At 69.5% G+C, this 50,082-nt stretch carries 59 protein-coding genes and 2 tRNA genes; 46 read left to right on the top strand and 15 right to left on the bottom strand.

Annotated features, from left to right (window positions below; translation table 11 throughout):
* Positions 1-91 precede the first annotated feature (91 nt).
* The 6 genes from ACWEJ6_RS44765 to ACWEJ6_RS44740 all read right to left on the bottom strand — a co-directional run bounded on the left by ACWEJ6_RS44765 (position 92) and on the right by ACWEJ6_RS44740 (position 5,257).
* Positions 92-2,605, bottom strand: coding sequence for a Tex family protein (locus tag ACWEJ6_RS44765; protein WP_452431530.1), 2,514 nt, complete (start codon positions 2,603-2,605; stop codon positions 92-94).
* 27 nt (positions 2,606-2,632) lie between these two features.
* Positions 2,633-3,796, bottom strand: a complete 1,164-nt coding sequence (locus ACWEJ6_RS44760) for an amidohydrolase (protein ID WP_452431529.1) — start codon at positions 3,794-3,796, stop codon at positions 2,633-2,635.
* An 83-nt stretch (positions 3,797-3,879) separates the two neighbouring features.
* Positions 3,880-4,104 (bottom strand): hypothetical protein, encoded by a 225-nt coding sequence (locus ACWEJ6_RS44755; protein WP_352328727.1) that lies wholly within the window; start codon positions 4,102-4,104, stop codon positions 3,880-3,882.
* Positions 4,105-4,114: 10 nt separating this feature from the next.
* Positions 4,115-4,549 (bottom strand): RpiB/LacA/LacB family sugar-phosphate isomerase, encoded by a 435-nt coding sequence (locus ACWEJ6_RS44750; protein WP_357978224.1) that lies wholly within the window; start codon positions 4,547-4,549, stop codon positions 4,115-4,117.
* Positions 4,550-4,571: 22 nt separating this feature from the next.
* A tRNA-Met gene (locus tag ACWEJ6_RS44745) sits at positions 4,572-4,647 on the bottom strand.
* Positions 4,648-4,795: 148 nt separating this feature from the next.
* Positions 4,796-5,257: a MarR family winged helix-turn-helix transcriptional regulator gene (locus tag ACWEJ6_RS44740; protein ID WP_352351891.1), complete on the bottom strand. Its 462-nt coding sequence runs from the start codon at positions 5,255-5,257 to the stop codon at positions 4,796-4,798.
* 73 nt (positions 5,258-5,330) lie between these two features.
* Between ACWEJ6_RS44740 and ACWEJ6_RS44735 the strand changes: the two genes are divergently transcribed.
* Positions 5,331-6,737: an MFS transporter gene (locus ACWEJ6_RS44735; protein ID WP_452431528.1), complete on the top strand. Its 1,407-nt coding sequence runs from the start codon at positions 5,331-5,333 to the stop codon at positions 6,735-6,737.
* Here ACWEJ6_RS44735 and ACWEJ6_RS44730 read toward each other — a convergent pair.
* Positions 6,715-7,071 (bottom strand): DUF742 domain-containing protein, encoded by a 357-nt coding sequence (locus ACWEJ6_RS44730; RefSeq protein WP_352328721.1) that lies wholly within the window; start codon positions 7,069-7,071, stop codon positions 6,715-6,717. The genes ACWEJ6_RS44735 and ACWEJ6_RS44730 overlap by 23 nt on opposite strands.
* The gene (locus ACWEJ6_RS44725) at positions 7,064-8,908 is read right to left on the bottom strand and encodes a sensor histidine kinase (protein ID WP_452431527.1); all 1,845 of its coding nucleotides are present in this window, start codon (positions 8,906-8,908) and stop codon (positions 7,064-7,066) included. Before ACWEJ6_RS44725 ends, ACWEJ6_RS44730 begins: the two co-directional genes overlap by 8 nt.
* A 208-nt stretch (positions 8,909-9,116) precedes the next feature.
* Between ACWEJ6_RS44725 and ACWEJ6_RS44720 the strand changes: the two genes are divergently transcribed.
* Positions 9,117-10,676, top strand: a complete 1,560-nt coding sequence (locus tag ACWEJ6_RS44720; RefSeq protein ID WP_452431526.1) for an ABC transporter substrate-binding protein — start codon at positions 9,117-9,119, stop codon at positions 10,674-10,676.
* On the opposite strand, the gene ACWEJ6_RS44715 is transcribed toward ACWEJ6_RS44720, so the two are convergent.
* The gene (locus tag ACWEJ6_RS44715) at positions 10,652-10,837 is read right to left on the bottom strand and encodes a hypothetical protein (RefSeq protein ID WP_452431525.1); all 186 of its coding nucleotides are present in this window, start codon (positions 10,835-10,837) and stop codon (positions 10,652-10,654) included. The two genes, ACWEJ6_RS44720 and ACWEJ6_RS44715, sit on opposite strands and share 25 nt — an antisense overlap.
* 20 nt (positions 10,838-10,857) lie before the next feature.
* Between ACWEJ6_RS44715 and ACWEJ6_RS44710 the strand changes: the two genes are divergently transcribed.
* A complete protein-coding gene (locus ACWEJ6_RS44710; protein WP_452431531.1) occupies positions 10,858-11,481 on the top strand; it encodes a hypothetical protein in 624 nt (207 codons plus the stop codon).
* Here the strand turns inward: ACWEJ6_RS44710 and ACWEJ6_RS44705 are convergent.
* Positions 11,450-12,550 carry an MFS transporter gene (locus tag ACWEJ6_RS44705; protein WP_452431524.1) on the bottom strand — a complete coding sequence of 367 codons (1,101 nt, stop codon included), beginning with the start codon at positions 12,548-12,550 and terminating at the stop codon, positions 11,450-11,452. The genes ACWEJ6_RS44710 and ACWEJ6_RS44705 overlap by 32 nt on opposite strands.
* A gap of 77 nt (positions 12,551-12,627) precedes the next feature.
* On the opposite strand from ACWEJ6_RS44705, the gene ACWEJ6_RS44700 reads away from it, so the two are divergent.
* From ACWEJ6_RS44700 to ACWEJ6_RS44685, 4 genes are all read left to right on the top strand, one after another.
* Positions 12,628-15,114, top strand: coding sequence for an ATP-binding protein (locus ACWEJ6_RS44700; protein ID WP_452431523.1), 2,487 nt, complete (start codon positions 12,628-12,630; stop codon positions 15,112-15,114).
* A gap of 8 nt (positions 15,115-15,122) precedes the next feature.
* The gene (locus tag ACWEJ6_RS44695; protein ID WP_452431522.1) at positions 15,123-16,094 is read left to right on the top strand and encodes an inositol-3-phosphate synthase; all 972 of its coding nucleotides are present in this window, start codon (positions 15,123-15,125) and stop codon (positions 16,092-16,094) included.
* Between the two features lie 37 nt (positions 16,095-16,131).
* Positions 16,132-16,932, top strand: coding sequence for an exodeoxyribonuclease III (locus ACWEJ6_RS44690; protein WP_452431521.1), 801 nt, complete (start codon positions 16,132-16,134; stop codon positions 16,930-16,932).
* Between the two features lie 88 nt (positions 16,933-17,020).
* Entirely contained in the window at positions 17,021-17,257 is a 237-nt protein-coding gene (locus tag ACWEJ6_RS44685) for a hypothetical protein (protein WP_357978197.1), read from the top strand.
* 24 nt (positions 17,258-17,281) lie between these two features.
* Here the strand turns inward: ACWEJ6_RS44685 and ACWEJ6_RS44680 are convergent, their stop codons facing one another.
* Both ACWEJ6_RS44680 and ACWEJ6_RS44675 read right to left on the bottom strand, forming a co-directional pair.
* Positions 17,282-18,217, bottom strand: coding sequence for a cobalamin biosynthesis protein (locus tag ACWEJ6_RS44680; RefSeq protein ID WP_387670619.1), 936 nt, complete (start codon positions 18,215-18,217; stop codon positions 17,282-17,284).
* Positions 18,201-19,001, bottom strand: coding sequence for a phosphotransferase (locus ACWEJ6_RS44675; RefSeq protein WP_452431520.1), 801 nt, complete (start codon positions 18,999-19,001; stop codon positions 18,201-18,203). Before ACWEJ6_RS44675 ends, ACWEJ6_RS44680 begins: the two co-directional genes overlap by 17 nt.
* 265 nt (positions 19,002-19,266) lie before the next feature.
* Between ACWEJ6_RS44675 and ACWEJ6_RS44670 the strand changes: the two genes are divergently transcribed.
* Both ACWEJ6_RS44670 and ACWEJ6_RS44665 read left to right on the top strand, forming a co-directional pair.
* Positions 19,267-20,001: a ZIP family metal transporter gene (locus ACWEJ6_RS44670; RefSeq protein WP_358287884.1), complete on the top strand. Its 735-nt coding sequence runs from the start codon at positions 19,267-19,269 to the stop codon at positions 19,999-20,001.
* Between the two features lie 54 nt (positions 20,002-20,055).
* A tRNA-Arg gene (locus tag ACWEJ6_RS44665) sits at positions 20,056-20,129 on the top strand.
* Between the two features lie 76 nt (positions 20,130-20,205).
* Here ACWEJ6_RS44665 and ACWEJ6_RS44660 read toward each other — a convergent pair.
* Together ACWEJ6_RS44660 and ACWEJ6_RS44655 are read right to left on the bottom strand one after the other, a co-directional pair.
* A complete protein-coding gene (locus tag ACWEJ6_RS44660) occupies positions 20,206-21,501 on the bottom strand; it encodes a tyrosine-type recombinase/integrase (RefSeq protein ID WP_452431519.1) in 1,296 nt (431 codons plus the stop codon).
* 146 nt (positions 21,502-21,647) lie between these two features.
* Complete coding sequence (locus tag ACWEJ6_RS44655; protein ID WP_452431518.1) at positions 21,648-22,835, bottom strand: helix-turn-helix domain-containing protein; 1,188 nt, start codon at positions 22,833-22,835, stop codon at positions 21,648-21,650.
* A 266-nt stretch (positions 22,836-23,101) separates the two neighbouring features.
* On the opposite strand from ACWEJ6_RS44655, the gene ACWEJ6_RS44650 reads away from it, so the two are divergent.
* The 18 genes from ACWEJ6_RS44650 (at position 23,102) to ACWEJ6_RS44565 (ending at position 35,349) form a co-directional block, all read left to right on the top strand.
* Positions 23,102-23,326 carry a helix-turn-helix transcriptional regulator gene (locus ACWEJ6_RS44650; RefSeq protein ID WP_452431517.1) on the top strand — a complete coding sequence of 75 codons (225 nt, stop codon included), beginning with the start codon at positions 23,102-23,104 and terminating at the stop codon, positions 23,324-23,326.
* A gap of 10 nt (positions 23,327-23,336) precedes the next feature.
* The gene (locus tag ACWEJ6_RS44645; protein ID WP_452431516.1) at positions 23,337-24,134 is read left to right on the top strand and encodes a phage antirepressor N-terminal domain-containing protein; all 798 of its coding nucleotides are present in this window, start codon (positions 23,337-23,339) and stop codon (positions 24,132-24,134) included.
* A 126-nt stretch (positions 24,135-24,260) separates the two neighbouring features.
* A complete protein-coding gene (locus tag ACWEJ6_RS44640) occupies positions 24,261-25,166 on the top strand; it encodes a hypothetical protein (protein ID WP_452431515.1) in 906 nt (301 codons plus the stop codon).
* Positions 25,147-25,875, top strand: a complete 729-nt coding sequence (locus ACWEJ6_RS44635) for an ATP-binding protein (protein ID WP_452431514.1) — start codon at positions 25,147-25,149, stop codon at positions 25,873-25,875. Before ACWEJ6_RS44640 ends, ACWEJ6_RS44635 begins: the two co-directional genes overlap by 20 nt.
* A gap of 17 nt (positions 25,876-25,892) precedes the next feature.
* Positions 25,893-26,210, top strand: a complete 318-nt coding sequence (locus ACWEJ6_RS44630; protein ID WP_452431513.1) for a CHC2 zinc finger domain-containing protein — start codon at positions 25,893-25,895, stop codon at positions 26,208-26,210.
* Positions 26,207-26,419, top strand: a complete 213-nt coding sequence (locus ACWEJ6_RS44625) for a hypothetical protein (RefSeq protein ID WP_452431512.1) — start codon at positions 26,207-26,209, stop codon at positions 26,417-26,419. Before ACWEJ6_RS44630 ends, ACWEJ6_RS44625 begins: the two co-directional genes overlap by 4 nt.
* 72 nt (positions 26,420-26,491) lie before the next feature.
* Positions 26,492-26,911 (top strand): hypothetical protein, encoded by a 420-nt coding sequence (locus ACWEJ6_RS44620; protein WP_452431511.1) that lies wholly within the window; start codon positions 26,492-26,494, stop codon positions 26,909-26,911.
* Positions 26,908-27,327: a hypothetical protein gene (locus ACWEJ6_RS44615; RefSeq protein ID WP_452431510.1), complete on the top strand. Its 420-nt coding sequence runs from the start codon at positions 26,908-26,910 to the stop codon at positions 27,325-27,327. The genes ACWEJ6_RS44620 and ACWEJ6_RS44615 overlap by 4 nt, the downstream gene beginning before the upstream one ends.
* Positions 27,324-27,752: a hypothetical protein gene (locus ACWEJ6_RS44610; RefSeq protein ID WP_452431509.1), complete on the top strand. Its 429-nt coding sequence runs from the start codon at positions 27,324-27,326 to the stop codon at positions 27,750-27,752. Before ACWEJ6_RS44615 ends, ACWEJ6_RS44610 begins: the two co-directional genes overlap by 4 nt.
* A 73-nt stretch (positions 27,753-27,825) precedes the next feature.
* Entirely contained in the window at positions 27,826-28,509 is a 684-nt protein-coding gene (locus tag ACWEJ6_RS44605; protein ID WP_452431508.1) for a hypothetical protein, read from the top strand.
* A complete protein-coding gene (locus ACWEJ6_RS44600) occupies positions 28,506-28,676 on the top strand; it encodes a hypothetical protein (protein ID WP_452431507.1) in 171 nt (56 codons plus the stop codon). The genes ACWEJ6_RS44605 and ACWEJ6_RS44600 overlap by 4 nt, the downstream gene beginning before the upstream one ends.
* Positions 28,673-28,885, top strand: coding sequence for a helix-turn-helix transcriptional regulator (locus ACWEJ6_RS44595; RefSeq protein WP_452431506.1), 213 nt, complete (start codon positions 28,673-28,675; stop codon positions 28,883-28,885). Before ACWEJ6_RS44600 ends, ACWEJ6_RS44595 begins: the two co-directional genes overlap by 4 nt.
* 180 nt (positions 28,886-29,065) lie before the next feature.
* A complete protein-coding gene (locus ACWEJ6_RS44590; protein WP_452431505.1) occupies positions 29,066-29,482 on the top strand; it encodes a hypothetical protein in 417 nt (138 codons plus the stop codon).
* A 9-nt stretch (positions 29,483-29,491) separates the two neighbouring features.
* Positions 29,492-30,787, top strand: a complete 1,296-nt coding sequence (locus ACWEJ6_RS44585) for a PBSX family phage terminase large subunit (protein WP_452431504.1) — start codon at positions 29,492-29,494, stop codon at positions 30,785-30,787.
* A gap of 170 nt (positions 30,788-30,957) precedes the next feature.
* Positions 30,958-31,233, top strand: coding sequence for a hypothetical protein (locus tag ACWEJ6_RS44580; protein ID WP_452431503.1), 276 nt, complete (start codon positions 30,958-30,960; stop codon positions 31,231-31,233).
* 229 nt (positions 31,234-31,462) lie between these two features.
* Entirely contained in the window at positions 31,463-33,037 is a 1,575-nt protein-coding gene (locus ACWEJ6_RS44575; RefSeq protein ID WP_452431502.1) for a hypothetical protein, read from the top strand.
* Positions 33,038-33,052: 15 nt separating this feature from the next.
* Positions 33,053-35,143 (top strand): phage minor capsid protein, encoded by a 2,091-nt coding sequence (locus ACWEJ6_RS44570; protein WP_452431501.1) that lies wholly within the window; start codon positions 33,053-33,055, stop codon positions 35,141-35,143.
* Entirely contained in the window at positions 35,143-35,349 is a 207-nt protein-coding gene (locus ACWEJ6_RS44565) for a hypothetical protein (protein WP_452431500.1), read from the top strand. Before ACWEJ6_RS44570 ends, ACWEJ6_RS44565 begins: the two co-directional genes overlap by 1 nt.
* On the opposite strand, the gene ACWEJ6_RS44560 is transcribed toward ACWEJ6_RS44565, so the two are convergent.
* Complete coding sequence (locus ACWEJ6_RS44560; protein WP_452431499.1) at positions 35,346-35,714, bottom strand: hypothetical protein; 369 nt, start codon at positions 35,712-35,714, stop codon at positions 35,346-35,348. The genes ACWEJ6_RS44565 and ACWEJ6_RS44560 overlap by 4 nt on opposite strands.
* Before the next feature lie 422 nt (positions 35,715-36,136).
* Here ACWEJ6_RS44560 and ACWEJ6_RS44555 point away from each other — a divergent pair, with 422 nt between their 5' ends.
* From ACWEJ6_RS44555 to ACWEJ6_RS44465, 19 genes are all read left to right on the top strand, one after another.
* On the top strand, positions 36,137-36,505 hold the full coding sequence (locus ACWEJ6_RS44555) for a hypothetical protein (RefSeq protein ID WP_452431498.1): 369 nt from the start codon (positions 36,137-36,139) through the stop codon (positions 36,503-36,505).
* 16 nt (positions 36,506-36,521) lie between these two features.
* On the top strand, positions 36,522-37,358 hold the full coding sequence (locus ACWEJ6_RS44550; protein ID WP_452431497.1) for a P22 phage major capsid protein family protein: 837 nt from the start codon (positions 36,522-36,524) through the stop codon (positions 37,356-37,358).
* Positions 37,359-37,371: 13 nt separating this feature from the next.
* Positions 37,372-37,737, top strand: a complete 366-nt coding sequence (locus ACWEJ6_RS44545) for a hypothetical protein (protein ID WP_452431496.1) — start codon at positions 37,372-37,374, stop codon at positions 37,735-37,737.
* Complete coding sequence (locus ACWEJ6_RS44540) at positions 37,737-38,033, top strand: hypothetical protein (protein WP_452431495.1); 297 nt, start codon at positions 37,737-37,739, stop codon at positions 38,031-38,033. The genes ACWEJ6_RS44545 and ACWEJ6_RS44540 overlap by 1 nt, the downstream gene beginning before the upstream one ends.
* A 1-nt stretch (position 38,034) precedes the next feature.
* Positions 38,035-38,382 (top strand): hypothetical protein, encoded by a 348-nt coding sequence (locus ACWEJ6_RS44535; RefSeq protein ID WP_452431494.1) that lies wholly within the window; start codon positions 38,035-38,037, stop codon positions 38,380-38,382.
* Between the two features lie 77 nt (positions 38,383-38,459).
* Positions 38,460-38,846, top strand: a complete 387-nt coding sequence (locus tag ACWEJ6_RS44530; protein WP_452431493.1) for a hypothetical protein — start codon at positions 38,460-38,462, stop codon at positions 38,844-38,846.
* Positions 38,846-39,160: a hypothetical protein gene (locus ACWEJ6_RS44525; RefSeq protein ID WP_452431492.1), complete on the top strand. Its 315-nt coding sequence runs from the start codon at positions 38,846-38,848 to the stop codon at positions 39,158-39,160. Before ACWEJ6_RS44530 ends, ACWEJ6_RS44525 begins: the two co-directional genes overlap by 1 nt.
* 10 nt (positions 39,161-39,170) lie before the next feature.
* A complete protein-coding gene (locus ACWEJ6_RS44520) occupies positions 39,171-39,521 on the top strand; it encodes a hypothetical protein (protein ID WP_452431491.1) in 351 nt (116 codons plus the stop codon).
* Positions 39,518-39,955 carry a minor capsid protein gene (locus tag ACWEJ6_RS44515; RefSeq protein ID WP_452431490.1) on the top strand — a complete coding sequence of 146 codons (438 nt, stop codon included), beginning with the start codon at positions 39,518-39,520 and terminating at the stop codon, positions 39,953-39,955. Before ACWEJ6_RS44520 ends, ACWEJ6_RS44515 begins: the two co-directional genes overlap by 4 nt.
* Before the next feature lie 14 nt (positions 39,956-39,969).
* Entirely contained in the window at positions 39,970-40,440 is a 471-nt protein-coding gene (locus ACWEJ6_RS44510; protein ID WP_452431489.1) for a phage tail tube protein, read from the top strand.
* 18 nt (positions 40,441-40,458) lie between these two features.
* On the top strand, positions 40,459-41,004 hold the full coding sequence (locus ACWEJ6_RS44505; protein ID WP_452431488.1) for a DUF7426 family protein: 546 nt from the start codon (positions 40,459-40,461) through the stop codon (positions 41,002-41,004).
* A gap of 166 nt (positions 41,005-41,170) precedes the next feature.
* Entirely contained in the window at positions 41,171-44,470 is a 3,300-nt protein-coding gene (locus ACWEJ6_RS44500) for a phage tail tape measure protein (RefSeq protein WP_452431487.1), read from the top strand.
* Between the two features lie 37 nt (positions 44,471-44,507).
* Complete coding sequence (locus tag ACWEJ6_RS44495; protein WP_452431486.1) at positions 44,508-44,759, top strand: hypothetical protein; 252 nt, start codon at positions 44,508-44,510, stop codon at positions 44,757-44,759.
* Positions 44,756-45,166: a hypothetical protein gene (locus tag ACWEJ6_RS44490; RefSeq protein WP_452431485.1), complete on the top strand. Its 411-nt coding sequence runs from the start codon at positions 44,756-44,758 to the stop codon at positions 45,164-45,166. The genes ACWEJ6_RS44495 and ACWEJ6_RS44490 overlap by 4 nt, the downstream gene beginning before the upstream one ends.
* Positions 45,166-45,609, top strand: coding sequence for a hypothetical protein (locus ACWEJ6_RS44485; RefSeq protein ID WP_452431484.1), 444 nt, complete (start codon positions 45,166-45,168; stop codon positions 45,607-45,609). The genes ACWEJ6_RS44490 and ACWEJ6_RS44485 overlap by 1 nt, the downstream gene beginning before the upstream one ends.
* 9 nt (positions 45,610-45,618) lie before the next feature.
* A complete protein-coding gene (locus ACWEJ6_RS44480) occupies positions 45,619-46,143 on the top strand; it encodes a hypothetical protein (protein ID WP_452431483.1) in 525 nt (174 codons plus the stop codon).
* Between the two features lie 97 nt (positions 46,144-46,240).
* Positions 46,241-47,950, top strand: coding sequence for a hypothetical protein (locus ACWEJ6_RS44475; RefSeq protein WP_452431482.1), 1,710 nt, complete (start codon positions 46,241-46,243; stop codon positions 47,948-47,950).
* Between the two features lie 19 nt (positions 47,951-47,969).
* On the top strand, positions 47,970-49,814 hold the full coding sequence (locus tag ACWEJ6_RS44470) for a hypothetical protein (protein WP_452431481.1): 1,845 nt from the start codon (positions 47,970-47,972) through the stop codon (positions 49,812-49,814).
* A partial coding sequence (locus tag ACWEJ6_RS44465) for a hypothetical protein (RefSeq protein WP_452431480.1) occupies positions 49,811-50,082 on the top strand: 272 nt, incomplete at its 3' end. The genes ACWEJ6_RS44470 and ACWEJ6_RS44465, both read left to right, overlap by 4 nt.

The following is a 50,082-nucleotide window of genomic DNA, read 5'->3' as shown; positions in this document are numbered from 1 at the left end:
GCCGGGCAGCCCTGACGGCGGGACCGGTGTGGGGCCGGGCAGCCCTGACGGCGGGCCGGGTGTGGGGCCGGCCCGCCGTCAGGGGGTGAGGTCAGCGGTTGTCGTTGCCGAGGCCTGCCTTGCGGAGGGCTTCGGCCATCGCGCCCATGGGAGCCGGACGGTCCTGGCGGCGCTGCCCGCCACGCTGACCGTCGCCGCGGCCCTGGCCACGACCGCCGTCGCCACGACCACCCTGGCCGCGACCGCCGCCGTCACGACCGCCGCCGCCGCGAGCACCGTCACCCCGGCCACCGTCACCCCGGCCACCGTCGCGGCCGTCGCCGCGAGAGCCGCCGTCGCGGCCACCCTCGCCACGGGGGGCGGAGCCGTCACGAGTGCTGCCGTCGCGGCGGGGCTCGTTGCGGGAGCCGTCCGAACGGGCGCCCGACTTGCGGGGCGGGCGGCCCTCCGAGGACGGCTGGGTGACGTCGTCCTCCAGGCGGAGGGTCAGGGAGATGCGCTTGCGCGGGATGTCCACCTCAAGGACCTTGACGCGCACGATGTCGCCCGGCTTGACCACGTCGCGCGGGTCTTTGACGAAGGTGCGGGACATGGCCGACACGTGGACCAGGCCGTCCTGGTGGACGCCGATGTCGACGAACGCGCCGAAGGCGGCCACATTGGTGACCACGCCCTCCAGGATCATCCCCGCCACCAGGTCGGAGATCTTCTCCACGCCCTCCTTGAAGGCCGCCGTCTTGAACGCCGGACGCGGGTCGCGCCCCGGCTTCTCCAGCTCGCGCAGGATGTCGGTGACGGTCGGCAGGCCGAAGGTGTCGTCGGTGAAGTCCTGCGGCCGGATGGTGTGCAGGGCCGAGGTGTTGCCGATCAGCGACTTGAGGTCGGTCTGGACCGAGCTCAGGATGCGCCGGACCACCGGGTAGGCCTCCGGGTGCACGCTGGAGGCGTCGAGCGGGTCGTCGCCGCCCGGGATGCGCAGGAAGCCGGCGCACTGCTCGAACGCCTTGGGCCCGAGCCGCGAGACGTCCTTCAGCGCCGTGCGAGTGCGGAACGGACCGTTCTCGTCGCGGTGGCGCACGATGCCCTCGGCCAGCGTCGCGCCGATGCCCGACACCCGCGTGAGCAGCGGCGCGGACGCCGTGTTGACGTCGACCCCGACCGCGTTGACGCAGTCTTCGACGACGGCGTCGAGCGAGCGGGAGAGCTTGGACTCGGCCAGGTCGTGCTGGTACTGGCCGACGCCGATCGACTTGGGGTCGATCTTGACCAGCTCGGCGAGCGGGTCCTGCAGCCGGCGCGCGATGGAGACCGCGCCGCGCAGCGACACGTCGAGGTCGGGCAGCTCCTGGGAGGCGTAGGCCGAGGCCGAGTAGACCGAGGCGCCCGCCTCCGACACCACGATCTTGGTGATCGACGGCATGAGCTTGACCAGGTCGCCGGCCAGCTTGTCGGTCTCGCGCGAGGCGGTGCCGTTGCCGATGGCGATGAGCTCGACGCCGTGCTTCTGGGCCAGCGCGCCGAGCACGGCCAGCGACTGGTCCCACTGGCGCTTGGGCTCGTGGGGGTAGATGGTGGCGGTCTCGACGACCTTGCCCGTGGCGTCGACCACGGCCACCTTCACGCCGGTGCGCAGGCCGGGGTCGAGGCCCATGGTCGCGCGGGTGCCGGCCGGGGCGGCCAGCAGCAGGTCGCGCAGGTTGGCGGCGAACACGCGGACCGCTTCGTCCTCGGCGGCCTGCCAGAGGCGCATGCGCAGGTCGATGCCGAGATGCACGAGGATGCGGGTGCGCCAGGCCCAGCGCACGGTCTCGGCCAGCCACGTGTCGGCCGGACGCCCCTTGTCGGAGATGCCGAACCGGGCGCCGATGCGCAGCTCGTAGTCGGCGGTCTCGTCGGGCTCCAGCGCGACGTTGAGCACTTCCTCCTTCTCGCCCCTGAACATCGCCAGGATGCGGTGGGAGGGCAGCTTGGTGAACGGCTCGGTGAAGTCGAAGTAGTCGGAGAACTTGGCCCCCGCCTCCTGCTTGCCCTCGCGCACCTTCGACACGAGCCGGCCGCGGCTCCACAGCCGCTCGCGCAGGTCGCCGATGAGGTCGGCGTCTTCGGCGAACCGCTCGATCAGGATCGCCCTGGCCCCTTCGAGGGCCGCGCCGGCGTCGGCCACGCCCTCGGTGACGAACTCCGCGGCGACCGTGGCCGGGTGGAGCGTCGGGTCGCCGAGCAGCTTCTCGGCCAGCGGCTCCAGGCCGAGCTCGCGGGCGATCTGCGCCTTGGTGCGCCGCTTGGGCTTGTAGGGCAGGTAGATGTCTTCGAGCCTGGCCTTGGTCTCGGCCGCCATGATCTGCGCGCGCAGTTCGTCGTCGAGCTTGCCCTGAGACTCGATCGACTCCAGGATCGCCGACCTGCGCTCGTCGAGCTCGCGGAGGTAGCGCAGCCGTTCTTCGAGCGTGCGGAGCTGCGCGTCGTCGAGGGCGCCGGTGACCTCCTTGCGGTAGCGCGCGATGAACGGCACGGTGGCGCCGCCGTCGAGCAGATCGACCGCCGCCTGCACCTGCCCGTCGCGCACGCCGAGCTCTGCCGCGATCCGCTGGTGAATAGAGAGCACTTGCCTGCCTTTCGATGGTCCCGCCGGTCAATTGTGCAGGACTACGCCGTCTTTCATGACCAGAGTGCGCCGAGGGTGAACGACCACGGCCTCTCCGGGGCCGCTCGCGGGCACCACGACGAGGTCGGCCCGGTCGCCCGGAGCCAGGCCGTAGCCGGGCAGCCCGAGGGCCAGCGCGCCGCCCACGGTCGCGGCCTCCAGGGCGAGCTCGATGTCCTCGTCGCGGCGGAACGCGCTGCGGTAGGCGAGGTGCATCGCGCGCTCCAGCATGTCGCCAGAGCCATAGGGGCCCCACAGGTCGCGGACGCCGTCGTGGCCGCAGGCGACGGTGACGCCTGCGGCGCGCAGCTTCTTCACCGGCGGCACCGGGTAGCTGTAGACGGCGGCGGTGGCGATGGCCACGCCCGCGTCGACGAAGCCCTGGATCAGGCGATCCTGGGCGGCGTCGCCGAGCTCGCCCAGCGCGTACGCGTGACTGACCGTGACCCGGCCGCCGAGCCCCAGCGCCTTGGTGCGCTCGGTGATCAGCTCCAGCTCCCAGCCGCCCAGCGAGCCGCCGTCGTGGAGGTGGATGTCGATGCGCGCGCCGAACCGGTCGGCCAGGCCGAAGATCAGGTCGAGGTGGCGCACGGGATCGCGGTCGACGCCGGCCGGGTCGAGGCCGCCGATCGCCTCGACGCCGCCGCGGAGCGCCTCGGCCAGCAGGTCGGCGGTGCCCGGGTTGGTGAGCACGCCGTGTTGCGGGAAGGCGACCTGCTGCACGTGGACGGGGGAGCGGGCGGCGGCCTCGCGCACGGCCTCCACGCCCCGCAGGCCCACGGACGGGTCGATGTCGGTGTGGGTGCGCACGTGAGTGGTGCCGGCCTCGCTCATCCGGGCCAGCAGCGCGGCGGCCCGCTCGGCGCTCGGCACCCCCAGCTCGGCGCGGCGGCCCAGGTCGTTGGCGATGCGGCCGGCCAGCGAGTCGTCGGCCGAGTGGGGGATCCAGGGGCCGCCGTAGAGCGTCTTGTCGAGATGGCAGTGGGCGTCGACGAGACCGGGCAGGACGAGCTGGCCGGACACGTCGAGGACGAGGGCGCCGGGCGCGTCGAGGGACGGGCCCACCCGGTGGATGCGGCCGTCGCGGACGAGCAGGTCGGCGGGGGACGCGAGCCCCCAGGGCCGCCCGCCGCGGATCAGCACGTCGGTCATGCCCAGCACCCTAGAGGGCGGCACCGACGATTTCCGTGCCCCCGGACGTGAGGATCGTGAGCCGCCCGCGACGGCGGGACGGGCTAATCGGGGCGGGTGGCGAACAGTTCGAGGTGGTGGCAGGAGCGGCAGCGGTAGGCGTCGATCTCCCACTTGGGACGGCCCATCAGCCGGGCGCCGCCGAAGATCCCGCGTGACAGCGCCCCCTCGACCCAGCGGGCGTACCCCCGGGAGTGCTCACCCTGGTCCGCGACGAACCCGGGTTCGAGCCCCTCCGCGCCGCAATGCGTGCACCGTAAGTTGTCCATGCCGCAGAGCCTAGATCTCCGCGAGGTGCGCCACGTTGGCCACGTCGGCCGGATCGGTGCTGGGCCGTCCGCCGAACCAGGCGTCGAGGATCTCGCCGAGCACGACGTCGGAGGTCAGGCGGAGGCTGAGGGCCAGCACGTTGGCGTCGTTCCACCTGCGCGCCCCGTCGGCGGTGTAGGCGTCGGCGCAGAGCGCGGCCCGCACGCCGGGCACCTTGTTGGCCGCGATGGAGGCGCCCGTGCCGGTCCAGCAGCAGACCACCGCCTGGTCGGCCCGGCCCTCCGCGACGTCTCTGGCGGCCAGTTCGCAGGCCCACGCCCAGTCGTCGCGCTCGCCGTCGTCGAGTGCGCCGTGGGTCAGCACCTCGTGACCCCGCCCGCGCAGCTCGGCCACGATGCGCCCGGCCACCCCGTCGTTGCTGTCCGCCGCCACCGAAATCCGCATGGGCCCATCTCTACCAGCAATGTGGTGACGGGTGCGGGGATCGAACCCGCCTGGAGCGGCTTATGAAACCGCCGGGCACACCAGCGCCCCCACCCGTCTGGAACGGGCCGGGGGCCGCCGATTCAGCGGCGGGAGCCCCCGGACGGGTGCGGCATGCGCATTCGCCGGATGACGAGCCGGCTGACCAGCTGGATGACCATGGGCACGAGCATGCCGCCCGCGCCCCCGGCCCCGCAACGCGTTTTCTCAGGTGTACCGGGCGCGCATGCGCTCGCAGAAGTCGTCCGACAGCTTGGTCATCAGCCTGGACAGCTCGGCCCGCTCGGTCTCCGGCCAGTCGGACAGCACCTCCTCGAACCACTCGGTGGTGACCCGGCGGCACCTGCTCGCCACCTCGGCCCCCTCCTCGGTGAGCGCGATGCGCCAGGCCCGCCGGTCGTCGGGGTCGCGTACGCGCTCGACCAGCCCGCGCTGCTCAAGGGCCGCGACGTGCCTGGTCACGTGCGGGCTCTCGACCTGCAGCCCCTCGGCGATCATGCCGATCCTGCGGGGCTCGCCCGCGTCGAGCAGGTAGACGATGATCTGCACGTCGGGCCGGTCGAGCCGGATGCCGGCCGCCTCGGTGAGCCATTCGTGGGTCTTGGCGCGGTTGAGCGTGACGACCAGCCGCCGGAAGGCCGACACCGTCCTGTTGAGATCTTCGCCCATCTGTTTGCTTACCTAACTTACGTATGTATCATCGGTGCTCGGTTACTTACCTAAGTTATCTAAAGGAGCCGACATGGCGACAGCCGTCGTACCCGCGGCGCGTGAGACGTCGATGCGCAATCCCTGGCCCACGGTGGTCTCCCTGGCGTTCGCGGCCTCCATCGCCGCCCTCCAGAACACCGCGGTGGTCCCGTTGCTTCCCGTGCTGCAGCGGGAGCTGCACGCCTCGCTCTCGGCCGTGAGCTGGACGCTCACCATCAGCCTGCTGGTCGCCGCGGTCTCCACGCCGCTGCTGTCGCGCTTCGGCGACATGTACGGCCGGCGCCCGATGATCCTCGGCGCGCTGGGCCTGCTGGTGGTGGGTTCGGTCATGGCGGCGATGGCCACGTCGCTGACCTGGTTGATCGTCGCCCGGATCCTGCAAGGGGCGGTGTCCGCGCTGGTCCCGTTGTCGATCGGGGTGGTCCGCGACCTGCTGCCCAGGCAGCAGCTGGCCACCGGCATCGGCGTGCTGAGCGCGACGATGGGGTTCGGCAGCGGCGGCGGCATGATCCTGGCCGGGCTGGCCGCCGGTGACTATCACCTGGTGTTCTGGATCACCGGCGGGATCTCGGCGGTGGCCGTCGTGATCCTGGCCTTCCTCGTGCGGGACGTGGCGCCGGCCGGCAAGGGCCGTCCCGACCTCGCCGGGGCCGCGCTGCTGACCGCCTGGCTGGTCGCGCTGCTGCTGGCGATCAGCGAGGGCGGCTCGTGGGGCTGGACGTCGCCCGGCGTGCTCGGCCTGTTCGCCGCGGCCGCCGTGCTGGCCGCGGTGTGGGTGCTGGTCGAGCGCAGGGTGGCCGAGCCGCTGGTCGAGATGTCGATGCTGGTGCACAGGGGCACGATCGGGGCGACGGTCTCCTCGATGCTGCTCGGGTTCTCGTTCTTCACGATGCTGACCGGCATGTCGCAGTTCGCCCAGGTTCCGAAGGCGACCGGCTTCGGCTTCGGCGCCTCCACCCTCCAGGTCGGGCTGTTCCTGCTGCCGAGCACCCTGTTCATGCTGGTCATCTCCCTGTTCGCGGGGCGGATCATGCGCCGGTTCGCCGCCTCGTTCATGGTGGCGACGGGCGCGGGCGTGACCGGGCTCGCGGGGGCGTGGCTGGCGTTCGAGCACGGCAGCCCGGCCACCCTGTACGTGGCCTCGTCCCTCATGGGCGTCGGCCTCGGCATCGGCTACGCCGCGCTGGGCACGATGGCCGTCGAGCACGTCGAGCCGTCCAGGACCGCGCTGGCCGCGGGCGTCAACGCGCTGGTGCGCATCGTCGGGGGCAGCGTGGCGGGCGCGGCCATCGCCGCGATCCTGGCCGCGCGCCCCGGCGTCCTGGGCTTCCAGTGGGTGTTCGGCACCGCCGCGGCGGCCGGGCTGGTCGCGGCGGTGTTCGCCACCGTCTACGGAATGCTGAACAGCCGGGCCGTCACAGCGCCTTCAGCCCACTGATCACTTCCAGCAGCACCTTGGCGTCCGGCGCGGGGGGCGGCAGCTCGACCTGGACGAGCTGCCGCGCGTGCAGGTCGCCGACCAGCACCCGGACCACGCCGATGGGCAGGTTCAGCTCGGCGGCCACGTCCACCAGCCGGGTCGGCTTGGTGCACTTCTGCATGATGATCAGGTGCTCGGGCCCGAGCCCCACCGGGGGCGTCAGCCCGCCGGCGGTGACGATGACCGCGATGAGGTCGATGGCCTCGCTCGCGGGCACCGTACGGCCCCTGGTCAGCAGGTAGGCCGGGACGATCGGACCGGCGTCCTCGTCCAGCCATCGCTCGTCACTCACTTGGCACCACCCGCATCACAGGACGGGCGGGCTCCTTCACGTCGGCCTCCGGTTCCGGATCGGCGACGTGCTCAGCCGGGATCAACACGATCGCGGTGGTCCCTCCATATGGTGAACCGCGTAGCGTCACGCGGATGTCGTGCCTGGCGGCCAGGCGCGAGACGACGAAAAGCCCCAGCTTGTCGCTGTCGGCCAGGTCGAACTCGGGTGGGCTGGCCAGCCGCTCGTTGAGTTCGGCCAGCTCCTGGGCGCTCAGCCCGAGCCCGCGGTCCTCGACCTCGAAGGCGAAGCCGCGGGCGGTCTCCTCGCCGCGCACGATGACCTGCGTGTGCGGCGGCGAGTAGACGGTCGCGTTCTCGATGAGCTCGGCGACCAGGTGGATCACGTCGCCGACCACCGGCCCGGCCAGGCGCTGGCCGGACATCGGCTCGACGGTGACCCGGCGGTAGTCCTCCACCTCGGCCGTCGCGCCGCGGGCCACGTCGAGCAGCGGCACCGGCTTGCTCCAGCCGCGGCCCGGGGTGGCGCCCGACAGGATGATCAGGCCCTCGGCGTGGCGGCGCATGCGGGTCGTCAGGTGGTCGAGGCGGAACAGGTCGTCCAGGGCCTCGGGGTCGGTGGCGCGGTGCTGCATGTCCTCCAGCTGGATGCGCTGGCGGTGCAGCAGGGCCTGCGACCGCCTGGCGAGGTTGCGGAAGACGTGCCCGACGCCCTCGCTGAGCTGCGCCTGGCCGATCGCGGCCTCGACGGCGGTCTGCTGGACGGTGGAGAAGGCCTGGCCGACGTCGCCGATCTCGACCGTGCTGGTGGCCACCGACAACTCCGGCATCTCCACCCTCTCGCCCTTGCGCAGCTTGGCCACCACGTGCGGCAGCCGCTCCTGGGCCACCTCCAGCGCGGCCAGCCGGAGCGCGCCCAGCTCCTTCGACAGCCGGTTGCCCATCCGGATCGAGAACACGATCGACACGATGACCAGCAGGAAACACGTCCCGGCCAGGATGAACGCCCGCGACAGCACCTGGTCGGCCACGGGGTCGGCGCGCGCGTTGAGCAGCGTGCTGGCCCGCATGAGCGACTCCCCGTACGTCTTGGAGATCGACTCGGTGGTGCTCAGCCAGCCGCGCGGCGGCACGGCGCCGGCGATGATCCGGTCCTCCATCAGCCGCATGCGCTGGTAGACGGGGGAGGTGACGAGGGAGACCTGGGTGTCGCGCAGGCTCGGGTCCAGCTCGCCGAGCCCTTGGTCGATGAGGAAGCGCCGGTTGCCGACGATCTGGGTGAACTGCCGGCGTTCTGACGGCGTGACCGGGCCGAGCGCGATGGCCTGCTCCCTGGTCAGCAGCTCCTTGGCGTAGCCCAGCTCGATGATCACGCGGGACTGCTCGTAGATCGGGATGTCGTCGATGAGCGCGACGCGCCGGTGCAGGCCGTAGAGGGAGTCGATCACGGTGTTGTACGCCTCGCCGGCGAGCAGACGGTCGGACAGGCCGTCGTCGATCTCACCCCGGATCGCGTCGAGCCTGCCGAGCTGCGTGTACACCGCGTCCACCTGCGTACGGATCTCTTCCGATCGGTCCTTGGAGTTGCTGGAGAGCTTTCTGAACTCGTCCCTGGCGGCGTCGGTGCGGGTGCGCTGGTCGGCCACGTCCTTCGGGGAGGCGGCCCGGCGCAGCAGCTTGGCCGAGGAGAGACGCTCGTGCTGGAGCTCGCTGATCAACTTGTACGCCGGATGGCGGAGGTTCGTCCAGAGTGTCTTGTACTGACGCAGCTCCAGGCTCTCGCCGGCGGTGACGGCGGTGATCACGCCCCACAACACGACCATGGAGGTCAGAGGCACGAGTAGTAGTCCGATGATCTTCATGCGGATCGTCCGGCTACGACCCATGGCACCTCACTCCGGTCGGTCCCCTGCTGGCAACCCCGGACGGGACAAGCCCAGAGGATAGCAATTCGATCACCCAATTGCCCAATTTTTCGGGACTTTTGGACATGTGTCCGTGATCTTGCAGTAGGTTTCCCCCAAATCGGTTACAGAGGGAGATGCGTTGCGCCGTCGTCTCACAGCGGCCGCCGCGCTGGCGCTTCTGTCGGCCTGTTCCGGGCCCACGGAGGTCCCCCGGCCCCCCGCCGCCGAGTCGGTCTTCGTGTACGCGCAGAACCTGGACGTCATCTCCGACTGGGACCCCGCGAGCTCCTACTCCAACGAGCTCATCGCCTTCCAGAACGTCTACGAGACCCTGACCCTCTGGAACCCCTTCACCAAGAAGTCGGCCCCCCGCCTGGCCACCTCCTGGCGCTCGACGCCCGACGGCCGCACCTGGACGTTCACGCTGCGCCAGGGCGCGACCTTCCACACCGGCCGGCCGGTGGACGCCGCGGCGGTCAAGGCGTCGATCGAGCGCACGATGAAGACCGGCGCGGGCGCGTCCTACATCTGGGACGCCGTCTCCTCCGTCAAGGCCGAGGACGCGAGCACGGTCACGTTCGCCCTGAAGTACGCCGTGCCGCTCGACCTGGTGGCCTCCTCCGGGTACGCGGCCTACATCTACGACACGCAGGCGGCGCCCGACCTGCGCTCATGGCTCGGCGCGGGCAGGGACGCCGGGTCGGGGCCGTACACGGTGGCGGCCTGGCGTCCAGGCCAGGAGGAGGAGCTGACGCTCAAGGCGTACCCCAAGTACTGGGGCGGATGGGACAAGCCGCACTACAGCACGGTCAAGTACCGCGTCGTGCCCGACCCCGACCGCGCGTGGCGGATGCTGGCCCGCGGCGAGGTGAGCTTCGTGGACCGGCTCAGCCCCCGGCTGTTCGCCAGGGCCGCGGTCACGCCCGGGGTGCGCACCAGCGAGCGGGACTCGTACCAGACGGCCATGCTGCTGTTCAACACCGCGAGCGGCCCGATGAAGGACGTGCGGGTGCGCCGCGCGGTGCAGCAGGCCGTCGACTACCGCGGCCTGGTCAGGGCGCTCAGGGGCGCGGTCGCGCCGGCCAGCGGCATCGTCCCTGAGGGGCTGACCGGCCACGTCGCCGGCCGCGCGCCCCGGCAGGACCTGGCGGGCGCGGCGGCCCTGCTGGGCCGCGCCGGGTACGGACCCGCGGGCCGGCCGCTGCGGCTGCGGCTCACCTACGCGCAGGGCGACCACGACCAGCGGCTGCTGGCCACCAGCCTGGCGGCCGAGCTGAAGCCGCTGAACGTCACGCTCGACGCCCGCGCCATGCCCTGGAACGCCCAGTGGCAGCAGGGCAGGAAACGCGGCCAGGACATCTTCGTCATGTACTGGTGGCCCGACTACGCCGACGGCTACTCGTGGTTCGGCAACGTCTTCCGCGGCGGCGAGCCGCCGGTGTTCAACCTGGCCTACCTGCGCGACAGGACCCTGGACGAGCTGCTCGAAGGGCTGCCCGAGCTGAGCGTGACCGACAAGGAGGCCGCGCAGGCGGCGTACGAGCAGGCCACCGGACGCGTGCTCGACGTGCGGGCCGCCGCGGCGCTGCCCTGGGTGGTGCGGTACCAGCGGGCCTACCTGGGCGGCGTCCAGGGGTACGACGACAACCCGGCCTACCCCGACGTGGTCTTCGCCTACGAGCTGCGCCCGTCCGGCTGAGCCGACTCCGCCTCCGCCGCCGCCTCGACGCGCGCACGCAGCCGCGTCCTGATCTCCTCGGGCGTGTACGCCCGCCGCCTGCGTTCGGCGCGCGCGATCACCACCCCCGTGGCCGCGACCCCCGCGATTCCCGCCAGACCGAGCATCTTCCACCAGCGCATGTGCCTAGGCTAGCGATGTGCTGACTCTCGACGAGGCCGTCAAGGTGACCAGGACCGGCGATCTGTGGATCTTCCGCGGCAGGTCCGTGCCCGACCGGGCCATCCAGACGATGACCAACAGCCCGGTCAACCACGTGGGCATGGCGATCGTGATCGAGGACCTGCCGCCCATGATGTGGCACGCCGAGCTGGGCAAGTCGCTGCTCGACCTGTGGGCGGGCACCCACCAGCGCGGCGTCCAGCTGCACGACCTGCGCGACGCGGTCACCGTCTGGGCCGACCGTTACGGCCAGCGTCCCTGGCTGCGCCAGCTCGAACCGCAGGCCACCCCCGAGATGGAGGACGCCGCCCTGCGCGTGGTCGCCCGGCTCGACGGCACCCCGTTCCCGTCCACCGCCCGGCTGGCCGCCCGCTGGGCCAGGGGCCGGGTGCCGCGGCGGGCCAGGAAGGAGGCCACGCTGGAGAGCGCGTACTGCGCGGAGGTCGTGGCCGTCACCTACGAGGAGATGGGCCTGCTGCCCGGCGGCCGGCGTCCCAACTGGTACGACCCGGGCAGGTTCTGGAGCGGCGACGACCTGGAGCTGCTGACCGGCCGCCGCCTCGGCCGCGAGATCACCGTGGGAGTGCCGCGTACGCGGGCCTGACCCTGGCCAGCGGGATCGTCGCCACGACGAGCGCGGCCACCAGCACGAACCCCAGCCGGTAGCCGGTGTGCCCGAGCACCAGCCCGAACCCGGTCGCGCCCACGCCCATCCCGGCGTCGTAGGCCAGGTTCCACAGGGCGCTGACGCGGGCCGGCTCGCCGCGCTGGAGCATCACCGTCAGCGTCGCGTTCTGCAGTACCCCGAACCCCGCCCCGAACAGCGCCATCCCGGCCACGACCGCGACGGGAGCGGCCGTCCACGCCTGCAGCGCGGTGCCCGCGGCGGCGGCGAGCAGGCCCGGCACGAGCAGCCTGGCCGGTCCGTGGCGGTCGCCGAACCGGCCCGCCCACCAGCGGGCCGCCGGCGTGGCGAGCGACTGGGCGAGCAGGGCCGCCGAGGCCAGTCCCGGCGAGCCCGCCAGCGGCAGGAACGTCACCAGCACGCCGACGGAGAGCGTGACCGAGGCGAAGACCAGCATCGGCGCGGCCAGCCCGCCCGTCCGCCCGCCAGCGCCGGTCGTGACGGGCCGGCCGGCGGGCAGGCCGGTCACCGCCAGGAGCCCGGCCAGGGGCAGCAGCCCGGCGACCACGAGGACGGGCGCGAAGCCGAGCACGTCGGCCGCCCACAGGCCCAGCGGCAGGCCGGCGACCGAGGGCACGCCGACGGCCAGGCCGTACAGGCCGAGCCCTTCGCCGCGGCGCTCGGCGGGCACCAGGTCGGCGGTGAGCGCGGTGCCGGCGACCACGAGCACGCCGAGGCCGGCGCCGCGCAGCAGGGACACGGCCAGCACCACGGGCAGCTCCGCCGACAGCGGCAGCAGCAGGGCGGGCAGGCCGAGCAGGACCAGGCCGAGCGCCATCGCCGCCCGGTAGCCGTGCCGGGACAGCAGCCAGGGGACGGCCAGCTCGGCGAGCACCGTGGACAGCATCATCGCGCCGGTGGCCAGGCCCGCGCCGGACGCGCCGGAGCCGCCGGTCGCCGCGTACAGGGGGACGGTGGAGAACAGCAGGAAGAAACCGAGCATCCCGGTCACCGAGGCGGCCATCATCAGGCTTAACGAACGCGTCATCACGCCTTCGACGATGACAAATCCCGTTACGGGCGGGATCGGGCATGATGCGTAGCCGCCTCTTCATAATGAGGGGTGTGTTCGTGGGACGTGAGGCCGAACTGGGCCGGCTGGCCGCCGCGTGGGCCCGTACCCCGAGTGCGGTGCTGGTCGTGGGCGAGGCGGGGATCGGCAAGTCCAGGCTGGTCGCGCGGTTCGCCGGTGACGTGGACGCGCTGGTGGCCGAGGGCGGGGCCGATCCGGGCGGGCCGGCGTACGCGCCGTTCGTGCCCGTGCTGCGCCGCCTGGTCAGGGAGTACGGCGCCGGGCTCGTGCCGGGCGGCGGTCGCAAGGGGCTGGCCTGCCTGCTGCCCGAGCTGGGGGAGCTGGACGACACGCCCGACCTGGGCCGGGCCCGGCTGTTCGAGGAGGTGCTGCTGCTGGTCGAGCGGGCCGCCGAGCGCCGTCCGCTGGTGATCGTGCTGGAGGATCTGCACTGGGCCGACCAGGCCGCCCGCGACCTGCTGGCGTACCTGCTGCGCAACCTGACGCGGCCGGGCGCGATGGTCGTCGCGACCTCGCGGGAGCCGCTGCGGCTGCCCGGCGCCGAGGTGGTCAGGGTGCCGCCGCTCGGCCGCGACGAGGTGGCCCGCCTGCTCGGCCGCGACGACGTCGACGCGATCGTGGCGCGCAGCGAGGGCAACCCGCTGTTCGCCGAGGCGCTGGCCGAGGCGGGCGACACGACCCCCGCCTCGCTGCGCGAGCTGCTGCTCGCCGGGGCCGAGAAGCTGCCGGGGCCCGGTCTCGACGTGCTGCGGATCGCCGCCGTGGCCGGGCGCAGGACGCCCCACGAGGTGCTGCGCAAGATCGCCGGGCTCGACGACCTCGCGCTCGACGAGGCGCTGCGGCCGGTCGTCCGGGCCCGGCTGCTGCTCGTGGACGGCGACGCCTACGTCTTCCGGCACGCGCTCATCCGCGAGGCCGTCTACGACGACCTGCTCCCCGGCGAACGCCGCCGCCTGCACGCCCGCTGCGCCCCCGCCCAGCCCGAGCTGGCCGCCGACCACTGGCACGCGGCCGGCGACGGGCCGCGCGCCTTCGAGGCCGCCTGGCGGGCCCGCAGATGGGACCTGGTGCTGGAGCTGTGGGCGCACGCGGACGGCCAGGACCACGCCCAAGTGCTGGAGGACGCCGCCAGGGACGCCCTGCGCGCCGGCGACGCCCACCGCGCCGACGACCTGGCCGGCCGGGCGCTCGCCGAGGTCGCCGACCCGCTGCGCGCGGCCCACCTGCTGGAGCTGCGCGTCGCCATCCGCGACCTGCACGGCGAGGAGGGCCTGGACGACCTGCGCGAGGCCGTCCGGCTGGCCCCCCGCGAGTCCCGGCTGCTCGGCGCCCTGGCCTGCACGCTGGCCTGGCACGGCCAGGACGACGAGGCCCGCGCCCGCGCCGAGGAGGCGTACGCGCTGGGCGACGCCAGATCCCTGGTCACCCTGGCCGCGCTCGCCGCGCTCGACGACGACCTCGCCACCGCCTCCGCCCTGTACGCCCGCGCCCGGATCAGCGCGCCCGACGACGACACGCTGCTCGTCTCCTACGCCGGCGAGGCCGACGCGCTGGAGGCCGCCGGCGAGCACGCCAGGGCCGAGGCGGTCGCGCGGCGCGGCATCGCCGAGGCCGCCCGGCTGGGCCTGGCCCGCTCGCGCGGCGCCCACCTGGCCGCCAACCTGGCCGAGCCGCTCGCCTCGCTGGGCCGCTGGACGGAGGCCCGCGAGGTCGCCGCCCCCGCGCTCGCGCTCGACCCGCCGCCGATCTACCGCGCCTGGATCCTGCTCGTGCTCGGCACGGTCGCGGTGCAGGAGGGCTCGCTGTCGGCGGCCGGCGCGCTGCTCGCGCAGGCCAGGCCGCTCATGCGCGGGCGTTCCCGCGGCTACGACTCCTGCCTGGAGCCCGACCTGCTCGAATGCCGCCTGGCCGAGGCCGGGGGAGACCTGGACCGGGCGCGCCGGCTGGTCGACCACGTGCTGGCGGAGCACGACCTGAGCCGCAGCCGCCGCTACGCCTGGCCGCTGCTGGCCCTCGCGGCCCGCATCGGACGGGTGCGGGCCGCACCGCCGGGCCTGCCCACCGTCGGGCGGCTGCAGGAGGCGTACCGGGCCACGTTCGAGGCCGAGCTCGGCGGCTCGTGGGCGGACGCGGTGGCCGCCTGGCGGGCCGTGGGGCAGCCGTACGGGCTGGGGCGGGCGCTGGTCGGCGCGGCCGAGCGAGACCCGGCGCGGGCCCGCGAGCCGCTGCGCGAGGCCCTGGCCATCGCCGCCGCGCTCGGCGCGGAGCCGTTGCGGCGGCAGGCGGAGGCGGCGGCGGCCACCGCCCGGGTGACGCTGTCGGCGACGCCGGGGCTGTCGGCCCGCGAGCTGGAGGTGCTCGGCCTGGTCGCCGAGGGCCTGAGCAACCGGCAGATCGCCGAGCGGCTGTTCATCTCGGCCAGGACCTCCGGCGTGCACGTGTCGAACATCATGGCCAAGCTGGGCGCCGCCTCCCGCGTGGAGGCCGCCGCCGTCGCCCGCCGGACCGGCCTGATATGAACTCCGGCATGACCACCGTGAACGTCGCCCTCATCGGCGTGGGCAACTGCGTGTCGTCCCTCGTGCAGGGCGTCGAGTACTACCGCGACGGCCAGGCGCCCGGCCTGCTCAACCCCGTGTGCGCCGGATACGCCGTCTCCGACGTGCGGTTCACCGCCGCCTTCGACGTCGGCCGGGCCAAGCTCGGCCTGGACCTGTCGCAGGCGATCTGGGCGCGGCCGAACAACTCCCGCCGCTTCGCCGACGTGCCGCACCTGGACGTGCCGGTGCGCGAGGGCATCCTGGCCGACGGCGTGGGCGAGGGCTCGGCCGAGCTGGTCGAGCCGAGCGGCGCCGCGACCGTCGCCGACGTGGCCGCCCACCTGCGCGAGACCGGCTCCCAGGTCGTGGTGAACTTCCTGCCCACCGGCGCCCAGCGCGCCGCCGAGCGGTACGCCGAGGCCGCGATCGAGGCGGGCTGCGCGTTCGTCAACTGCATGCCCGCCGTGCTCGCCCGCTCCGAACGGTGGCGCGACCGCTTCGCCGCGGCCGGGCTGCCGCTGCTCGGCGACGACCTCAAGAGCTCCTTCGGCGCCACGCTCGTGCACCGGGCGCTGGTCGACGCCCTCACCGCGAGCGGGGTGCGGCTGCGCGACGGCCACCAGCTCCTGGCCGGGGGCAACATGGACTTCGTCAACCTCCAGGACCCGGCCAGGATGGCCGGCAAGCGGGCCACCAAGGCGTCCGGCGCCGGCACCTCCACCCACGTCGGCGCCCAGTACCTGCCCTTCCTCGACGACCGCAAGATCGCCTTCATCCGGCTGGAGGGCGAGGGGTTCGGCGGCTCCCCGCTGGAGGTCGAGCTGCGCATGGTGGTGGAGGACTCGCCGAGCGCGGCGGGGAACGTCCTCGACGCCGTGCGCCAGGCCAAGGCGGCGCTCGACGCGGGCGCGGGCGGCTTCCTGCGGGACGTCTCGGCCGCCCTCATGAAGGCGGTCTGACCACGGACGACGGGACCGGCCGTGGCAGGCTGGGAGGATGCGCCTGGCGACCTGGAACGTGAACTCGATCAAGGCACGGCTGCCGCGCCTGCTCGACTGGCTGGCCGCGACCGAGCCCGACATCGTCTGCCTGCAGGAGACGAAGTGTCCCGCGGAGTCGTTCCCCGTGGCGGAGGTGGGCGAGCTCGGCTACGCCGCCGCCGCCCACGGCGACGGCCGGTGGAACGGCGTCGCCGTCTTGTCGAGGGTCGGGCTGGAGGAGGTGACGCCGAGCTTCCCCGGCGAACCGGGCTTCGCCGAGCTCGACGGGGTGGGCGCCGCCCGTCCCGAGGCCCGCGCGCTCGGCGCGACCTGCGGCGGCCTGCGGGTCTGGTCCCTGTACGCGCCGAACGGCCGCGCGGTCGACTCGCCGCACTACGCCTACAAGCTGGAGTGGTTCGCCGCGCTGCGGGACGCGCTGGCCGAGGAGGCCGGCTCGCCGCTGGTGGCCTGCGGCGACTACAACGTGGCGCCGACCGACGCCGACGTCTGGGACCCCGCGCTGTTCGCCGGCTCCACGCACGTCACCCCCGCCGAACGCCGTGCGCTCGCCGAGCTGCTCGACCTCGGCCTGCGCGACGTGGTGCCGACGCCGATGAAGGGGCCGCACCCGTACACGTACTGGGACTACCGGGCCGGGATGTTCCACCAGAACAAGGGCATGCGGATCGACCTGGTCTACGCCAGCGCCGACGTCGCGGAACGGGTGCGGGGGGCGTACGTCGACCGCGAGGCGCGCAAGGGGAAAGGCCCCTCGGATCACGCTCCCATCGTGGTGGATCTCGACCCGATAAATTAATCAACAAACAGCTGCCAGACGAGTATCGTGAGTAACCAAATGTGCGGGGGCACGCTTCTTCTTCAAGACCGAAAAAGGGGGCCGTGTCGTGGAACCTGCCGATGGTCGTGTCATCCTGTTCGTCCTCATCGGGCTGGCCCTGTTCGCGCTCGGACGCCGTTTCCAGAACATGATCATGCTCAGGCAGGTCTGGAAGCAGACGCAGCGGCAGGTGACGGTGCGGCGGGAGACCGCGCACCACGCGGTGAAGGGTCTGGTCGCCGTAACCGCCGTCGCCGCATTCGTCATCTGGCTGGCGATCAATCTCAATCGGATAATGAGTTAACCGCCATTTAGCTGATTACCGCGATTATCCGGAATGGCGGCGGCGCAGGCCCCATGCGGTGAGCACGGCCAGCCCCGCCGCCGCCAGTCCGACCGCGCGGGTGAGCCGGGCGGCGCGCCGGATGTCCTTGACGTCCGGCTTGGGGCCGTCGCCCATCGTGGGGCGGTGTTCGGTCCTGCCGCCGTACACGTTCGTGCCGCCGAGGGTGACGCCGAGCGCGCCGGCGAAGGCGGCCTCGCACCTGCCCGCGTTCGGGCTGGGGTGGCGGTGGCCGTCCCGTCGCAGCATCCGCAGCGCCCGGACGGGGTCGTCGGCCAGCGCCGCCGTCAGCAGTCCCGTCACGCGTGCCGGTACGTAGTTCGCCACGTCGTCGAGCCGGGCCGCGGCCCAGCCGAACCGTTCGTAGCGGGGGGAGTGGTGGCCGATCATGGCGTCCAGCGTGTTGACCGCCCGGTAGGCCAGCAGCCCCGGCACGCCCGCCACCGCGCCCCAGAACAGCGGGGCGACCACGGCGTCGGAGGTGTTCTCCGCCAGCGACTCCACCGTCGCCCTGGCCAGCTCCGGCGCCTCCAGCCCCGCGGGGTCGCGGCCGCACAGGTGGGGGAGCCTGGCCCGGGCTCGCCGGAGATCGTCCTGCTCCAGGGCCTCGGCCATGTGCACGCCTTCGCGGGCGAGTGTCGTGCCGCCGAGCACGGCCCACGTGGCGAACGCCGTCACCGCCGTGCGGACGGCCCGGTCGCCGCTCCTCTGGGCCAGCACGCCCAGGGCGGCCGCGCCCCCGACGCAGATCCCGACATGGACCACCCCGCGCCACCTCGTGTCGCCGTACGACGACTCCTCCAGCTTCGCCGCCGCCCGTCCGAACAGGGCGACGGGGTGGGCCGAGCTGCGCGGATCACCGAGAACCTGGTCGAGTGCGACACCGAGCGCGAGACCTAGCGGGTCATACCAAATGGGCATGAAGCTCATCTTCGTGCACATCCAGCCACGCTGCCGCCCGGCGGATGCGTTCCCCGGCGCCGCCCGTCCACATCTTGGCCCAGTTCCCGCCCGCGCGGGCGCGGGTGCGCATGACGTCGTAGGAGCGGTGGAAGCGGAGCCTGGACAGTTCCAGCAGCCGCCGGCGTTCGCGGGGCGCGAGGCCGTAGGCGTCGCAGAACAGGCGGATCCTGGCCCCGACGTCGGCGTCGCGCTGGAGGGGGTGGCGGTCGACCGGGTCGGCGATCGGGGCCCAGTGGCGGAGGGTGGTGACGATGTCGAACAGCCGGGTGGTGGGCCGGGCGAGGTCGAAGTCGATCAGCGCGACCGGGGTGGCCGCAGTGGTGTCGGTGTCGAGACGGAAGATCACGTTGTCCGGCGTCAGGTCGCAATGTCCGATGACCTCCGGCGCGCGGTCGTCGTTCGACCCGCCTTCCCATCCGCCGGCGTCGAGCGGGAACCCGGCGGTCGCGTCGTGGAACTCCCTGACCAGTCGCGCCAGGTCGACCAGGAACGCGTCCGTCGAACCGGCCCGGCACAACCCGCTCCGCCCAGGGACGTACGTGAGGATCTCGCGTCCTAAGCCGTCCGTTCCCAGGACCCGCGGCGCACCCCCGAACCCGGCTGCCTCAAGGTGTCTGAGCAGGGCGTGCACGGCGGGCGTGGCCGGACCGACCGGCCTGCGCACCGTGTCACCGACGCGCACCACCCCGTCTGTCACGTCCCCGCCCTGCAGGGGAATCTCATGCAGGAGCGTCGCGACCATGCCACAACAGCTTAGCCCCATTTGCCCCACGGCCGCCTGCCCTTTACCCCGCCCCCTCCCTCCCCGCCCTGCTCCTCTTCCTCCTGCTTCCGGCAGGCCCTTCTCCTGGCTACGGGCCGCCCTGCCCCGCCGTACCGGTCTCCTCACCTTCGCTTTCGTCCCGAACCCACCCCCCGACGCCTTGGCACCCGTCGGACTCTCTCCAATTCCGCGGCCGAGTGTCGTATCGCTTCCGCCCCCCAGCCACCCCCTAGCCTGAGGAACCGTGCCCATCCTGCTCTCCTTGGCGGCCTTCCTCATGACGCTGCTGGGCGGGCTGGTCGCCGACCGCGTCAAGAACAACCGCCACCTCGTGCTCGGCGCCGCCGCGGGCGTGATGCTCGGCGTGGTGGCCTTCGATCTCCTCCCCGAAGCCCTCACCCGGGACGCCGTCGACGTGCTCGGCGTCCCGCTCCCGATGCTCATGTTCGCCCTGGCGTTCCTCGGCATCCACATCGTCGAACGCTCTATGGGCATGCACGACGCGCACGAAGGCGACTACGCCGCCCACCGCCACGCCCGAGCCGGCGTAGGCGTCACGGCCGGATCCGCCCTGGTCGTCCACAGCCTCCTGGACGGCGCCGCCATCGGAGCCTCCTACCAGACGGACGCCTCGCTCGCCGTCGCCGTGGCCATCGGCGTCATCGCCCACGACTTCACCGACGGCTTCAACACGTACACAATCACGTCGCTGTACGGAAACGCCCGCCGCCGCGCCCTCACCCTCCTGGCCCTGGACGCCCTCGCCCCCGTGATCGGCGCCACCCTGACCTTCCTCATCGCCATCCCGGCCCACGTCCTGACCGCCTACCTGGGCCTTTTCGCCGGATTCCTCCTCTATCTGGCCATCTCCGACATCCTCCCGGAGGCCCACACAACAAGACGCGCCACCGGCTGGACCCTGGCCGCCACGGTCACGGGAACCCTCTTCATGTGGCTGGTGATCGCCCTGTCGGCCTGACACGACCAGAACGTGTGCGTGACAAGTCGCCGGATCATGCACAATAAGGCAGGAGCGCCCTTAGCTCAGCTGGATAGAGCACCGGACTTCTAATCCGACGGTCGCAGGTTCGAATCCTGCAGGGCGCGCTTATCTTGACCAGGCGGTTCGTTGATCGCCTGTTCGATCAAGATCGCGTATGTAGCAACGCATGTAGCAACGCGCTCACGCCAGCGCTTTCCGGCGCTTCGAGCGGGGCTTCGTGAGGTCCACCAAGACGCCGTCCATCGAGTCGGCCGCGCCTCGCTTCACCTCTTCCAGCACGTGCGTGTAGATGTCGCTCGTGGTCGCCGTCCGGGCATGCCGGAGCACGGACTGGATGAGCTTGACGTCCGCGCCTTCGGCGAACAAGAACGTCGCGGTCGCGTGCCGCAGGTCATGCAGACGGATGCCCTTCTCCTCACCCTGCCGCACGCCAGCCCGCTTGCAGAGCGCATACCAGGACCGGTTGACGTTCCTTGGCTCCAGAGGCGTGCCCACGCCCGTGCAGAACACCAGGTCGTCGTCTTGCCACACCTGGGCTGCCAGCCGCTGGGCGGTCTGCGCCTTGCGATGCTCCTTCAGCGCCTGTAGTGCCGTCTTCGGGATCGCCACGGTCGCCTTGCTCGCGGCAGTCTTGAGCGACTTCTCGACCAGCTTCCCGCGTCGTCGGCCGGTCGCCTCGTCGAGCTCGCCACGCAGGCGCTGCACGGACTTCTCCAGACGCACGGTGCCGGCCTCGAAGTCGATCTGACTCCACCGCATCCCCAGGCCCTCCCCACGGCGCAGCCCCAGGGCCAACACGACCAACCAGTAGACCCACAGACGATCCTCGGCGGCCTCGGTCAGTAGCCGTGCCGCCTCGTCCTTCGTGAGCGGCGCTAGCTCCTGTTTCTCGACGCGCGGAGCGTCCACGAGCAGCAGCACGTTCCGCTTGACCCGCTCGTCGTCCACCGCGTCGTTGATCGCCTTCCTCAGGATGGCGTGCGTGTAGGCGATCGTCCGAGTAGAGAGCTTCGGCACCGCCACCTTTTCGCCCGGCTGAGCCTTCCGCTTCGTCTTTCTCGACGGCTTCACCGCCAGCTCCAGCAGCCACGTCCGGATGTGTGTAGTGCTGAGCTCGTGTAACGGCACCTTCCCCAAGTGCGGGACAACGTGTAGTTCGACCTTCTCCCTGTAGGAGTCCAACGTGGACTCCGTAAGTCGGCCGGCGGCGACGCGTTGAGGGAGCGTCACCGGCAGCCAGACCTTGGTGAGGTAGTCGCCGAGGGTTTCTTGTCGCCCGGCTGTGATCGGCTGCCCGGCGGCGATCTCTTCCTCCGCTTTCTTCTTCTTGGCCGCGGCCTCGGCCCGGGTGTTGCCGTACACCGGCTTGCGCTTGCCGTTGGGCAGGTAGACCGTGGCTACCCACTTCCCATCGCTACTGCGCTGGTAGGGCCTCCCGTCCCGGTTTCCGCGGGTACGAGGCTTCCTCTCCGTCATGGCGCCAGCTCCAAACTGATCTTTAGTTGCTCTCTAGGTCGCCTTCTCGGATGTCGCGAGGCGCTCGGTCCAGCGTGTCGTCTAGGAGCCCTGACAGCCGGTCTCTTGCGCCATCCATGCGGGTACGCTTGTTGGTCTAGGGCGATTCATTGCCAGGAAAGATCAACGGGATCTCCGTAAGTTGGAGCAGACGAAACATATCCTCCCGGCGTGAACTGCAGCCCCCATTCCACGTCCACAGGGTCGCGATGCCCGCCTCTTTTTTCGAAGACTGGACCGGGCAGCGTTTGGCAGTCTTTCTTTATTTGTCGTAGAGCTTCATGGCGGCTATGGAAACCGCCTGCTGCGCGCGCTATTCCACTACCAGCCCTGCCGGCATCATATCGACATGCGTATTCGTATTGCCCGCTCTTACGCTCCTCCATTTCATACTCGATCGTCGTCTTGGCGCGAGGGAGGTACGCTGCCAATGAAAACCAGCGGCCATCTTCAGTGCTCCCGACCTGTCGAATGTTTATAGGAGCTTGAGGGGCTACCTTGCGGAAGGTCTCCAAGGTGGGGGCGAAGGTTTCTTGTAGAATCTCCGGTCCTGCCGCAAGAGGACCCTCTCTGCCGGAGACACTTAGGTAGCACCTACCTCCGGACGTGTGGGTGGACATAACGCTACCAACTCGATTCGCCTTGTTTTCGGGAACCATGAGAGCCATGTAGCGCACGGCTGCAACGTCGAGTAGTGCCAGAGCGAGGGTGCGATAGTTGTCGCGTCCTCCCAGGAGGGCTACTCCTTCCACGTTCAGGCGCCACGTAAAAGCATCCTCTTTGCTTCGATAGATTTCAAAAAGCCCGGCCTTGCGAGCGGCGTCGTCGACAGGACGCGCGGCGACGGGTGCACGGTAGAGGCTGCTGAGTCTGCTGATGGCGGACTCAATCTCCTCTTCGGTATAAGCGAGCACTCGCATCGCGCGGTCGACTTGGTGTTGGGCGCTGACTTGGTCTTGTTGTAGAGAGCGAAGTTTTACTGACAGGTCCACAATCTCATCTGCGAATGGTTCAGACTTGGCGGGAGCCGAATCATCCAGAAGGTTTGATAGTGGCGTGTCGAAGATCAATGCAAGGGCCTGTGCTTCGTTCAAGCGAATCGGCCTTGACCCAGATTCGAGCTTGCCTACTTGTGTCTGATGGAACTGAAGGCCGACCTGGGTGAGGCGCTCGGCCAGTTCTTCCTGAGACCAGCCGCGGCCGACACGAAGCCTGCGGACCCGTTGCCCGAAGAGAGTCTCAAGCCCACCTTCGCGCCAGTAGTCCGCCACGGTTCGCTGAGGTTCATGCTCCATGAGGTTGACCGTAGCAAGCTCCACCAACTTGCGCCACGGTCTCTAGGGTGTCAGCATGGTCCACACCGAGGAACCTCCAGCCGCTTGAGCCTCTAAAGCTGGTTGCGGTTCGATCTGGTTCGCAACTTCGAGAGGGGGACCTCGACCCCCTGAACGCGTATGGCCCTGTCCTGGGCGCGCCAACGCCAAGAACAGGGCCTGACACTCCCAGCTCTACCTGCACGACCTTCCCAAGTCATCAACTGCAAGCAGTAGAGGAGCGGTGCATGGATACTACCCACGCGCCCGTTGCCGCTGGTAAGCGGCTGCTCGATTGGAAGTACATCAGCGAGGACACGGGACTCAAGAAGACTGCGGTCTTCGCCCTCCTGAAGTCCGGTGCGCTGCGCAGCATCAAGATCGGCCCCAGGACGCGGCGCGTCCCTGTCGAGTGGTACGAGGAGTGGCTGGAGAGTCTCAAGGCCACTGCCGCCAACCAGGGCGACATGTAGGCGGCCTGCGATGAGCGATCTTCTCCCCGAGCCGTTCGAGTACGACGGCATCCAGTTTCCCGCCATCGTCATGCCCAACGGCGACGTCGGCCTTCCGCTGCGTCGCCTGACCATCCCCATCGGTTTGGACCCCGACGCCCAGCGTGAGCGCGTTGAGCGTGCTGTCTGGTCGAAGGGACGCACGGCCAAAATGGACGTGCGTCTCCCCGGCGACGACCGGGCACGCCGGCACTTCGTGATCAGCCACAGGATCGTCCCCATGTGGGTTGCCGGGATCGGCACCACACAGATGAAGGACGACGACGCCCGCAGTCGGATCGAGCGCTGGCAAATCGAGTTCGCCGACGCGCTGTACAACTACGTGTTCCACGGCGGCGCGATCAACCCCCGTGCCACCGTCGAGCAACTCGACGAGATCGACCGGAAGATCCGTCGCGCCAAGGACCAGGCCGAGTTCCTGGCGATCCTCCGACAGGGCGGCGTGGTCGACGCTGGGTACCTGGACGCGTGCGGGCGCCGTCTCGCCGGCCGGGTGCTGGGGGAGACGCCCGAGTTCGACCCCACGACCAAGCCGCTCACCGTGTCGATATTCCTGGAGAGCAAGAACCTCACCAGCACCGAGATCAAGAGCATCGCGTCCTCCTTCGGGAAGGCGCTGAAGAAGCTCTACATCTCCCTCTTCGACGAGGCGCCCCCGCAGATCGAGGACATGGTCGGAAGGCACATGGTGCCCGTGGCCCAGTACCAGGAGCGCCACCGCCCGCTGTTCGACCAGGTCTACAACTCCTTGGTCCTTTCCTCCGCATAACTCAGCTCGCATGCAGCCCGGCGTCCAGATCGGTCGCCGGGCGGTTCGCCCTACCCAAAACCAAGGACGAAAAGCGAGTGGGGACGCGGTGCCCAACCACACCAATCAGATCAAGGTGCCTGTCTGATGGGGATCCGCCTCATCGTCGAGGCGCTCGACCACGCCCCGGCCAGCCTGACGCCGCGCGAGCGGTACGCCCTTCTCGTGCTGGCCGAGGACGCCAACGACCGCACCCGGCTGCTCTGGAACGGCGTCGAGGGCAACGAGAAGGTCGTACAGCGGCTACGCGCCGGAAGGAGCGAGCGGGCGGCGATCCTCAAGGCGCTCATCGACAAGGGCGCCATCGAGCGGGTGAAGCGCGGCCAGAAGCAGCAGCACGCGGAGTTCCGGATCCGGCCGATGGCCCCGCTGGAGAGCCGGGAAGAGGACGTCAGCATCCGGGAATCCCGGACCCATTCTCAGCATCCGGAAAACCCGGAAAACGCGGACGCTGGAAATCCGGGGAACCCGGACCCTGAGCAGCAAGACCTACTCTCAGCATCCGGGTTTTGCCCTCCCAGCGTCCGGGAAACCCGGACCCCTACCCCTCATACCCCTCAACAAGAAGAGAAGAAAAAACCTTCTTCCTCCAAGTCGAAGAAGCCGAAGGCCGACACCCCGCCCCGCGAAGACGTCGAGCAGCTTTGCGGACGACTCCTGGAGTGGGCGATCAAGAAGGACTACCACGGCCGCCCGGACACGGTCCCGGACGAGTGGCGGACCGAGGCCCGACTCCTCCTCGACAAGGACAAGGTGCCCCTGCAGGACGCTCTCGACGTCCTCGACTGGTCGCAGCGTGACCCGTTCTGGCGCGGTGTCCTCCACGCGATGCCGAAGTTCCGCAAGCAGTACGGCCAGCTGGAGTTCAAGTCGCGCGGGTTCCGTGGCGCGTCCGCCGGCCAACAACAGCGCTCCACATCGCGCCCCTCGGCGCCGGGCGCCAACCCGAACCAATTCACAGAGGAAGACTTCAATGACTGTAACTTCGGGTGACACCATCACCGAGAACCTCTTCCGCGGACTTGAGCTGCCGCCGCACCACGACGGCTGCGACGGCTACGGCTGGGCGAACGTGACCACCGAGTCAGGCCACCTCGGCGCTGTCCGATGCGCTGGCTGTGCCGGCGAGCACATCGCCACCGGCGTCATCGACATGATCCCCGTCCGGTTCCGCAAGCCGATCGACCTGCTGCCCGCCGTCGCCGACTGGGTGGCGAGGGGCCAGCAGGCCGAAGGGCTCTACCTCGCTGGCAACGTGGGCACCGGGAAGACCCATCAGGCGTACTGGGCTATGGCCGCCTGGTGCTTCCGCACGCTCACCATCCCGGCGGGCGCTCGCGTCAGCGAGAACTACGGCGTGCAGCGACGGCTCGCGCCCACCGTGAAGTTCATCCGTGCCACCACGCTGTTCGACGAACTGCGGCCCAGCAACGACAACGGCCGACAGCCGATCCTCGACAGCCAGGAGGCCAGACTCCTCATCGTCGACGACATCGGCGCGGAGAAGCCGAGCGAGTTCACATGCGAAAAGCTCTACGAGATCGTCGATCAGCGCTACGCCGACGCCCTGCCCCTCATCGTGACCAGCAACGTCCCGCCTCGCGCTCTCTCCGAGCAGGTGGGCGAGCGCGTCGCCTCTCGCTTCGCCGAGTTCTGCCGGGTCGTCCCCATGACCGGCCCCGACCGGCGCAAGAGCGCCTAGTCCCAGGAAGGAACACCATGTCTAACGCCCTATCCGAAGATCAGCCGTTCACTGATCGAGAGATCTTTCTCATCCGCCAGGCTTCGCCGATCGCCCACGTCATCGGAGAGAGGCAGCCGCTCCACAAGACCGAGAGCAGGCGCTGGGAGGGCCTGTGCCCGTTCTTCCCCGACGACCCCAGCCACACGATCAACGTGCTGCCCACCCGAGGGCTCTGGATCTGCTTCGGCTGCAACGACGGCGGCGACGTCTTCGACTACGTCAAGCGGCTGCACAAACTCGACTTCAAGCAGGCCGTGGCCCGGCTGTACCGCCAACTGGAGGCGGAACTGTGAGCGCCAACCAGATCCCCAGGCCGGGCGGCGGGCGCACCCACGACATGCGCCCTGACCCCACGGAGCACAGCTGCCCTGGCTGCTGGCGCAACGGCGGCATCGGACACCACTTCGACCACCTCGTCGAGCAGCAGGAAATGGCCCGCGCCCGCGCCGCACTCGAACCGCAGGCGCTCAAGGACCTCGCGGTCTACCTCACTGCGCTGTGAACAGCACAATGCCCGCCCCTGGGTCTAGCAGGGGCGGGCACCCCAAGGATGCCAGACACCCGAAAGGCTGCGATGACTGAGACCCACATGGAGCTGGGCCTTTTCCACGGCGATGCCGACGGCGAGTGCCACCGCTGCCATCAGGTGTACGAGATCAGGGCATACGCCGCTTTCCACGACGACCAGTGGACATGCCCCGACTGCGCCGACGCCATCAGCCCCGGCTTCAGCGACATCATTCGTGGCCTCGACCTCGTCTTCAACGGCATCACCCTCGACCTGTTCACCCGCCGCGTCCTCCTCAAGGACCTGGACTCCGTCACCTGGTCGCTGCGCAAGCTTGCCGACCTCGTGGACGACATCGCTGCCGACAAGGCCCAGCTCCACCTGACCGTCAAGGTCGTCGAGGGGTTCGCTCCGGACGAGCAGGGCCAGCCGATCGGCGTCTCCATCGACCGCACCATCGAGACCGCCAAGGAGCCCACCTCGTGACGATGCTCAAGCCCGACCCGAATTTCCACCTGGACGAGTTCGCCAAGACCGCCCTGCACGAGCACGCCGACGGCTACCGCGCCGCGATCCTGTGGCTGGCCACCAGCCCGCCCAAGCACGAGGTGGCGGCCGTCGCCCGCATCTGGCGCGACCTGCACGACGGCGGCCCCACCGGCTGCGAAACCCGCCACCTCAACGCCGACGAGTACCCCAGCTTCATCGACTACCACCGGGGCGGCCCGAACGAGCTGCTGGTCATCGACGGCGAGCAGGAGATGGCCGAGATCAATGCCGCCCAGGGCACCAACTACCCGGCCTGGCCCAAGAGGGCGTTCGCCGTCAGCTTCGACCAGAGCTACATCCTCGGGTTCGCCAACGCCTGCGCCACGGCGCTCAACATGGGAGCCAGCCGGTGACCATCGCCCCTCTCGCCCCCCGCGCCGAGACGTTCCACTTAAACGACACCGCCCGCAACCTCACCCGCGAGTTCGCCGCCGGCTACCAGGCCGGGATCGCCTGGTTGGAGCACGGCGCCCCCAAGACGGAGGTGGACCTGGTCGCGGACTTCTACGAGTACTCGCGCCCCGATCAGGCGCACGCCGAGGCCACTCGCTACCTGGACGCCGACAGCTTCCTCGGGCTGCTCGCGTTCATGCACGCCAACGGCCACGGCAACCAGTTCGAGATCGTCAACGGCGCTGACCTGCGTAGGGACTTCGCACGTGACTACGGCGAGCAGTTCCTGAGCTGGGACCTGCCCAACCGGGTCTTCGCCATGTACGGCCTCGGCAGCTTCTACGACGGGCTCGCCACCGCCGTCTGGCAGGCCAGCCGAGGTTAACCAACCGGGCCTGGAAGCTACCGGTCGTCCAGGCCCTCCCACCCGAGCAGCTCAACGAACGTCAGGGGGACACATGCGGAGCGACTTCACCTACACCCACCTCGCAGCACTCAGGGACTACCTGCCAGAACTGGACCGCGCCCTCGTCCCCAGCACCACGCGCCGCCGCCATTGGAACCAGCGCGAGCTGTCCCCTGAGCAGCGCGCCCTCATGGACGCCCAAGCCGTAGCCGAACGAGAGGCGAAAGAACGGAGCCTCGCCCTCGGCTACAAGGCGCTCGGGAACGCGCCGGCACCCATGGACTTGTCGGTGTTCGACGCCCGCGCGCACATCGCTGTCTCTGTCGCCGAGCTGGAGGAGGCGGCATGTGACGTCCTGGAACTCACTCCCATCGAGTGCGGCAGCACACGGGACCGCATCCTCCGCCTGGTGAACCTCCTCGACCGGATCGACCTTCACGAGGACCTGGCCGACCACGTCCACGCCGAAGCCTCACGCCTCCGCCAGGCCGCACGGATCGCCCTCGGCGAGCAGGAACCCGTCGTCCGGCTCACAGCCCGTTGCCTCCACTGCGACAGCATCAGCCTCAGGGCGTTCCCGGAACGTGCCACGGTCGCCTGCGTGAACCGGGGATGCCGCTGCGACGACGAGACATGCCTCTGCCAGCGAGAGGAGTCCTGGCGCCACGTCTGGCCCTTCGAGCGGTGGCCCTGGCTCGCCGCCAACCTCAAGGAAGGGATCGGCGTAGTCGGATGACCGAGACGAACGAGCCGTACAGCTTCGCCCGCGCCTGGTTCGCCACCCAGCCCCCGAAGGTTGAACGACTAGCCCGGCAACGCTACCGATGGGTCGGCATCCGCTACCACTGGCCGGCCTCCCAGCGGATCAAGACCGAATACCGCCGGCGTAGGAGGAGCAGATGAACCTGGACGAGCTGTACACCGCCGACCAGGCCGCCACCGAGACCGGCCTCACCCGCCAGGCCATCTACAACTGGGTCTCCCGCGGATACCTCAAGCACGCAACCAAGCAAGGCCGCACCAAGCTGTTCCGGCTGGAGGACGTCTTCGAGGCCGAGAAAAAGCGGGATCGAACACGTCGCAGGAGGTCAGACCAGTGCTACTCTGACTGAGAGATCAAACCGCGCATGGACCCCGTGCGCCCAAAGCCCGGCCCGCGCCGGGCTTTTCGCATTTCCAGAGACTTGCGCACGGGCGACGTCCCCCCGAGCGGAGCTCGTGCGCATCAATCTCCGGGCGGCCGGTTGTTTGCACGCCGCTGGCCGCCCGGCACAACCAAGAGCGAGGTGACCATGCCTCCTCGCCTCACAGACGAAAAGCGCTCCGCGATCCTCGACGACATCCGCGCCGGCACCAAGAGCCGCGGCCAGATAGCCCGCGACCACAACGTGAGCACCACCACCGTCTCCAACCTCGCCAAAGCCGACGGCATCGAGGAGCCCTTTTCTCGGGAACGGACGCAAAAGGCCACGGCAGCGGCGGTAGCCGACTCGGCCAGCGAGCGCGCCGCCATCGCCCTGGAGACCCTGAAGGGCGCGCGTGCCGCACTCCAGCAGATGCTCGCCGCGCTCCCTGAAGCCTCAGCCCGGGACGCTGCGGTCGCCTTCGGCATCATGATCGACAAGCATCGTGCTCTCGACCGGTACGACGCCGACACTCAGGGCCTCACCGCCGTAGACGCCTGGCTCAAGGCGATGATGGGCGAGTAGGGAGGCCGCATGCTTGCCCCTCTCGTCGGCAAACAGCGCGAGTCCATCCGCCTGTCCACAGCGCGCGGCAACCTGTGGGAGGGCGCGGTCAGGTCCTCCAAGACCGTGTCCTCGATCCTCCGCTGGCTCAAGTACGTCCGCGAAGGACCTCCCGGCCCGCTGCTCATGGCCGGGAAGACCGAGCGCACTCTGAAGCGGAACATCATCGACCCGATCATCGAGATGGTCGGCGTCAAGCGCTGCAACTACCGGGCCGGCGTCGGCGAAGTCGAGCTGTTCGGCCGGAAGATCTACACCGCAGGCGCGAACGACGAACGCGCCGCCGAGAAGATCAAGGGCCTGACGCTCGCCGGCGCCTACTGCGACGAGCTCACAACGTTCCCCAAGTCGTTCTTCGCCATGCTCCTGACCCGCCTGTCGGTCGAGGGTGCCCAATGGTTCGGGACGACGAACCCTGAGGCCAAGACCCACTGGCTGATGAAGGACTACCTCTCCCGGGCGCGGCTCCACCTCGCCCGCGACGGTCGCGTCCTGGTGTCGGAAGATCCTGAGGCGCTGGACATCCACCGGTTCAGCTTCCAGCTCGCCGACAACCCGAACCTGCCCGCCGAGTACGTCGAGGACCTCAAGCGCGAGAACGTCGGCCTGTTCTACCGCCGCTACATCCTCGGAGAATGGGTCCTCGCCGAGGGCGCCGTCTTCGACATGTGGGACGACGACGTCCACGTTGTCGACGTGGTCCCGGTCATCACCCGCTGGATATCGCTCGGCGTGGACCACGGCACGATCAACCCGTTCGCGGCCACGCTGGTCGGCCTCGGCGTCGACCGCAACCTGTATGTCGTCGCCGAGTACCGCTACGACTCCCGGCGGGCACGCAAGCAGTTGTCCAACCTGGAGTACTCGGCTCGTCTGCGGGCCTGGCTCGAACAGGTGCCAGTGCCGGGCACGCAGGTCCGCGGGGTGCGGCCTGAGTACGTCGTCGTGGACCCGAGCGCGGCCGACTTCCGCGCCCAGCTCCACTACGACGGGCTTACTACCCACCCGGGCAATAACGAGGTGCTGCCCGGCATCCGGACCGTGTCGAACCTCCTGGCGTCGCGCCGGCTGTACGTACACCGGTCGTGCGAAGCGCTGATCGAGGAGTTCCCGTCGTACTCGTGGGATGACGACGCGGCAGACAAGGGCCTCGACGAGCCGATGAAGGTCGATGACCATTCGCTCGACAGCTTGCGCTACGCCGTCCATTCGACTCGTTCGCTGTGGCGGTCGCAGATCGCGCCGGCTGCTGTCGAGGCTGCATAAACGGACGCATGACGGCTGTATGAACGGACATCTGGGCAGCTTTCTCCTCACCTTTGAGGCCCGAATTCGGCACAGCGCGTTGACCTGCAAGAACGTCAAACGCTCACCTGACAGACCCTGCGTTCTGTTCCGTTACCAGCGAGTAGCCCATTCCGAGCCTTGGAGCACTCATGGCACGACGAAAGATCCGCATATCGACAGACGGCAACGGAAATGGCGCCGTCGAAGTCGACGACATCCCGCTTAAGGGAGTCCGCGGCTTCACCCTGACCCAGAACGTTCACGGCCACGGCAATCTGTCCCTCGACATCGTCGTGGGGATCGTCGAGCTGGAAACTGACGCGCAGGTGGTCATCCCGGACAAGAGCCGGGACGCTCTCATCGCTATCGGATGGACGCCGCCCCCTGCAGATTGGCCTGAGGGAGCGGGCACCCAGCCGGCCTAGTCCCAGATCAAGCGGGCCACGCTAGCCCTTCCCTGCGGTGTCTCGACCTTCTCATCGGTAACGAGGTACTTCTGCCAGCCGACGGTCACGCAACCATCGACGTCCAGGTCGTACCGGCCTACATGTCCATCTGAGTCGCCGTATCGGCACTGGATGAGAATCACGAGGCGGACGGTAATTCCTCCCCGCCCTTTGCGTCTTGTTTCGATTACCTCACGGAGGGTTACCCATGCCGCTGCCGAGCGGCGGCACCTGGCCGCCTCCCGCGCTCGCCCAGATCACACCCAAGCTCGCTGAATGGAGCGCCTGGTACTCCGGTGATCCTGATGCCCTCGCCGGCGTCTACGGCGGCCAGAGGACCGAGGACAGCACCGGCTTCTTCGCCAGTGAGCGAGGCGGCTGGCGTGCGAGCGTGGGCAAGAAGCTCGAACGCTGGTTCTGGGGTACACGACCCACGAACTCTCAGCCGCGCACGAAGCTCCACGTCCCCCTTGCCTCGGACATCGCGGCCACCTCCGCGAACCTCCTCTACGGCGAAATGATCTCGATCACGTCCGAGGACAAGACCACGCAGGCCCGCCTTGAGACCCTGATCGAAAACTCAGGACTGCACTCCACGCTGCTGGAGTCTGCCGAAATCGCGGCCGGCCTCTCCGGCGTCTTCCAGCGCGTCTGCTGGGACAAGAAGCTCCGCCCAGAAGGGCCCTGGCTCGCGTCCGTCCACCCCGACGCCGCGGTGCCCGAGTTCCGCTGGGGGCATCTGGTCGCGGTCACGTTCTGGCGCATCGTGGAGGACGACGGACAGAAGGTGCTCCGCCACCTCGAACGCCACGAGGTCGGCGCGATCTACCACGGGCTGTACGAGGGCGACAGCGACGACCTCGGCCACATGATCCCGCTCGCCGAGCACGAAGCCACAGCCCACCTCGCCGAGGTCGTGAACGCCCAGGGCGCGGTCGAGACCCGCATCCCCTTCCTGACCGCGTCGTACATCCCTAACATCAGGCCCAACCGGATCTGGCGCAACATCCCCGCCGCTGCCTACCTGGGCCGAGCCGACATCCAGGGCGTCGAACCCATGCTCGACGGCCTCGACGAGGTGTACAGCTCGTGGAGACGCGACATCCGGCTCGCCAAGGCCCGCCTCATCGTCCCCACGGCCTACCTGCAGTCGCAGGGCCGCGGCAACGGTGCCACGTTCGACCTGGAGCAGGAGCTGTACGAGGGCATCGAAGCGATGTCCGAAGAGGGTGGCATGCTGATCCACCCTCAGCAGTTCCTGATCCGGCACGAAGAGCACCGCGCCACCGCTGCCGACTGGCTGGAGCAGGCGGTGCGCGGTGCCGGCTACTCGGTGCAGACGTTCGGCGGTGAAGGCGACGTCGCCGTGACGGCCACTGAAGTCATGGCACGGCAAGAGCGCAGCTTCACCACCAGGGCGAAGAAGATCGGCTACAACAAGCGGGGCGTCAGCGATGCTCTCGTCGCGCTGCTCGCCATCGACGCTGTCTTCTTCGGCTCCGGCGTCACTCCGGACCGTCCGACGCTCGAATGGCCGGACGGCGTGGCCACCGACCCCAAAGCCCTCGCCGAAACCCTCAACCTCCTCGCCCAAGCCGAGGCTGTCTCTACGGAGATCAAGGTCCGGTTGCTGCATCCGGACTGGGAGGACACCGAGGTGCAGGAGGAGGTCGACCGGATCAAGGAGGCGTCGCAGGCCGTCGAGGACCCCTTCGCACTCCCTCAGGAGATGACGGGACCCGGCCTGGAGGGCGAAGGCCAGGACGGGCCACCCCAGCAGTAGCGAGGAGGTCTCGCCGTGGCTGTCGACCAGGACCTCCTCGACCAGATCGCCAGCACGGTCGCGGACTTGTACCGCGAGGTGGAATCCGCGCTCATCACGGCAGTAGCTCAACGTCTGCGCGCGGATCTGCCGCTGCCGTCCCCGTTCGAGGAGACCAAGCTCGACGCGATCCGCAAGCTCCAGGCCAGCGGCAGACTGATCCTGGCCTCGCTGCAAGCCACCCGAGCGCGCGTCATCAGGGAGGCCATCGCCCGCGCCTACCGATCCGGCGGCGACGCGGCAGTGGCCGACCTGCCGGCAGACTGGTTCCCGAAGTCGGGGATCGGCCAGGAGGCGCGGGACGCTCTGCGCGAGATCCCGAACGCCAGGGTGATCGAGAACATCGCCGCGGCTCTGCACAGCGACGTCGGCAGGGTGGACATGAACATCCTGCGCGCCCCTGTCGATGCCTACCGAGCGGTTCAGGCCGGGGCTGCGGCCCGCATCACTTCCGGGGCATTCACTCGCCGAGAGGCGTCACAGGCGGCGTGGCAACGGCTGATGGATCGCGGCATCGTGGACTTCACCGACCGCGCCGGCCGCCGCTGGAAGCTCAGCAGCTACGTGGAGATGCTGGCCCGCACCAATGCCCAGAGGGCTGCCGTGCAGGGCCAGACCGACCGCCTGGAGTCCATCGGCATCGACCTGGTCTACATCTCCGACAACTCGCAGGAGTGCAAGAGGTGTAGGCCGTTCGAGAGCAAGGTGCTGGCCCGCAGCTCCGGCCCTATCGGCAAGATTCAGGTCGAGCACGCCACCAAGGACGACCACATGGTCACGGTGAACGTGGTGGACACCCTCCAAGGGGCGATGAGCCGCGGCCTGTTCCACCCGAACTGCCGTCACAGCGCGTCCGCCTACCTGCCCGGGGTCACCACGCTGAAGAAGAACACCGCCGACCCCGAAGGCGACAAGGCCCGCCAGAAGCAGCGCGCCCTCGAACGCAAGATCCGGACCGAGAAGGAAAAGGCCCTCGGTGCGCTCACTCCCGAAGCTAAGAAGGAAGCGAACGCCCGCGTACGCGCCGCGCAGGCGGCTCTACGGGCCCACCTCGCTGCCCATCCCAAGCTGAAGCGCCTGCCTTACCGGGAGCAGATCGGCGCCGGCAACATCCCCAAGCAGGGCGGCCCAAAGGGCGGGCCCGTGCAGGACCTGCAGCCGCCCATCCAGGACACGCTCCCGCTCGGCGGCCCCGATGCCGGCACTCCGCCCAAGCGGAGCACGCCACCGCCCCCTGCTGCGCCGAAGCCGGCACAGCCGCCGGCGCTGGCCAAGCAGCCGAAGCCCGCACCGGCCAAGCCAACGAAGGCCGCGCCGAAGCCTGCGCCGAAGCCTGCATCGGCCAAGCAGACGCTGGCCGAACGCATCGCCCAGGGCGAGCGTTCGCGGGAGACGCTGTCGGGCGGCATGTACGGCGACACCAGCCTCGTCACCCTCAAGGACGGCTCCAAGGTCGTCCACAAGGTCGTCAAGCGGACGCACATTGCCGATGACGCCGTCGACCAGGCCGACGCCGAGGAGCTTGGTGGGAAGGTGGCCCGCGCGCTCGGTGTCCCCGCGCCCAAGGTCCATCGTGTCGGCCCCAAGGAGCTGTACCTGGAGTTCATGGAAGGCCGACTTGCCGAGCGAGGCGGCCGACCGAAGGGCTACCTCACCAGCGATGACGGCTGGAGGATGGCGTTCCTCGACGCGCTGGTCGACTACCCGGACCGGCATGGCGGCAACTGGCTGCACCGCAAGGGCAGACTGATCAGCATTGACCACGGCTTGGCCTTCCGATTCATGGACAACACCGGCGAGCCCCTCACGGGCCCCCTCCCGGTCGATCACGGGCAGGGGAAGTTCGGCAGCCTGTTCATGAAGGCCGCCGGCCCCGGGTCAGCCGGGATCAGCGACTGGATCGACAACGACCTCTCACCCGAAGACATCGATGAGGCACGCCGTCGACTCCAGCAGTTGCGCAGCGACTTCCAGGCCCTCGGCCGCGACGATTGGTGGCAGGCGATGATGGCCCGCCTCGACGCGATCGCCCCGCACGCCAAGGGCACGATCAGGAGACTGACCTGATGCTGCAACTCATCGACGTCTCCGACAACACTGTCCTTGACACCATCCGCCTCGACGCCGGCCAGCTCGTCTACGACACCGGGAAGGCGCGCGACGTGGTCGAGTCCCTGCGTAGGCGCACGCCTGGCGGGACCGACCCGGCCGTGTACGAGGCGCTGGTCGCGGGCGGCTGGTCAAACGGGTACGCCGTGATCCGCCCCGCCTAACGGCACCAGCCGCCGTCCTCGACAAGCTTCACGATCTTCTGCGCGTCCGCGTCGCTGATCTCGACGTCACCACCCTCGAACCGGATCCGCGCCCCTTCGATGATCTTCGCGCGGGTGATGCCGGAAAGCAGCGAGGAGCACACGTTCCGAGCCCGGTCGATGGACCGAGCCCGGTCCAGCTCGGGGTTGATCTCTCGTAGCCCGTAGAGCAACTTCTCCGCCTGGTCGGTGTCCGGCTTCGGGATCTTCGACACCAGTCGCGGTTCGGAGCTAGCTGACGCTGACGGTTGCGCGGAGTTGTTGGGCGTCGAGCAGCCGGCGAGGGCGAGCACGCCGAGCACGGCGGCGATCACGGTGTTTCGCATGGCGTGCACCGTATTGCCCCACCACGAACTTCCGTCCGTTTCTGACGTAGACGGATGCCCGAAATGGATCGCCCGGAGCGGTCCAAACCCTGTTCGGCCAGGCGCCGAGCACCAATCTCGCTGATCCCTGGAGGGTCCGCATGTCCATGCCCACCCCGCCCGCATCCGATGCAGGCCAGCCCGCGCCCACCGCGCCAGCTCCTGCCCCGCAGGCGCCTACCTCACCGGCGGCACCAGCACCGCAGGCACCGGCCCCCACGCCGGCCGCCCCGCAGTGGACGCCGCCCCCGCCCGTCCCCACGCCGCCCCCGACCGCTGCTCAGCAGCAGCCGGTAGACGATGGGACGCGGGACATCTCCCGGCTCCCGCAGTGGGCGCAGAAGGAGATCCAGGATCTACGCGGCGAGTCCGCGAAGTACAGGGTGAGCGCCCGTACGGCGGTCGTCTCCCAGCACGCGTTCGCCGCCGCCCCCACCCTCGGGGTCAACGGCCACGCCCTGCTCAGCTCGATCCCGTTCCAGCAGGCCGCCACCGAGCTCGACCCCAACGCGCCGGACTTCGCCACCCAGCTCACGACCAAGGTCACCGAGATCCTGGCCGCGAACCCGTGGATGGCAACCCAGCAGCCCCCGGCCGCAGCCGAGCCGCCGCCCGCTCCCGCCGTCTCCGGCGGAGAGTTCACCGGCGCCCCCGGCGAAGGCCAACCCATCACCGAAGAGCAGCTCCAGCGGATGACGCCCGACCAGATCGAGAAGGCGTACCGCGAGGGCAAGCTCCGACACCTCATGTAACCCCTGAGAGGACATCATGGCGATCACACGGTTTCGGCCGGAGATCTGGTCCGCTCTCCTGCTGTCCAGCCTGAAGAAGTCGCACGTGTACGCCGAGGCGTTCACCAACCGCGACTACGAGGGCGAGATCAAGGCAGCCGGTGACACCGTGCGGATCACCTCAGTCTCCCGCCCCACCATCAACAGCTACACCCGCAACGCCGACATCTCCTACGAGGAGCTGACCGACGCGCAGCGGACCCTGGTCGTCGACCAGGAGAAGTACTGGGCGTTCTCCGTCGACGACGTCGACATGGCCCAGGCCCGCGGCAACGTCGTCCCCGAGGCGATGCAGGAAGCCGCGTACGCGCTCGCGGACGTGGTCGACCAGTACCTGGCCGGGTTCTACACCTCGGTCCAGGCGGCCAACACCATCTCCACCACGGCGATCACCGACGGCGACAAGGCGTACAACGCGCTCGTCGACCTCGGCGTGAAGCTGTCCGAGGCGAACGTGCCCAAGGCCAACAGGCGCGTCGTGATCCCGGAGTGGTACCACGGCCTGCTGCAGAAGAACACCAACTTCATCAACGCCGAGAAGTCCGGCTCCACCGAGCCGCTGCTGAACGGTCGCGTCGGCCGGGCGGCCGGGTTCGACATCTACACCTCGAACAACGCGCCCCTCATCACCGGTGACGACTACGCCGTCATCGCCGGCGTCCCCAGCGCGCTCACCTTCGCCGAGCAGGTCACCAAGACCGAGGCCCTGCGCAGCGAAGCCAGGTTCGCCGACCGGATGCGTGGCCTGTACGTGTACGGAGCCAAGCTGATCCGCCCCGACTCGATGGCGGTCCTGACCGCCTCCAAGAGCTGAGAGGACCTGACTCATGGCTCGTACCGCTGTCTCCTACAGCAGCCTGGCGGCGAACTCCAACCTCGCCGACCCGTCCGGCACCTCCGTCACGTCGGGGGCGGGCAACGGCGGCCAGATCGCCAACGCCGAACCGGAGAAGACGCTCCTGCGCATCTCCAACGCCTCGGGCGGCTCCGGCACCGCCACCGTGAAGGCCGGCACCTACCCGCCCGCGCTCGCGGCCGGCCTCGGCGACCTCACCGTCACCGTGGCCAACAGCGCGACCCAGTGGATCGGCCCGTTCGAGTCCGGCCGGTTCCTACAGTCCGACCGGTCCCTCATCGTCGAAACGTCCGCGGCGATGACCGTGACCGCCTTCAAGGTGCCGAGGAACACCTGATGGCGACCGCTTTCTACCGGGGCGAGGGCGGGACCATCTGGGAGATGTCCCTGCCTCTCCCCGAGGTGATGCAGGAGAAGGTCGTCAAGGGCTACCTGAGGCGCGTCAACGAGGACGGCAGCCCCTACGAGGAGCCCGTCGAGCAGGAGGCCCCGAGCCTCACCAGAGCTTCCTCGAAGGCCGAATGGGTGGGCTGGGCAGTCCGCAACGGCATGGACCCGGACGACGCCGAGGCCATGACCAAGAACGACCTCATCGAGCTACACGGCCGCATGACGGCCGACGAGGAGGGCTGACATGGCGCGCGTCGTCATCACCTCACCCACCGTCCCCAGCACGGCCGGCGTTGCCGTCACACCGGCCACGTTCACGGTGGACGGGATCGCGATCCCGTCCGGCGGCAAGCGGGCCCTCCGGGTCACGAACGGCAGTGGCGCGAGCGTCAACGTCACCGAGAAGTTCGGGCCGGCCGCCGCAGTAGACGGCGTCGCCCCCGCCGACCGGGTGGTCGCGGTTGCTGCCGGCGCAACGAAGTGGTTCGGGCCGTGGTCCGGCGCCTACACGCAGGACGACGGGTCCGTCTACATCGACATCTCGCTGCCCACATCGGTGACGTACGAGGTCGTCGAGATCACCCCGAAGTAGGGGTCCACGATCGTGCGGGCGGGCGAGGGCTGTGGAGGGTGTGCGCCCGCCCGCACACAACCAGCGAGGGAGGCGGCATGGCGTACGCCACCAGCAGCGATTACGCGACCTACACCGGCACCACTGCGCCGGACGGGATCGACCTCCTCCTGGCCCGCGCGTCGAGGCTCGTCGATCAGGTGCTCCTGTGCGCCGTCTATGACGTGGACGACGTCGATGTACAGGCTGCGCTGCGAGACGCCACGATCGAGCAGGCCGCAGCCTGGACAGCGTCCGGCATCGAGGACGGCACCGGCGCCGCCACTGAGTGGGCGAACGTCAGCATCGCCACCGTGTCCCTCGGCCGGGCCCAGAGCGGCGGGGCGGGTGGCGGAGGCTCGGCTGCCATCCGCCCCGCTCCCCAGACGCTAATGGTGCTGCAGCAGGCCGGACTGACCGGCCACCCGCCTTGGACGTACACCTGATGGGCACGCTCCCTGCCTGGCTGCTGCGCCACCAGGTGTACGTCGAAGCGCTTGAAGGCGAAGGACCGTACGGGCCGGAGTTCGCCGACCAGGTGGTCGAGCGGGGGTTCATCGCTGAGAAGCGCCGCTTGGTGCGGGACGCCGAAGGCGCTGAAGTCGTCTCGGAGACGACGGTGATCATGCGGCTCGATGCGATCTGCCCGGCCGGGAGCCGGGTGACCGTCAACGGCCGCACCACCTACGCGATCGTGTCCGCCCGCCAGGACGGCGGCGGTCTCCCGACCCCGGATCATCTGGAAGTCGCATGCCAGTGAGGAGGCTTCCATGGCGCAGCGCTCCGACCTGAAGCTCGACCTCGGGCCCATCGACAAAGCGATGGAAGCCGGCGCGGTGAAGGGCCTGAAGGTCGCCTTGGAGCACCTCCTGCAGAAGTCGCGGGAGGAAGTGCCGCACGAGGAAGGCACGCTCGAACGGTCCGGCACGGTCTCCGTGGACAAGGCGGAGCTGATCGGCGCAGTCTCCTTCGACACCCCGTACGCCGTCCGACAGCACGAGGACCTGTCCCTCCGTCACGACGAGGGACGGAAGGCGAAGTACCTGGAGGATCCGGCCGTCGCCGAGCGCGGTGTGATGGCCGAGCTGATCGCAGCCGAGATCCGGCGGATCCTCCGGTGAGCTGGACCACCAACATCCTCGCCGAGGTCGCCGAACGGCTCGCCGCTGCCGGCGCCGGCGTGTGGCGCCCGTCCGGGCCGCCGTACACCGCGGCGGAGACCGCCATCACCCTCGGCCGCCTCCCCACCTCGCCGGACCGAGCCATCGCCCTGGCCGCGTACGGCGTCGACCAGTTCGCCGACGACCCGGTCAACACCGACGGCACCCAAGGCGTCCAGCTGCGCATCCGAGGCACCACCGACCCGCGCGTGGTGGACGACATCGCCGACGCCTGCTTCGACGCCCTCCAGGGCTGGCAGCACCCGGCGGCCGGGATCCTCCTGTGCACCCGCCGGATCAACGCCCCGATGGGCGTGGACGGCAATCAGCGGTGGGAGCGGGCCGACTCCTACCACCTGCTCGTACACCGGCCCACCAGCAACCGCCCCGGATAAACCAGGGAGACCACATGACCACCCGTTCGCTCCTGGCCTCGGCCTGGGCCCTCGACGTCAACACCGGGACCTCCGGGTCACCGGTGTGGACCCCGCTCAAGGGCATGACCAGCTTCAAGGAAACCATCGACACCACCCTCGAAGACGACAGCGACTTCGACTCCGAGGGCTGGGGCAGTGACGAGACGACCCAGCGCAAATGGAAGCTGGAGACGGAGGGCAAGCGGAAGCGCGACGCCTCCAACGACGTGACCTTCGTCCCCGACCCCGGCCAGCAGTTCGTCCTGGAGGCCGGCAACCTGGTCGGTGTCGGCTCCGACATCGAGATCCGCTACTACCGCCGCGACGGCGCCCCTGACGCCTGGCAAGGCCGGGTCAACGTCCAGTACGGCGGCGGTGGCGGGGGCGTCACTGCGCTGGAGCCCTTCAACGTCACGTTCGGCGGCAAGGGCAAGCGGACTCCCATCACCAACCCCGCAGCCTGACAGGAGGGCAACCGAGCCATGCCCCGCTTCCCTGAACTCGACGCCTCCCTCGGCGAGAGCCTCGACCTGCCCGTGCCCCTCCCGAGCGGTCAAGTGAAGACCTACAGCGTGCCCCCCGTGGACGCCGAAACCTGGACCTGGATCTCCAAGCGGTTCACGACCAGCAACGACGACGATGAAGTCGACGACAAGTCGGAGATGACTCTCCACAAGCGGTGCCTCGGCCCCGTCTATGACGAGCTGGTCGCCGACAAGGCTGTGATGGATCAGATCCGCCGATGCGGTCTCACCGCGCTCGCCTGGCATGTCCAGGGCGAGGAGCAGGCGATGAAGGTGTGGGTAGGCGGCGTCCCAAAACGACGGTCGACGTCGGAGACGGACGAGCCGACGGAGACCCCGGCGGAGGACCCGTCGACCCAAACACCGGACTCCGAGAGTGGTACGACCCCGACCCGGATCAAGGCGCCGGGATCACGTGGGCGGACATCTTCGAACGCTGGAACCTCGTCGAGGCGGACCTCCACCAAACGTACGGGGTCGACCTCGGGCAGCCCGGCCTCCTGAAGCAGCGAACCGGCCATTGGCTGAGAGTCCGCGTAATCGGGCTCCTCTCCGAACCCCGCACCCGCCTCTTCCGCGCTCTCCGCGCCCGCGACGAAGAACAGGCCAGCACCGCACGCGCGGCCGACGTGTCCTTTGACGACTACGACTGATCAGGGGGTGATCGGTCGTGGCACTCACCGTCGGCGAGCTCGTCGCCTACGCCCAGCTCGACCGCAAGGACTTCCAGCGCGGTACCAAGGACATCGCCTCGGACATGCGGTCCCTGCAGTCGTCCACCACCAGCTCCATGCAGTCCATGGAGAGCACAGTCACCCGGTCGCTGAAGGAGATCGAGCAGGCTATCACCGATGGCCTCGACCCCGCCTCCGCGATCGCAGACCTGGACCGTCTCGAAGCCGCCCTGGACGCGTCCCTGGCCGACATGGACGCCGAGGCTGACCGGTTCGCCGCCGAACTCGACGCCGCCATCGAGGAGGCGTTCGCCGACCTTGACGACGTCGCCCGGCGCGGCGGACAGGACGCCGTGGATGGTCTCCGCGCGGGCCTGGACGGCGCCGACGACGTTGCCGAGCGGGCCGGCAAGGAGGCGGGCGAGAAGCTGACCGACGGCCTGGAGGACGGGCTGAAGGAGGTCCCTCGTAAGGCGCGTGAGCACGGCCGCAAGGCAGGCAAGGAGTTCGGCGACGGCGTCGAGGACGGCGGGGGCGGCAAGGGCGGCGGCGGCCGGATGGCCAACATCGGCTCCAACCTGCTCGGCGGCCTGAAGATGGGCGCGATCGGACTGGCAGCCGGCGCCGGTGCCGCGATCGGCGACAAGCTGATCGAGGGCATCCAGACGGCCCTGGAGCGTGCGGACCTGTTCGCCACCCTCGCCGTGCGCGTCGGAGCGTTCGGCAAGGAGTCAGAGCGTCTCGGCCGGATCGCCGGCGAGCTGTACGCGTCGGCGTACGGCGAAAGCCTCGAAGAGGTCACCAACGCGCTCGCCTCGGTGCTGCAGAACATGGACGGCGCGGGCAAGCTCGGCGACGACGCTCTCAAGAACATGACCGGCCGGGCGCTGACTGTCGGCAAGGTCATGGATGAGGACGTCGGCGGCGTCATCGCGGCCGTGTCCCAGATGCTGCGTACCGGCCTAGCGAAGAACGCCGAAGATGCCTTCGACATCCTCATCCGCGGCCAACAGGAAGGCGTCAACAAGAGCGACGACCTCCTCGACACCTTCGGCGAGTACTCCACGATCTTCCGCGACCTGGGCCTATCCGGCAAGGACGCTCTCGGCTTGCTGAGTCAAGGACTCAAGGCCGGTGCACGGGACTCCGACACCGTCGCTGACGCTCTGAAAGAGCTCGACATCCGGGTCAAGGACAAGAGCGCGGCGAAGGCGTTGAAGGAGCTCGGCCTCAACGCCGACGGCATGGCTTCGGCGTTCGCGAAGGGCGGCCCGAAGGCTCGCGAAGCGCTCGGCAAGATCCTGGAAAAGCTGGGGGCTGTCGAGGACCCGGCGAAGCGGTCCCAGCTCGCCGTCGCGTTGTTCGGCACCAAGGCCGAAGACATGGCCGGATCGATCAACGCCCTCAACCTGGAAAAGGCCAAGACGACCGTCGGGGACTTCAAGAACGCCGTCGACACCGCCAGCAAAACGCTCGGCGACACATCGGCCGCCGATGCTGACCGGTGGGCTCGCGGCTGGCAGGACACCCTCTCAACCGTGGGCGGGGCCGCCCTCGAAGTCATCAAGGCGAACTTCCCGTCCCCAGCGGATTGGGATGATAGCTGGGCAGAGGTGAGCGGCTGGTTCAGCGGCACCGTCGGCCCGTTCTTCTCCGAGCTGTGGACGTCCGTCTCGGACACCACGGCGGAGATATGGGACGGCATCGGTTCCTGGCTGAGCACGAAGGCTGGCGAGATCGCCGACTGGGCCGGGCAGGCCCCCGGGAAGATCAAGGATTTCTTCGTCTCGGGATGGAACGACCTCAAGGCCAATACGTCAGAGGCGTGGGAGAACATCAAGTCCGGGATCGCTGAGAAGGTGGACGCGATCGTCTCGTGGCTGCAGTCCGTGCCAGGCAAGGTACGGGACTTCTTCGTCTCCGGCTGGAACGACCTTAAGGCCAAGACCGTCGACGCCTGGGAGGGCATCAAGTCTGGCGCCACCAAGAAGGCCGGTGAGCTGGTCGCCTGGCTGAAGGACCTGCCAACCAAGATCAAGGGGTTCTTCGCTAACGTCGGCACCTGGCTACTCCAGGCCGGCAAGGACCTGGTACAGGGGCTTATCAACGGCGTCCAGTCGAAGATCCAAGACGCCGCCAATACCGTGACCGGGCTCGGCCGATCCCTGATCGATGCCGCGAAGAGGGCGATCGACTCCCACTCGCCGTCGAAGGAGTTCGAGAAGATCGGCAAGTGGACGGTTGAGGGCCTCATCCTCGGCATCACCAAGGAAGAAGGCAATGTCAAGTCGACCATCGAGAAGATGGTCGAGATGGTGAAGACGGCCTTCAAGTCGAAGCCTGACGTGGCCGACCATCTGCTCGACTTCATCAAGATGGGCAACAAGAATCTCGAAGACCTCGCGTTGCAGAGGGAAGCCCTGGTCAAACGGTTGGCGGAGGCGAAGGAGTACGCGAAGAAGGTCGCGGGCGACGCGAAGGAGTGGGCCAGCATCACCGGCCTGAAGACCGAAGACATTGCCGGAGCTGGTGACCTCGCCAACGAGCTGAAGTCGAAGGCGCACGCGATCAACGACTTCGCGAACAACATCAAGGAGCTGGCACGGCGTGGCCTGAACAAGGCCACCATCCAGCAGATCATCGACGCCGGCGTCGAGAAGGGCTCGACCTGGGCCGAGATGCTGGTCGGCTCGGACGGCTCCGAGATCAAGGCGTTGAACAAGGCGCAGGCCGCCGTCGACAAGGCCAGCAAGAAGCTCGGAAAAGCCTCGGCTGACGCGATGTTCGACACCGGCAAAAAGGCTGGTGAAGGCTACCTGAAGGGGCTGCAGGAGTCGCTGAAGGCGCTGGACAAGGAGATGAAGAAGATCGTCGACGCCTTGGTGAAGGCGATCAAGAAAGAGCTGAAGATCAAATCGCCCAGCCAGGTGATGGCGGACATCGGCCAGCAAACCATCGACGGGCTCGCCGTCGGCATGAGCGACGCCGCGTCCGGCGCCGTCGCCGCCATGCAGGACGTCGCCAACCAGGTCATCTCCAAGGCAGCAGGCAGCCTGGCCAGCTTCGGCATGGTCGGCGGCAGCCAGCCCGGTGCGGCGCCGATGGCCATGGTCAACGGCAAGGTCGGCGCGACCGCCGGCACCGGCCTGCAGGGGTACACACCTCAACCGGCCCAGCAGTCGGGTGGGGGCGGCGTGGTCGTCCAGGTCGACATGTCCGGCAGCACCATCCAGGAGAAGGCCGACATCCCCGAACTGGCGACGGAGATGGGCTACAAGGTCCTCGCCACCATCTGACCCTCTCGATTCATCCTCGACGGAAGGCGGTTCCCGCATGCCCGGAAACAGCAGTGGCGAGCTGACGTTCGCCGAGAAGATCCGAACGATTCAGGTGGCGACGGGCCGGTCCCGGCCGGTGCAGCGCGAGCGGCGCGACGACGCCGGCCGCATGGTCCGCACCGTCACCGAGCTGACCGAGTCCGGGTGCATCGCTACCACCCGCAACCGGACCTCGGAGCGGGGCGAGCACCAGGACGTGCACATCCAAGCCCCGCTCCTGGCCGCCAAGGGGGTGGTGACCCAGTGACCTCGCGCAGAATGGCCCGCGCCCTGCGCGCGGAAGCGGAGCTGCTGGAGGCGTGCGGCGACGAGCAGGAGGCCCTGGCCGCGGCCAAGGCGCTGTTCGAGGCAGACCCGACGGAAGAGACGCTCGCCGCGCGGCGTGCGGCGATGCAGCGGATGCGCCAGTTCCGCGGCTGGATCCGCGCGGTCGCCCGCATCAAGCAGCTGCGGCAGGAGCTCACCCGCGACCTTGAGGCCAGCGTGCGGGCCGCGATCGAGCTGGAGATCAAGCGCCTGGAGGCCGACTGGGGGCCGCTGATCGCCGACATCGAGGCGATGCAGTCCGCGCCGCCGCCCGGCCCCGGCGACGCGGCCGTCCATGTCCAGCCCGTGCGCGGCCGAGGCCGCACGATGCGTCCCGGGGGTGCCTGATGGCGTGGTCTGCGTCCGGCCTGTTCGTGGCCACCCACGTCGACCAGTGGGACGCCTCCAACCTGGGGATCAACCTGGACGCGGAGGACAGCAAGTTCGCTCTGTGGGGCAGTAGCGTCACGCCGAACTACACCTCGGACATGGCCTACGGCACCGCGCCGTGGAACGCCGGCGAATCCTCCGGGACCGGCTACACGGCGGGCGGCCCCACCCTGGCCAACACCACCATCACCGGAGCCTCCGGCAGCATGACGTTCGACGCCGACAACGTGCAGCTCAACAACAGCACGATCATCGCCGAGGGCGGCGTCCACTACTTCCCCACCAAGTCCAACCGGCTGTTCCTCGCCGTCTGGTTCGGCGCGCCGAAGGAAACCCAGGACGGCACGTTCCTGATCACGTGGCATGCCAGCGGTATCGCCGTGCTCGACTGCACCCCGTAGGAGGCTGCCATGGCTACCGGCTCAATCCCCCTCGCCATCGGCGCCGCCACCCTCCCGGACGGCAGCGCCTCCAACGCGGCCCCCGCCATCCAACGCGTCAAGTCGAGCGCGGCGGCGCCGACCCCGTACCTGATGCAGTTCGCGTTCGACGCGGCGACCCGTGAGCAGGTCATGTGGAACTTCCGCATGCCCTCCGACTACGGGTCCACGCCGGTACTGAAGGTGCAGTGCAAGACCAGCGCCACCAGCGGCAACACGATCTTCGAGGGCCGGATCGCGGCCGTCACCCCGGCCGACGCGATCGACGTCAACACCAAGGCGTTCGCCGCCGCCAACGCCTCCAGCGCGACGGCGGTCCCGGCCTCGGCCCGCCGCCTGTTCGAGATCAGCATCACCTTGACGAACGCCGACTCGCTGGCCGCCGGAGACTTCGTCGTCGTCTACCTCGCTCGCGCGGCCGACAACGCCTCCGACACGGTGGACGCCACCGACATCGAAGTCCTGGCGATCACGCTCGAATACACGACCGCGTAGGGGGTGAGCGGGCGTGGCGAGAACGTTCGACGGGACCGACGACACCATCGGGGCGGCGGTCACGGGGCTTTCCGCGCAAACGACGGCTGGATCCTTCGTGGCGGTGCTGCGCCGCAACAACAACAGCGCCCTGACGACCGCCATTTCCGCCTTCGCGACCGCCACTCGCGTCGTGGAACTCTCGATCGTCAACACCACGAACGTGCTCCGCCTGCGGAACGCCGCCGGCGGCGGCAGCAGCACGTTCACCGTCACCACCTCGGACGGGTGGGTACTGGTCGCTGCGACCAAAGCCGTCGGCACGACGACGCCGAGGATGCACAAGTACGTGTACTCCACCGGCGTGTGGACGCATGAGAACGGGTCAGCTTCGTTCGGTGACTCCGGACCGGGGATCACCACCTGGTTCATGGGCGACCGAGCCGACGCCGACCTGGCCGCGGTCGCCGCCTGGGACCGGGTGCTCACCGACTCCGAGATCGAGAACCTGGCCCACTCGCTGATGGCGTGGCCGACCTCGTCACCGGTCGGCATGTGGGTGCTCGACCAGGCCGACACCACGCAGACGGTGCCGGACTGGACGGGGCGGGGCGGCCAGCAGTCCAGCATCACCGGCACCGCCGTCGCCACGTCGAGCGCGCCGATCGGGTACGGCGCTCCGGTCCGGATCACCCCGCACACGTCGGTGCCTGCCAACGTCACCCCCGCCGCGGTGACAACGGCGTGGGCGGTCCCGGCCCCGGCCATCTCGCGCGGCCTGAACGCCAAACCGGGCGCGATCCTGGCGAGCTGGGGGTTGCCGATACCGGACATCTTCGTCGGGTCGTCGCCGCCGACGAACGTCCAGCCCAACCTGGTCGGTGCCTCTTGGACGCTGCCCGCGCCGACAATCGAGACCCACAAGAACGCCAACCTCACCCCGGTCCCGCTGGTCTTCCCGTGGACGCTGCCGGCGCCTGTGATCAGCGTGCCGGTCAATCCGGGCGACGACCTCGATGGGCCGGGCCAGATCTCCTACAACGGGTTCCGGATCGGGTCTGGCACCGTCTACCGGTTGAACAGCCTGGTCGGAGCCGACATCGACATGCCGGATTTGGACGATGGGGATGTCGACAACCCCGCCTCAGACGGGGCGATGCCCGGAGAGAAGTACAGTCTGCCGAGGCACATCATCTTCTCTGGCAAGGTTTCCGTCCCCCGCGACGAGATGCGGGCGGCGATGGAGGCGTGGCGGCAGGGCCTGCCCAAACCGCGCGCGGACGAACAACTGCCCATCGCGATGCAGATCCTGGACCGCATCTACATCGCCTACGGGGTGGCGATCCGCCGCACCCCGGGCGAGATCGACAAGAACTACCGGCTCGGCTTCACCAGCAAGCTCCTGGCCCAGTTCAAATGCTCTGACCCGCGCCTGTACTCGCGCGAGCTCGGGAACGCCACCATCATCGACGGCCAGACCGTCGAGGTCGCCAACTTCGGCAACGCCGACACGCCCAGGTTCGAGCTCCGCGCTCCGGGCCCTGCGACGACGCCGCTGTTCGAGATCGCGCAGACCCTGCCCGACGGGTCCTTGGACGTCAAGATCGTGGAGTTCAACCTCACCGTGCCCGCTGGCAAGCAGCTCGTGATCGACGTGTTCCTCGGCACCGCGACGATCGACGGCGCTTCCCAGATGCGCCACCTGACCGGCGCGTCGATCGGCGTCCCGGACTTCGTGCTCGGGCCCGGCTTTACCTCGCTCACCTACGAGACCGCGGGCGGCAGCGCACCGCCGGCGACCGCGCTATGGCGGCACGCCTGGCAGTAACAGGAAGGGGGTGAGCGCGATGGCGGCCACCCCGGGCACTCCGAAGACCGCTATTGGCCCGAACGGCGGTGCCTTCCAGGTCAACGCCCCGATCGGGATGACGCCGCGGCACGCGCTGTTGGCCTTTCTGACGGTGGACTCCGGTGGGATCGCCAACATCACCGGCGGTGGCACCTGGACCAGGCTCGGCCACGTCGAGGGCCCCACCACACACCTCAGCGCGGTGGACGTGTGGTGGCGGATGGCCACCGCCAACGAGCCGACCACCTACACGGTCACGCAAGGCTCCGGCGCTGACGGCGCCGTCGTCATCGTCCCCGTCGCCAACGCCGCCTCCACCCCGCCCCAGGTCGTGCCCTCGGCGCTGTTCAGCAACAGCGTGGCCATCCTCACCCCGGCCGCCACACCGGCCACCCCCTCCGGCGCGGAGATCCGGTTCGCCGCCGGCATCCCCAACCACGCGACGGTGAGCTGGTCAAATCCGCTCAGCTTCACCGAACTGGCCGACATCCAGTCCGCCGACAACGTCAGCGGGGCGGTGTGCTGGCGGCCTGTCACCTCCACCGCCGCTGTCGGCTCGGTCGCTCACATCGTGTCGGGCGCGACCCTCACGTACGGGGCGGGCCTGACGGTCATCGTCGCGTCCGGCGCAGAGCACGAGACACCGACCCCGCCGAGCTTCCCCGCCTTCACCCCGGCCAAGGGCACGACCCGCTGGCGGTACACCGTCCACGACCTGCTCACCGGCAGCTACTTTGGCGACATCTACCCGCGCGACCCGAGCCTTGACGACCGGATCGGCGAGCCGGGCCAGTTCTCCTGCCAGCTCCCGATGCCCAACCGCGGCATCGCCAAGCGGTACAACGAGATCTTCCCCGCCGACATCGCTGACTTGTCCGCAGGGCCCGGCCGGCTGGTGGTGCACCCGTGGCGCAACGGCACGTTGTATCCGATCTACTGGCTGCACACCGCCGTCACCGAGCAGACCGCCCGCCAAGGCGTCGTCATGTCGTTGCAGGGCTGCACCTTAGACGGCTACCTCGCGCAGGTGTGCCTCACGGAGGACTTCTTCGCCGGCGGTGACCAGTTGGCCGCCGCCCGCCAGCTCGTCTTGGACATGCAGTCGACGCCCGCCTCCAACATCGGCCTCACCCTCCAAGAGGGCACGTCCGGCGTGAACCGCGACCTCACAGGCAAGGTCGACGACCGCTACGGCGACCTGCTACAGAACTTCGCCCGGTCGGAGAACGGGTTCGAGTACGTCGTCAACAACCGGGTGAGCGGCGGACAGATCTTCCGCAACCTGGAGTTCGGCGCACCCCGCATCGACTTCCCCGACGTCCAGCACGTGTTCGTCCAAGCGCGGCAGGGCACCGGCGGGGATATCACCGGCTGGCGTGAGGAACGATCGGCGATGCGCGGCGGCACCCGGTGGGGCGTCGTCGGCGGCACACCCCAGACCGACGCCTCCACCACGGCGACCGCCGTACGGTCCACGCTGATCGAAACCCCGCACATCGCCGCGGGCTGGCCGATCGTTGACCGGCGCCTGCAGCACCCCACCCAGTCGACCGACCCGACGACGCTCACCCAGTTCGCCCGGTACTGGGCGGCGCGGGCGGCCGGCGCGGCGAGGGTGTTCTCCGCCGACGTCATCTTGGGCAAGGGCGCCACGCTCGGCCCCACCAGCCTGGGCGAGTACGTGCGGTTCATCCTCAACAACCCGCGCTACCCGATCACCGCCAACGGCGCCGCCTCGTTCAACCTGGCCCAGCGGCTGATCGGCTGGCAGATCATCCCCGCCCAGCGCCGGTCCGGCAAGGACCGGGCACGGCTCATCGGCGCGCAGGAGGCCATCGAATGAGCAACCGTTTCGACCCGCTCCCCACCGACGTCGGCCGGCTCATCCGCGAGCTAGAGAAGCGCGTCGAAGCCCTCGAAGCGAAGTCCGGCACCCGGCCGCCGATCACCGAGGCGTCCGCCGGGTGGACCATGCGCGGGATGGCCGCGCCCGACACCAGCGGTATGCCCGCGACGGATGGCCGCATCTACATCAAGGGCGGCAGGTTGACGTTCCGGCCGGGCGGCAACGGCTCGGAGGTACAGCTCAGGCCGCCGGTCACGATCGGCGA

Source organism: Nonomuraea sp. NPDC004702 (assembly GCF_053601695.1).
Note: the sequence above shows the minus strand (reverse complement) of the source record. Positions and strands in the feature narration are given on the sequence as shown.

Bases quoted from the DNA above. Each gene is read 5' to 3' on its own strand.
- ACWEJ6_RS44495 (WP_452431486.1), top strand. From the start codon at position 44,508: ATGCCCGGAAACAGCAGTGGCGAGCTGACGTTCGCCGAGAAGATCCGA.
- ACWEJ6_RS44695 (WP_452431522.1), top strand. From the start codon at position 15,123: ATGACCACCGTGAACGTCGCCCTCATCGGCGTGGGCAACTGCGTGTCG.
- ACWEJ6_RS44480 (WP_452431483.1), top strand. From the start codon at position 45,619: ATGGCTACCGGCTCAATCCCCCTCGCCATCGGCGCCGCCACCCTCCCG.
- ACWEJ6_RS44520 (WP_452431491.1), top strand. From the start codon at position 39,171: ATGGCGCAGCGCTCCGACCTGAAGCTCGACCTCGGGCCCATCGACAAA.
- ACWEJ6_RS44705 (WP_452431524.1), bottom strand. From the start codon at position 12,550: ATGACGCGTTCGTTAAGCCTGATGATGGCCGCCTCGGTGACCGGGATG.
- ACWEJ6_RS44630 (WP_452431513.1), top strand. From the start codon at position 25,893: ATGTCTAACGCCCTATCCGAAGATCAGCCGTTCACTGATCGAGAGATC.
- ACWEJ6_RS44485 (WP_452431484.1), top strand. From the start codon at position 45,166: ATGGCGTGGTCTGCGTCCGGCCTGTTCGTGGCCACCCACGTCGACCAG.
- ACWEJ6_RS44650 (WP_452431517.1), top strand. From the start codon at position 23,102: ATGGATACTACCCACGCGCCCGTTGCCGCTGGTAAGCGGCTGCTCGAT.
- ACWEJ6_RS44755 (WP_352328727.1), bottom strand. From the start codon at position 4,104: ATGGACAACTTACGGTGCACGCATTGCGGCGCGGAGGGGCTCGAACCC.
- ACWEJ6_RS44505 (WP_452431488.1), top strand. From the start codon at position 40,459: ATGCCCCGCTTCCCTGAACTCGACGCCTCCCTCGGCGAGAGCCTCGAC.
- ACWEJ6_RS44655 (WP_452431518.1), bottom strand. From the start codon at position 22,835: ATGGAGCATGAACCTCAGCGAACCGTGGCGGACTACTGGCGCGAAGGT.
- ACWEJ6_RS44565 (WP_452431500.1), top strand. From the start codon at position 35,143: ATGCTGCAACTCATCGACGTCTCCGACAACACTGTCCTTGACACCATC.
- ACWEJ6_RS44735 (WP_452431528.1), top strand. From the start codon at position 5,331: ATGGCGACAGCCGTCGTACCCGCGGCGCGTGAGACGTCGATGCGCAAT.
- ACWEJ6_RS44680 (WP_387670619.1), bottom strand. From the start codon at position 18,217: ATGCCCATTTGGTATGACCCGCTAGGTCTCGCGCTCGGTGTCGCACTC.
- ACWEJ6_RS44605 (WP_452431508.1), top strand. From the start codon at position 27,826: ATGCGGAGCGACTTCACCTACACCCACCTCGCAGCACTCAGGGACTAC.
- ACWEJ6_RS44560 (WP_452431499.1), bottom strand. From the start codon at position 35,714: ATGCGAAACACCGTGATCGCCGCCGTGCTCGGCGTGCTCGCCCTCGCC.
- ACWEJ6_RS44600 (WP_452431507.1), top strand. From the start codon at position 28,506: ATGACCGAGACGAACGAGCCGTACAGCTTCGCCCGCGCCTGGTTCGCC.
- ACWEJ6_RS44535 (WP_452431494.1), top strand. From the start codon at position 38,035: ATGGCGCGCGTCGTCATCACCTCACCCACCGTCCCCAGCACGGCCGGC.
- ACWEJ6_RS44580 (WP_452431503.1), top strand. From the start codon at position 30,958: ATGGCACGACGAAAGATCCGCATATCGACAGACGGCAACGGAAATGGC.
- ACWEJ6_RS44470 (WP_452431481.1), top strand. From the start codon at position 47,970: ATGGCGGCCACCCCGGGCACTCCGAAGACCGCTATTGGCCCGAACGGC.
- ACWEJ6_RS44620 (WP_452431511.1), top strand. From the start codon at position 26,492: ATGACTGAGACCCACATGGAGCTGGGCCTTTTCCACGGCGATGCCGAC.
- ACWEJ6_RS44530 (WP_452431493.1), top strand. From the start codon at position 38,460: ATGGCGTACGCCACCAGCAGCGATTACGCGACCTACACCGGCACCACT.
- ACWEJ6_RS44750 (WP_357978224.1), bottom strand. From the start codon at position 4,549: ATGCGGATTTCGGTGGCGGCGGACAGCAACGACGGGGTGGCCGGGCGC.
- ACWEJ6_RS44760 (WP_452431529.1), bottom strand. From the start codon at position 3,796: ATGACCGACGTGCTGATCCGCGGCGGGCGGCCCTGGGGGCTCGCGTCC.
- ACWEJ6_RS44675 (WP_452431520.1), bottom strand. From the start codon at position 19,001: ATGGTCGCGACGCTCCTGCATGAGATTCCCCTGCAGGGCGGGGACGTG.
- ACWEJ6_RS44645 (WP_452431516.1), top strand. From the start codon at position 23,337: ATGAGCGATCTTCTCCCCGAGCCGTTCGAGTACGACGGCATCCAGTTT.
- ACWEJ6_RS44540 (WP_452431495.1), top strand. From the start codon at position 37,737: ATGGCGACCGCTTTCTACCGGGGCGAGGGCGGGACCATCTGGGAGATG.
- ACWEJ6_RS44660 (WP_452431519.1), bottom strand. From the start codon at position 21,501: ATGACGGAGAGGAAGCCTCGTACCCGCGGAAACCGGGACGGGAGGCCC.
- ACWEJ6_RS44595 (WP_452431506.1), top strand. From the start codon at position 28,673: ATGAACCTGGACGAGCTGTACACCGCCGACCAGGCCGCCACCGAGACC.
- ACWEJ6_RS44575 (WP_452431502.1), top strand. From the start codon at position 31,463: ATGCCGCTGCCGAGCGGCGGCACCTGGCCGCCTCCCGCGCTCGCCCAG.
- ACWEJ6_RS44545 (WP_452431496.1), top strand. From the start codon at position 37,372: ATGGCTCGTACCGCTGTCTCCTACAGCAGCCTGGCGGCGAACTCCAAC.
- ACWEJ6_RS44690 (WP_452431521.1), top strand. From the start codon at position 16,132: ATGCGCCTGGCGACCTGGAACGTGAACTCGATCAAGGCACGGCTGCCG.
- ACWEJ6_RS44525 (WP_452431492.1), top strand. From the start codon at position 38,846: ATGGGCACGCTCCCTGCCTGGCTGCTGCGCCACCAGGTGTACGTCGAA.
- ACWEJ6_RS44510 (WP_452431489.1), top strand. From the start codon at position 39,970: ATGACCACCCGTTCGCTCCTGGCCTCGGCCTGGGCCCTCGACGTCAAC.
- ACWEJ6_RS44740 (WP_352351891.1), bottom strand. From the start codon at position 5,257: ATGGGCGAAGATCTCAACAGGACGGTGTCGGCCTTCCGGCGGCTGGTC.
- ACWEJ6_RS44550 (WP_452431497.1), top strand. From the start codon at position 36,522: ATGGCGATCACACGGTTTCGGCCGGAGATCTGGTCCGCTCTCCTGCTG.
- ACWEJ6_RS44585 (WP_452431504.1), top strand. From the start codon at position 29,492: ATGCTTGCCCCTCTCGTCGGCAAACAGCGCGAGTCCATCCGCCTGTCC.
- ACWEJ6_RS44715 (WP_452431525.1), bottom strand. From the start codon at position 10,837: ATGCGCTGGTGGAAGATGCTCGGTCTGGCGGGAATCGCGGGGGTCGCG.
- ACWEJ6_RS44590 (WP_452431505.1), top strand. From the start codon at position 29,066: ATGCCTCCTCGCCTCACAGACGAAAAGCGCTCCGCGATCCTCGACGAC.
- ACWEJ6_RS44640 (WP_452431515.1), top strand. From the start codon at position 24,261: ATGGGGATCCGCCTCATCGTCGAGGCGCTCGACCACGCCCCGGCCAGC.
- ACWEJ6_RS44635 (WP_452431514.1), top strand. From the start codon at position 25,147: ATGACTGTAACTTCGGGTGACACCATCACCGAGAACCTCTTCCGCGGA.